The sequence below is a fragment of the Pseudomonas sp. TAE6080 genome, from assembly GCF_018732265.1.
GTDB classification, from domain to species: domain Bacteria; phylum Pseudomonadota; class Gammaproteobacteria; order Pseudomonadales; family Pseudomonadaceae; genus Aquipseudomonas; species Aquipseudomonas brenneri.
In genome coordinates this window covers 7,813-64,854 of the sequence record NZ_JAHIDY010000029.1, presented here as the reverse complement: position 1 = coordinate 64,854, position 57,042 = coordinate 7,813, and the positions used below count along the sequence as shown (strand labels likewise).

Here is a 57,042-nt window from a genome sequence, read left to right as displayed (position 1 = left end):
TGTCCAGTTGCAGGCGCTGGCCGTCGTCGCGCAGGTTTTGCGGGCCGTCCAGCAGACCGAGGTTGCGCAGGTCCTTGTCATCCAGGCGCGCCTGGCGATAGCGACCGCCCATTTCGCTGGCGAAGGCCTTGAGCGTCGGGCTGTCCAGGCGCGGGATCAGGATCGCGCCTTGTTCATCCTTGAGGAACTCACCGCTTTCCTGGGTGACGGGTGTGCCTTCGCGGCTGCCGATTCCGAGGATCGACAGGCTCGGCGCCTGGCCTTGCAGCAGCAGGCGAATGCCCTGGCGCTCCTGTTTGGACAGTGACGAGCCTATCAGCAACAAACGGCCCTGGCCGAGGCCGCCGTGCTTGAGCAGGTCCAGGGCTTTTTCCACTGCCAGGTCCGCACGATGGCCGGCCTCGGGCATGATCGAGGGGCGCAGGGCATCCAACAGGTTGCGGCTGGTAGCCAGGTCGTCCGACAGCGGCACCAGCGTATGGGCACTCCCGGCATAGACGACGATGGCGGTCTGCGCATCGCTGCGCGCCTGCAGCAGGTCCACCAGCTTGCGCCGCGCCTGTTCCAGGCGATTGGGCGGGCTGTCGGTGGCGAGCATCTCGGGGGTCAGTTCCAGCAGTACCACCAGCGGGTCGGCGGGTTTCTGGCTGATCTGTTCGACTCGCTGCCAGCCAGGACCCAGCAGGGCCAGCGTCGCCAGCAGCCAGGCCAGGCCCAGCAGCAGCCATGGCGATTTGCTTTCCCGGCCATTGCCGCCACTGAGCAGGGCGGCGTGGAAAGCCGGCGGCAGGATCATCTGCCAGCGCCCTGCGCGTTTCTGCCGATGCCACAGTTGCCACAGCAACCAGCAAAGTACAGGCAGCAGTAACAGCCACCAGGGGCGCATCCAGTGCGGCCATAAAGCGATCATCGCCGCCTCCGTAAACGCAGGCGTTTGAGGCGTTGGCGCCATTGCGGATGCTGTTGCAGGAAATGGCCCTTGGTCGAGAGTTTATTGAGCAGACGCTGCAGGGCGTTGTCCGGCCAGCGCTCCTGGATCACCAGTAACAGGCTCAGAAACAGCGCCAGGGCCAGCGGCCCGCTATACAGCGCCTGGGCCGGACGGGCCTGGGTCGGCTGTTGCGCCACCGGTTCCAGCTGGTCGAGGGTTTCCTTGATCGCTTGCAGTTCTGCACCGTCGTGGGCGCGGAAGTACTGCCCGCCGGTGGCCTCGGCAATGGCCTTGAGTGCCGGCTCGTCGAGGTCCAGGCTCGGATTGAGGCCGAGCATGCCCAGGGTCCCGGTTTGTTCTGGGTTGGCGCCGATACCGATGGGGTAGATCTTCACCCCTTCTTCGCCGGCCAGGCGGGTGGCCGTCAGCGGGTCGATTTCGCCGCCATTGTTGGCGCCGTCGGTGACCAGGATCAGCACCCGGCTTTGTGCCGGGCGTTGGCGCAGGCGCTTGAGGGCGAGGCCGATGGCGTCGCCAATCGCGGTGTTTTTGCCGGCAATGCCGATGCGCGCCTCATCCAGCCAGGTGCGCACGGTGCGCCGGTCGAAGGTCAGCGGCGCTTGCAGGTAGGCCTGGCTGCCGAACAGGATCAGGCCAACACGGTCGCCCTCGCGGCTTTCGAGAAAGTCTCCAAGCAGGTGCTTGACCAGGCTCAGGCGGCTGACGTCTTCGTCCTGCCATTGCATATCAGGGAAGTCCATGGAGCCGGATACATCCACCGCCACCAGCAGGTCGCGGCCGCTGGCGGCGATTGGCAGCGGCTCGCCGAGCCATTCCGGGCGAGCGGCGGCGGTCAGCAGCAACAGCCATAGCACTACGAAAGGTGCTTGCTGGCGCCAGCCCGGCAGGTTGATCCGCGCGCGCCGCCGGGCCAGGCCTTCGAGGTCGCCGAGGAAGCTGACTTTCAAGGCCGGCTCGCCGCTGTCGGCCACCGGCAGGATCAGGCGCATCAACCACGGCAAGGGCAACAAGGCAAAGACCCACGGCCAGGCGAACTCAAACATGTTTGCGAATCCAGGTGTCGACCGCTTGCGTCAGGCCGGCAATGGCCTTGTCGTCGAGTTTGCATTCGGGTTTGTAGGCGCCTTCCACCAGGACCATCCATCGCGTGAGGCCGGCCGCCGGGCAGCGGTTGTCGAGAAACGCCAGCCATTTGCGACCATTGAGGGTGTGGCTCTGGCTGTAGGGGTAGTCGTTGCGGCACAGGCGCTTGAGCAGGCCGTTGAGCTGTTGCAGCCAGGCGCCGGCCGGTGCGCCATCGTAGGGTTTGGGCATCAGCGCCAGTTCTGCGAGGGCGGCAATGCGCAATGGGTCCAGAGGCTGTTCGGCCCGGCCCACGGGGCGTTTGCCCGGCAGGAAACGACGCAGTGACCACACGCCCCAGCCCGCCAGGGGGATCAGCACCAGCAACAGCCACCAGCCCGGCGCCGGTGGCCAGAAACCAATGGCTGGCGGGGCGATCAGCGGTTGCAGTGGGTCCAGGCTGCTCATGGCTTTTTCACCGGGCGTTGCGGGTTGAGGTATTCGCGCAGTTGCTCGACCATTTCGCTCTGGGTGCTCAAGGGCATCAGCAAGACCCGTAGCTTCTGCGCGAGCAACTCCCAACGGGCGATGCGTGCTTCGGCCTGGGCCTTGTAGGCCTGGCGCAGTTCGAAGTTCAAGGTGTCGATTTCCAACTGCGCGCCGCGCTCGGCGAAACGCAGCAGCCCGGCGGCGGGCAGGGCGTGGTCCAGCGGGTCTGAGACCGGCAGCAGCAACAGGTCGCAATGGCGCGACAGCAGGCTCAGTTGCTGCTCGGCACCTTCGGTCAGGGCACGTTCATCGCAGATCACAATCACCAGGCTACCGGGGCGCAGTACTTCGCGGCCACGGCGCAGGGCCATGCCCAGGGCATCGGCCTCGGGACGGCTCTCGGTGTTGAGGCTCTGGTTGACCCGCACCAGGCGGTTGAGCAGTTGCAGCAGGCTTTGCTTGCTGCGTCGCGGCTTGATTTCATAGTGTTCGTTGTCACCGAACACCAGGCCGCCGACCCGGTCGTTGTGCCCCAGCGCGGCCCAGCCGATCAGGCTCGCGGCCTGGGCGGCGAGAACCGACTTGAACATCAGCCCGGAGCCGAAAAACAACCGGCAACTTTGCTCCACCATGATAAAGATCGGGCGTTCGCGTTCTTCATGGAACAGCTTGGTGTGGGGCTCCTGGGTGCGCGCGGTGACGCGCCAGTCGATGGTGCGCACGTCGTCGCCGGCCTGGTACACCCGCACCTGGTCGAAGTCGACGCCGCGCCCGCGCAATTTGGAGTGATGCAGGCCGATCAACGGGCTGCGTTGGCTCGGCGTGGAAAACAGCTGCACCTCTCGCACGCGATGACGCATCTCGATCAATTCGCTGAGGGTGACACGGATCCCGTCGCCGGTATTCATGGGGATCAAGCGACGGCTACGACGTCGAGAATACGCTGCACCACGCGGTCCTGGTCGATGCCGGCCGCCTCGGCCTCGAACGACAGAATGATCCGATGGCGCAGTACATCGAACAGCACGGCCTGGATATCTTCCGGGCTGACAAAGTCGCGGCCGGCCAGCCAGGCGTGGGCCCGGGCGCAGCGGTCGAGGGCGATCGAGCCCCGGGGGCTAGCGCCGTAGGCAATCCACTCGGCCATTTCCGGGTCGAACTTGGCCGGGGTACGGGTGGCCATGACTAGTTGCACCAGGTATTCCTCCACCGCATCGGCCATGTACAGGCCGAGGATTTCCTTGCGTGCAGCGAAAATCGCCTGCTGGCTGACCCGCCGCTCGGGCTTGGTCTCGCCATTCAGGGCTTCGCCACGGGCCTGTTGCAGGATGCGCCGCTCCACGGCGGCATCGGGGAAGCCGATCTTGACGTGCATCAGGAAGCGGTCGAGCTGGGCTTCGGGCAGGGGGTAGGTGCCTTCCTGCTCGATGGGGTTTTGCGTGGCCATCACCAAAAACAGCGGCGACAGCTCATAAGTACTGCGCCCGACACTGACCTGGCGTTCGGCCATGGCTTCGAGCAAGGCCGACTGCACCTTGGCCGGGGCACGGTTGATTTCGTCCGCCAGCACCAGGTTGTGGAAGATCGGCCCTTGCTGGAACACGAAGCTGCCGGTTTCCGGGCGATAGATCTCGGTGCCGGTGATATCGGCGGGCAACAGGTCGGGGGTGAACTGGATGCGATGGAACTGTGCTTCGATCCCCTCGGCAAGCTCCTTGATGGCCTTGGTCTTGGCCAGGCCGGGCGCGCCTTCTACCAGCATATGGCCGTCGGCGAGCAGGGCAATGAGCAGGCGCTCGATGAGTTTTTCCTGGCCGAGAATCTGCGTAGAAAGAAAGGTTCGCAGCGCGAGCAGCGCTTCACGATGTTCCATCGATGACGGTTCCTGGAAAGATGAGCCTGGGGAGTGTGAAAAATGCCAGGGCCTGGGGCGCTTACTTTAATGCATTGGAGGGGCTGGCGACTAACGAACCGGGGGGTATTTTTTGGGGGTTATGGGAAAGGTCTGAGGTTTTTGGCGTCGATGAGGGCCTCATCGTGGGCAAGCCCGCTCCCACATTTGGATTGTGGTGCGTTCAAATGTGGGAGTGGGCTTGCCCTCGATGGCGATTTTGCAGCCGCCAATCAAGGCGTGCGGATGTAGGTGCCGGTACCCTTGAGAATGTTCTGCAAGGTTTCTTCGACCTCGGCCAGGTCCGACGCAGGCGTGCTGTGCTTGATCAGCAGGTGATCGTTGCCGCCCAGCGCGTCCTTGTCTGGCGCACCAATCTCCACCAGCAAGGTGGTTGCACCGAGGGTGATCTTCAGGCCGTCCAGGGTCGAAGGCTCGTAATCCCAGGTCAGCTCCACCTCGTCCTCATCCGGATAACGGGACAGCATGAACATCTCGCCATTGGTGCCGTGGCAGCAGAGCATGGCCATGTTGTCTTCTTCGTCATCGCACGGGGTGGCGAGCAGGTGGGCGGTGGTCAGTTGCATGTGGAATCCTGTGTGGGAGAGGGCGCAGCGCGGCAATTGTGCCATTGCGACGGATTTTGTGCTGCATGCTGTTATGACCTTGGGGCTGGGATCAGTCATTTTTGGCACTCGCAGGCTTGAAAATAGCCAATTTTGTTACCGGTTTTTTCGGGTTGCACAAATTGCAACCAGTGTGCAGCGTGCCGATGACCGAATATGTCGCAGCATCGCAAGCAGCCCACTTCCCACACTCGTTAAGCTGCGCAACGTATGTGCCTCCAACGTGACGCTGACCTGCCCGTTGTACCGTCATCCACTGGCGGCATGTGACCTCATTGACTTGTCCAGCTTCACCCACCTGTCACCCTGATTCGTTTATGGTGTTTATCATCATTGCCTGCGAACAGAAATGACGGTCTCCCCGCAAGGGGATAACACGCGACGCTTCCATCAATAACAAGCCCAAGCGGAGTACCACAGATGGCGTTCTTCACCGCAGCCAGCAAAGCCGACTTCCAGCATCAACTGCAAGCGGCACTGGCGCAGCACATCAGTGAACAGGCACTGCCACAAGTGGCGCTGTTCGCTGAGCAATTCTTCGGCATCATTTCCCTGGACGAACTGACCCAGCGTCGCATGTCCGACCTGGCCGGTTGTACCCTGTCTGCCTGGCGCCTGCTTGAGCGCTTTGACCACACCCAACCGCAAGTGCGGGTCTACAACCCCGACTACGAACGTCATGGCTGGCAGTCGACCCACACGGCGGTCGAAGTGCTGCACCACGACCTGCCGTTCCTCGTGGATTCGGTGCGTACCGAGCTGAACCGTCGCGGCTACAGCATCCATACCCTGCAAACCACCGTACTCAGCGTGCGTCGTGGCAAGAAGGGCGAGTTGCTGGAAATCCTGCCCAAGGGCACCCAGGGCGACGACGTTCAGCAAGAATCGCTGATGTACCTGGAAATCGACCGCTGCGCCAATGCCGCCGAACTCAACGTCCTGAGCAAGGAACTTGAGCAAGTGCTGGGCGAAGTGCGCGTGGCCGTGGCTGATTTCGAGCCGATGAAGGCCAAGGTCCAGGAGCTGCTGGCCGGGATCGACAACAGCCAGTTCGCCATCGAAGGCGAAGAAAAGGCCGAGATCAAGAGCTTCCTCGAATGGCTGGTGGGCAACCACTTCACCTTCCTGGGCTATGAAGAGTTTGTGGTGCGCGACGAGCAGGATGGCGGTCATCTGGAATATGACGCCAATTCCTTCCTCGGCCTGACCAAGCTGCTGCGCGCCGGCCTCACTGCCGAAGACCTGCGCATCGAAGACTACGCCGTGGCCTACCTGCGCGAGCCGACTGTATTGTCGTTCGCCAAGGCCGCGCACCCAAGCCGTGTGCACCGCCCGGCTTATCCCGACTACGTGTCGATCCGCCAGATCGATGCTGACGGCAAGGTCATCAAGGAATGCCGCTTCATGGGCCTCTACACCTCTTCGGTGTACGGCGAAAGCGTGCGAGTGATTCCTTATATCCGGCGCAAGGTCGCGGAAATCGAGCGCCGCTCGGGCTTCCAGGCCAAGGCGCACCTGGGCAAGGAACTGGCCCAGGTGGTCGAAGTGCTGCCCCGTGACGACCTGTTCCAGACCCCGGTGGATGAGCTGTTCAGCACCGTGATGTCCATCGTGCAGATCCAGGAACGCAACAAGATCCGCGTGTTCCTGCGCAAAGACCCGTACGGTCGTTTCTGCTACTGCCTGGCTTACGTGCCGCGTGATATCTACTCCACCGAAGTGCGCCAGAAGATCCAGCAAGTGCTGATGGATCGCCTGAAGGCCTCGGATTGCGAGTTCTGGACATTCTTCTCCGAGTCCGTGCTGGCCCGTGTGCAGCTGATTCTGCGGGTTGACCCGAAGAACCGCCTGGATATCGACCCGCTGTTGCTGGAAAAAGAAGTGGTGCAGGCCTGCCGCAGCTGGCAGGACGACTACGCCAGCCTCGTGGTCGAGAGCTTCGGCGAAGCCCACGGCACCAACGTGCTGGCGGATTTCCCGAAAGGCTTCCCCGCAGGTTATCGCGAGCGCTTCGCCGCGCACTCGGCCGTGGTTGACATGCAGCACCTGTTGAACCTGACCGAAGCCAAGCCGCTGGTGATGAGTTTCTATCAGCCGCTGGGCCATGTGACCGGCCAGCAGGAGTTGCACTGCAAGCTGTATCACGCCGATACCCCGCTGGCGCTGTCCGACGTGCTGCCGATCCTGGAAAACCTCGGCCTGCGCGTGCTGGGTGAGTTCCCGTACCGCCTGCGCCACGCCAATGGCCGCGAGTTCTGGATCCACGACTTTGCGTTCACCGCCGCCGAAGGCCTGAACCTCGATATCCAACAGCTCAACGACACCCTGCAGGACGCGTTCGTGCACATCGTCAATGGCGATGCCGAGAACGATGCGTTCAACCGCCTGGTGCTGACCGCCGGTTTGCCATGGCGTGACGTGGCGCTGCTGCGTGCCTATGCCCGTTACCTGAAGCAGATCCGCCTGGGCTTTGACCTGGGCTATATCGCCAGCACCCTGAACAACCACACCGACATCGCCCGCGAGTTGACCCGGTTGTTCAAGACCCGCTTCTACCTGGCACGCAAGCTCACCAGTGACGACCTGGAAGACAAGCAGCAACGCCTGGAGCAAGCGATTCTCACTGCCCTGGACGATGTGCAGGTGCTCAACGAAGACCGCATCCTGCGGCGCTACCTGGACCTGATCAAGGCCACCTTGCGCACCAACTTCTACCAGACGGATGCCAACGGCCAGAACAAGTCGTACTTCAGCTTCAAGTTCAACCCGCACGCCATTCCTGAGTTGCCCAAGCCGGTGCCGAAGTTTGAAATCTTCGTCTACTCGCCACGCGTCGAAGGCGTACACCTGCGCTTTGGCAACGTCGCTCGCGGCGGCCTGCGCTGGTCCGACCGTGAAGAAGACTTCCGTACCGAAGTGCTCGGCCTGGTGAAAGCCCAGCAAGTGAAGAACTCGGTGATCGTGCCGGTGGGCGCCAAGGGCGGTTTCCTGCCACGTCGCCTGCCACTGGGTGGCAGCCGGGACGAGATCGCAGCCGAGGGCATCGCCTGCTACCGCATCTTCATTTCCGGGCTGCTGGACATTACCGACAACCTGAAAGACGGTGCCCTGGTGCCACCGTTGAACGTGGTGCGCCACGACAACGATGACCCGTACCTGGTAGTGGCGGCCGACAAAGGCACCGCGACCTTCTCCGATATCGCCAACGGCATCGCCATCGACTACGGCTTCTGGCTGGGCGATGCGTTTGCTTCCGGTGGTTCGGCCGGTTACGACCACAAGAAGATGGGCATCACCGCTAAAGGCGCGTGGGTGGGTGTGCAGCGTCACTTCCGTGAGCGCGGCATCAACGTGCAGGAAGACAGCATCACCGTGGTCGGCGTCGGCGATATGGCCGGTGACGTGTTCGGCAACGGCTTGCTCATGTCTGACAAGCTGCAACTGGTCGCGGCCTTCAACCACCTGCATATCTTTGTCGATCCGAACCCGAACCCGGCGACCAGCTTCGTCGAGCGCCAGCGCATGTTCGAGCTGCCGCGTTCGGCCTGGAGCGACTACGACACCAGCATCATGTCTGAAGGCGGCGGGATCTTCTCGCGCAGTGCCAAAAGCATCGCCATCTCGCCACAGATGAAAGAACGCTTCGACATCCAGGCCGACAAGCTGACCCCGACCGAACTGCTGAACGCCTTGCTCAAGGCGCCGGTGGACCTGTTGTGGAACGGTGGTATCGGTACTTACGTCAAGGCCAGCACTGAAAGCCATGCAGACGTGGGCGACAAGGCCAACGACGCACTGCGGGTCAACGGCAACGAACTGCGCTGCAAGGTGGTGGGCGAGGGCGGTAACCTCGGCATGACCCAACTGGGTCGTGTGGAATTCGGCCTCAATGGCGGCGGTTCCAACACCGACTTCATCGATAACGCCGGTGGCGTGGACTGCTCCGACCACGAAGTGAACATCAAGATCCTGCTCAACGAAGTGGTGCAGGCCGGCGACATGACCGACAAGCAACGCAACCAGTTGCTGGCGAGCATGACCGACGAAGTCGGCAACCTGGTGTTGGGCAACAACTACAAGCAGACCCAGGCCCTGTCCCTAGCCGCGCGCAAAGCTTACGAGCGTGCTGCCGAGTACAAGCGCCTGATGAGCGACCTGGAAGGCCGTGGCAAGCTTGACCGCGCCATCGAGTACCTGCCGACCGAGGAGCAGCTCACCGAGCGCGCTGCCACCGGCAAGGGCTTGACCCGTCCGGAGCTGTCGGTGCTGATCTCGTACAGCAAGATCGACCTCAAGGAAGCCCTGCTCAAGTCCCTGGTACCGGATGACGACTACCTGACCCGTGACATGGAGACCGCATTCCCGCCGAGCCTGGTGGCCAAGTTCTCCGAGGCCATGCGTCGCCATCGCCTCAAGCGCGAGATCGTCAGCACCCAGATCGCCAACGACCTGGTCAACCACATGGGCATCACCTTCGTGCAGCGGCTCAAAGAGTCGACCGGCATGAGCCCGGCCAACGTGGCCGGCGCCTATGTGATCGTGCGTGACATTTTCCATCTCCCGCACTGGTTCCGTCAGATCGAAGCCCTGGACCACCAGGTCTCCGCTGAAGTGCAACTGGCGCTGATGGATGAGCTGATGCGCCTGGGCCGCCGTGCCACGCGCTGGTTCCTGCGCAGCCGTCGCAATGAGCAGGATGCGGCGCGTGATGTGGCGCACTTCGGCCCGCACCTGGCAGCGTTGGGCCTCAAGCTCGACGAGCTGCTGGAAGGGCCGACCCGCGAAGGCTGGCAGAACCGTTATCAGAAGTACGTCGAGGCTGGCGTACCGGAATTGCTGGCGCGCATGGTTGCTGGCACGACTCACCTGTACACCCTGTTGCCGATCATCGAAGCGGCCGACGTCACCGGCCAGAGTGCCGCGGATGTGGCCAAGGCTTACTTCGCTGTGGGCAGCGCCCTGGATTTGCCGTGGTACCTGCAGCAGATCAGCGATCTGCCGGTAGGCAACAACTGGCAGGCCCAGGCCCGTGAAGCCTTCCGTGATGATGTGGATTGGCAGCAACGGGCGATCACCATCAAGGTTCTGCAAATGGCCGATGCGCCAGAAGGCATGGAAGCCCGTGTGGCTCTGTGGCTTGAGCAGAATGCGAGCATGGTCGAGCGCTGGCGCGCAATGATGGTGGAAATTCGTGCTGCCGTCGGCACGGATTACGCCATGTATGCAGTCGCCAACCGTGAGTTGCTGGACCTGGCGTTGAGTGGTCAATCGGTGCTGTAACCGTCTCGCTCAAGCGCTGAAAAAAAGCCCCGTATCGTACGATACGGGGCTTTTTCATGGTTTGTGCTAAGGCTGAGCGTCAGTAGGCTCTACCCAGAAAGACCATGGGGCTTAGGGTTTTGAACACGACCGGCAGGGTGTCCTGGAGCTCGTTGACAATGACCTGTGCCGTGTGGCTGTCTCGTGGGGATAACTGGTGCCGCAGTGCCCAGGCGTCTTGCTCGACGGTCTGTAGACGCAGCGCACCGTCTGTTTTCATCAGTACAAACTGCAGCATTGCATAGGCCTTGGGCAGGTTTCTCTCAAGCCCATAGGTGTGTGGTGCTCTGGTCCTGTCCTGCGACAGACCGGCCAGTGCATAGCCATACTCCAGTATCCCGTCCAACTGCCCCATCAGTGCCAGTTGGGTAATCCGTGTTTGTTTTTCCTCGACACTGATCGTTTTATCCGACGTAAAAGCCCGGTTGTAGACCGCTTCCGGGTATCCGCTGTCGGCAGACTTTTGATACAGCTCTGCAATCAGCGCTGCACGTTCTACCGTGTTGGTAATCAGCTCTGGTTGTTCGCGGTAAGCCTCAGCCAGCTTGTACTGGGCTTCGGGGTTGCCCGTTGCTGTGGCCTTGACCAGCCACTCGGCATTCTGGGTCAGGGTATACAGGTACAGCATGGCGCGAGCACTGCCGTCGGCTGCAGCACTTGTTGCCAAGTCCTTGGCCTTTGCCAGCGAGTCGCGGTCGCCCAGTCGCATCAGTGCCGGAATGTGGTCCTTGGCCGCCGCAAGCCTCAGCCACTTTTTGGTGTTCTCACTCGCAGAGCGAAATCCTCCGTCCAGGCGTGTTTCACAAGTCGCCATGGCGTATTGCGACTCTACGTCTCCAGCGGCGGCGGCAATGGTCAGGTGGTACCTGGCTTTTTCATAGTTCTCCAGTTTGAACAACGTAAGTCCGGTCTTTTTAGCCGCTTCATTCAATTGGCTCAAGGAAGGGCTCAGGACTGCTGGAGTTGTCTCGGTCTGGGTGTTCAGCTGTGTGAGCAGAGTGAACAGCGACGACAACACGGGTGAGTCAATAGACATATTCGATACCTGTAATAAAGCACTCAAGTTGTGCGAGATACAGGCTATGGAGAATTTGCTGGTAGGAGTGGCTAGATAGTTACCGCAAGGGCCTGCGGGCGATTAGCCTTGATCGGGCTGGCCCAAGCGGTGCTGGAGATGTTCCAGATGCTGGGTCATCCGTGCAGCGGCGATTGTCGCATCAGCGCGCCCTAGTGCTTCAACAATGGCCATCTGTGCCTGGCCTGCACAATCGCTGTAGACCTGTGCGTCGTGTCGGGCAACGAACAACGATGTCAGCGGCACCAGGCTATTGAGGAAATGTGCCAACGGTCGATTTCCTGCAATTGTTGCCAGATGCAGGTGAAACTCCCCCGCCAGTCGAATCGCCGACCCATACTGGCGCCGCTCGGTGCATTCGTCCTGCTGTGCGATCAGCTCGCGCAATTGGGATATCTGAGCGGGTTTTGCCTGGGCGCAAGCCAGGTGGACCACCGTCACCTCCATCAACCGCCGTGCTTGCAGGACTTGCTGCATGTGGTGGGTATCCGGTGCCGCCACTTGGGCGCGCAAATTAGGGCGAAGGATGATTACTTGCTGATCGGCCAGGCGTGCCAGGACTCGGCGAATTGCGCTGCGGCTGACGCCAAAACTGTGTGCCAGGCTTTCTTCGGTAAAGCGACTGGTCGGCACGATGCGTTGCTCCAGAATGGCATCGAACAGTTGTGGGTAGATGTCCTGCGCCGAGAGCTTTTTACCGGCCACCAGGCACATGCTGGGCGGGGCGGTGACAGCGATGTTGCGTTGCAGGGCGTGAGCGTTCATGGCCAGTCTCCGGAGTCAGTTGCCGAGATGATCGTCAGGAATGTTCAGGGCAATGCCCATGCGCTGGCCTTCGTTGAGGATATGGCGGCGCATTTCGGCACTGGCCAGGGCGCTGTTTTTATTGCGGATGGCGCGCACGACCGCGTCGTTTTCCAGCAGGCGTTCGGCCAGGTGCTCGGGGGAGTTGCGTAGCACCTGGGCGCTTTGCTTGAGGGCGTTGCTGGTCTGCTGCACCACGTTCTGGAAAATCGGGTTGGAGGTCAGGGCGAACAGTTCTTCGTGGAACGCGATGTAGGCGTTCATTCCCGCCTCGCTGTCGTTGGCGTCGAGGGCTTCGCGCATGTCCATCAGGGTCAGGCGCAGTTGGCCGATTTCCTTGCTGGTGATGGACTGGGCCACCAAGCCGACGATAAACGGCTCCAGGGTGTAGCGCAGTTGCAGGATGTCGGCGAGGCTGGCGTCGGCCACAGCGTCATGGGACTGGGGGTCGTTGACGATGGTTTCCAGTACGACCACGCCCTTGCCGGGCATCGAACGTACCAGGCCGAGGGTTTCCAGCACGATCACCGCTTCACGCAGGCTGGGGCGGCTGATGCCCATTTGTTCGGCCAGTTCGCGCTGGCCGGGCAGCATTTCGCCACGTCGCCATTGGCCTCGGGCCAGGGCGGCGCGCAGTTTTTCTACGACTGAATTGACGACGGTTGAGGTGCTGATCACGTCGTGGGCTCCTTGAATTTAAATAACCCTTCAACTGTAGGCGCGAGCTTGCTCGCGAAGGTCATCAACGATAACGCGGGCAGACTGGGTGCGCGCGGTGCCTTGAAGTTTTTCGCGAGCAAGCTCGCTCCTACAGTGTATGGGGAAGGTTCAGAACTCCTGATGGGCCGGCAACACCGGCTTCTTGGCCTGGAACGCATACCCTTGTTGCCCATCGAGCACCTTGTTGGCCCGTTGGATATCAATGTCCTTTTCCCAGCGTGCGATAGCCACGGTGGCCACGCAGTTGCCGATCAGGTTGGTCAGCGCCCGGCCAATCCCCATGAACCAGTCCACCGCCAGCACCAGCACCAGGCCTACCACCGGGATCGCGGGAATGGCGGTCAGGGTCGCGGCCAGAATCACCAGGGCCGAGCCCGGGATGCCGTGGGCGCCCTTGGAGGTGATCAGCGATACCAGCAAGATTGTCAGCAAGTCGGTCATCGACAGCGGTGTACCGGTGGCGTTGGCAATAAACACAATGGCCAGGGTCAGGTAGATCGAGAAACCGTCGAGGTTGAACGAGTAGCCGGTTGGGATCACCAGGCCGACCGTGGAGCTGCCAATGCCCAAGTGCTCCAGTTTACGCATGATCTGTGGCAGCACCGCGTCGGAGGAGGCGGTGCCCATCACGATCAGCAGTTCTTCGCGCAGGTACTTGAGCAGCGGCAACATGCGCAGGCCCGAGAAGCGCATCACGGCACCGAGGATTATGGCGACGAACGCCATGCACGTCAGGTAGAACAAGCCCACCAGGCTACCCAGGTGTTGCAGCGAGTCCAGGCCGTAAGTGCTGGTGGTAAAGGCGATGGCGCCGAATACACCAATCGGCGCCAGGCGCACGATCATGCCCATGATGCGGAAGATCACATGGCTCAATTCGTTGATCAGACGTGAAATGCCTGAGGCAGCTTCACCCACCAGGTTCAGGGCGCTGCCAAACAGCACCGAGAACAACAGCACCTGCAATACGTTGTTGTCGGCAAAGGCGCCGATCACCGAGTTGGGGATCAGGTCCATCAGGAACTGGCTGGTGCCCTTGATGTGCTGGCCGCGATCCGCCAGTTCATTGAGACCTGCAGAAGACAGCTGTTCCAGGTGGATATTGGCGCCACTGCCGATCCCGGTGCTGAACGCCAGGATCAAGCCCAGCACCAGCGCGATGGTGGTCAGTACCTCAAAGTAGATCACCGACTTGAGGCCAATGCGCCCGACTTTTTTCAGGTCGCCGGCACCGGAAATACCGCTGACCACCACGCAGAAGACGATCAGGCCAATCAGCATCTTGATCAGCTTGATAAAGCCGTCACCCAGGGGTTTGAGTTGTGCGGAAAATTCGGGAAGGGCCAAGCCGCAAGCGATGCCGAGCATCAGGCCTATGACGACTTGCAGGAAAATCGAACGCGAGCACCATCTGAGCATGGGAAGGATCTCTATTCGGTGCCCTGGTGGGTCCAGGGCTTAATTGTTGTGGTCTGACCGGTAAGTCCAGTGCGTGGCCAGTCTACGCTGGGTTTTTTGCAAACTACAAGGGGGGAGTGGGGTGTTTAGGGTCTCCGGTCTGACCAGTTGCTCGGTAAGCGTGATGCTTGAGCGGTTGGTAGCCTGGAATTTTTTTCGCTTATCATCTGTCGCTTGGCCGTTGAGGTGATAAATGGATAAGCCAGGACTGACGACGGATGAAACGGGACTGACCCGTTGTACATGGCGCACGGCCGCCGCCCAATACCCTGATTATCACGATCACGAGTGGGGCGTGCCGGTTGCCGATGACATTGCGTTGTACGAGAAGATCTGCCTGGAAGGCTTCCAGGCCGGTATGGCGTGGATCACCATCCTGCGTAAGCGTGAGCACTTTCGCCGGGCGTTCGAGGGCTTTGATTTTCGCCGCGTGGCGCTGTACACCGAGCGGGATGTTGAGCGCTTGATGGCTGATCCGGGCATCGTGCGCAATCGGGCGAAAATTGTCTCGACCATCAATAACGCACGCAGGGCCTGTGAGCTGGTGGATGAAAGCGGGTCGCTGGCCGCCTGGCTATGGGCGTTCGAGCCGGGCGCCGAGGAGCGTCCGGCGTTGGTGGACCTGGCTTATTGGACGGGCAATCCGACGTCGCCGGCGTCGGTGCGTTTGTCCAAGGCCTTGAAAAAGCGTGGCTGGACATTCGTGGGACCGACGACGATGTATGCGTTCATGCAGGCGATGGGCATGGTCAATGACCACTTGGAGGGCTGCGCCTGTCGGCAGCCAATTGAAGACCTGCGGCGCCAGTTCAGGCGCCCCTGAACTTTAGTTCTGCGCTGGCAGGGGCGTCAGCACCTCAGCCTTATCATCCAAAACCATCACCACCAGCAACTTGGCCGGTTGGGTCTGGCTGGCATTGCTGGATTCGAAGTGGCGCGAGCCGGCCGGTTCGTAGAACGATTGCCCGACCTTGTAGGTAATGGCTTTCTCATCGTTGACCCGCGAGGTGATTTCACCTTCGAGCACATAGGCCACGGCGGTGCCGGTGTGGCTGTGAGGGACGGTGGCCTGGCCCGGCGCATAGTCCACGGTCAGCATGATGGTTTTCTTGCCAGGCACGTTGCTCAGGGCGTGCTCTTGCAGCACCTTGATCGATTCCTGGTTGTAGACCGGTTCGTGGGCGAAGACGTTTAACGAAGCCAATAGAAGGGTGGTGCCGAGCAGGGTTTTCATGGTGAGGTTTCCAGTCATTCCAGATCCCTTAACCCTACGCCCGGCAGCGTGGCGTACCTATAGCCAATCGGCCGGAAAACCCCTCAGCCAATCTGCTGCAAGATCGTGCGGACCTTGTCCAGCGAAGGGTCGATATCCAGGGTCTCGATGGCGCCAAAACCAATGATCAGGCCACTGCGCACCGGTGCCTGATGAAAAAACACATCCAGCGGATACAGCCCGACTTCGACCTGGCGCGCCAGCTCGATCAGCAGCGCAATGTTGACGGGCACCTTGCACAGCGCCGCCAAATGGAAGCCCGCCACGCTGGGCACGACATCGAACCAGGGTGACAAGTCGCCGGCCAGGCGGCTGAGGATGCGCTCGCGACGAGAAGCGTACACGGTGTGACAGCGCCGGATGTGCTTGAGCAAATAGCCTTCGTTGATGAACTTGGCCAGCGCCCATTGCGCCAGTGTCGAGGTGTGCTGGTCTGTCAGTTGCTTGGCCTTGAGGACGGCGCCGTGGATCACCGGCGGCAGTACGGCATAGCCCAGGCGCAGTTCCGGCAGCAGGCTTTTGGAGAAGGTCCCGACATAGGCGACCATGCCCCACTGGTCCATGCTTTGCAGGGAGTGAGTGGGGCGGCCTTCGTAGCGAAAGTCACTGTCATAGTCGTCTTCGATCACAATTGCACCCAGCTCCAGGGCCCGCGCCAGAAGGGCTTCACGCCGTGGCAGGCTCATTGGCATGCCGAGGGGGAACTGGTGCGATGGCGTGACGTAGATCAGCCGCGTGCCGTCGGGAATCAACGCCACTTCAATCCCTTGTGCGTCCACCGGCACGCAGGCAACCGTTGCGCCCATGGCTTCGAACAGTAGGCGCGCCGGGGTGTAGCCGGGGTCTTCCATGGCGACGATAGTTCCCGGCTCCAGCACCACGCGGGCGATCATGTCCAGGGCCTGTTGGGCGCCGTTGCACACCACAATGTCGTCGTCCCGGCAGTTCACGCCTCGGGAAAAGGCGACGTGCCCGGCAATCGCACTGCGCAAGGCGGGCAGGCCTTCGGGCTGGCTGTAGAAGCCACTGTTCTGGGCGACGCGGCGCAATGCGTCCTGGGTGCAGCGCCGCCATTCGTCCTGGGGGAACAGGCTGCGGGTGGTGGCCCCGCCGATGAATTCGTAGCGCAGTGTGCTATCGCGGGTTGGATGGCGCATGGGGGAGGGCAGTGCCTGCCACTTGGCGAGGTTGGCGGCACAGGCCAGGTCTGTGGCACTTTGCAGCTGTTTGGCACGCAACGCGTGGGCGTTGACGAAGGTCCCGCGCCCGGTCTTGCCGATCAGCAAGCCTTCGTAGGTCAGCGTGGTGTAGGTGTCGGACACGGTCTTGCGCGACACCCCCAGTTGCTCGGCCAGCAAGCGGCTGGGGGGCAATTGCGCGCCGGCTGCCAGGCGCCCCGACTCAATGGCCTCGCGCAATTGTTGGTAAAGCTGTTCGGCCAGATCCTTGCGGCCGTTGATGACAACGTGCAGTTCCATGTTTGATCCCGAAGCGGTCGATCCTGCCAAGGTTACTCGCAAGTGCTGCGTGCCGGTATCGTCAAGATGGCCTCCCGCTAAACCTGCAGATTGGCTATTGGGCTTGTGACAGGGTGCCGATAGGCTGGACGGTCACCGCATTCGCCACCCGAGATTGCCCAATGGAACGCCTCAATTACTACACCGCCTCGCCTCAAGCGCTCAAGGGCATGCTGATGCTGGAGGCGTCGATCTTTGATCTGTCCATCGAAAAGCCGTTGCTGGAGCTGATCAAGATCCGTGTGTCACAGCTCAATCGCTGTGGGTTTTGCACGGACATGCACTCGATGGCTGCGCGTCAACATGGGGAAAGTGAGCGCAGGTTGTTTGCCCTGTGCGTGTGGCAGGATTCACCGTTTTTTACACTGCGGGAAAAGGCCGCGCTGGCCTGGAGCGAGTCGATTGCCTTGCTGCCCAGCTCCAATGTACCGGATGAACTGTATGCGTCGATGCGCGAGGTGCTCAGTGAGCAGGAACTGGTGGACCTGACCATGGCGGTGTCTGCCATCAGCGGCTGGAACCGCTTGGCGGTGAGCTTTCGCAAGCAACCGCCAAACCCCTAGTCAAAAATGTGGGTCAGGAGAGGAAACCACCGTCCACATTCAGCGATACGCCGGTGGTGTAGGTCGATGCATCGCTGGCCAGGTACAACACGGCGCCGGCCATCTCGCTCGGATCGGCCACACGCTTGAGCGGGATCTGCGCCAGGGCCATGTTGAGGATCGATTCGTTCTTGACCAGCGCCGAGGCGAACTTGGTGTCGGTCAGGCCCGGCAGCAGGGCGTTGCAACGAATGCCGAATGGCGCGCATTCCTTGGCAAAGACCTTGGTCATGTTGATCACGGCGGCCTTGGTCACCGAGTAGATGCCCTGGAAGTGCCCTGGGGAAATACCGTTGATCGAGGCCACGTTGATGATGCTGCCACCGCCGTTTTCACGCATCAGCTTGCCGGCTTCCACCGACATGAAGAAGTAGCCACGGATGTTCACGTCAACGGTTTTCTGGAACGCGCCCAAGTCGGTGTCCAGCACGTTGCAGAACTGCGGATTGGTAGCGGCGTTATTGACCAAGATGTCCAGGCGCCCGAACTGCTGGCGGATGCCGGCGAAGACCTCGGTGATCTGCTCCATCTCGCCGATATGGCAGGCAATGGCCGTGGCCTTGCCGCCGGCGGCGACGATGGCGTCGGCCACGTGCTGGCAGCCATCGATCTTGCGGCTTGAGACAATCACATGGGCGCCTTGCTGGGCCAGCAGTTTGGCAATGGCTTCACCGATGCCACGGCTGGCGCCGGAGACAAAAGCGATCTTGCCGTCGAGGTCAAACAGGTTGGTCTTGGACATGGTGGTTCCTTGAGAGGGCTATCAGAGGGCGGATTTGCCGATGACATTCAGGCTCATCTGCTCCAGTAATTTGTTCATGTGAATGAACTGCGCAAAACGTTTGTCCTGGGTCTGGCCATGGAAGAAGCGGTAGTAGATCTGCTGCACGATGCCGGCCAGGCGGAACAGGCCGTAGGTGTAGTAGAAGTCGAAGTTGTCGATCTGGATGCCTGAGCGCTCGGCGTAATAATCGACAAACTGGCGGCGGGTGAGCATGCCGGGAGCGTTGCTCGGTTGGCGGCGCATCAGTTGCACGGGCGCTGGGTCTGCAGCTTCGATCCAGTAGGCGAGGCTGTTGCCCAGGTCCATCAGGGGATCGCCCAGGGTGGTCAGTTCCCAATCCAGCACACCGATGATTTGCATCGGGTTGTGCGGGTCTAGAATTACGTTGTCGAAGCGATAGTCGTTGTGCACGATGCTGGAGGTCGGATGATCGGCCGGCATCTTGTCATTGAGCCAGGTACGCACGGCTTCCCATTTCGGCGCGTCGGGGGTCAGGGCTTTTTCATAGCGCTCGCTCCAGCCACGGATCTGGCGCTGCACGTAACCCTCGGGCTTGCCCAGGTCTGCCAGGCCGCAGGCGTTGTAGTCGACCTGGTGCAGCTCGACGAACTTGTCGATAAAACTCTTGCACAAGGCTTCGGTGCGCGCTGCGTCCAGGCCCAGCTCCGGCGGCAGGTCCGAGCGCAGGATGATGCCTTTGACCCGCTCCATCACATAGAACTCGGCACCGATCACCGATTCGTCGGTGCAGTGCACGTAGGCCTTGGGGCAGTAGGGGAAACCATCCTTGAGTTGATTGAGGATACGAAACTCGCGGCCCATGTCATGGGCGGACTTGGCCTTGTGGCCAAAGGGCGGGCGCCGCAGGACGAATTCCTGGTCGGGGTATTCCAGCAGGTAGGTCAGGTTGGAGGCGCCCCCCGGAAACTGGCTGACTTTCGCGCTGCCGTTCAGGCCTGGGATATGGGCCTTGAGGTACGGGTCGATGAGGCTGGCATCCAGTTCTTCGCCGGGGCGGATCTGGGTGGATTGGTCATTGAGCGCCATGCTTATCCCTTCTGCTTATTCTTGAGGCCTTGGACTATTGGCTAATCTAATGCGCACAGCCGACCAGCCACAAGGCTGTGACGGCTTAATAGGTTAGCGTGTTGGATGATGATCAGCGTGCCTGATCGGTCATTTGGTGAAGGCTTAGCCGCGTGGTGGCAGTGCTACCGGGGTCAGCACCGGGCGCCCGGCGAAGTACTCCAGCAGGTTGTCTGCCACCCGCTGCACGGTGTCGTGAGCCGCTTCCGGCGACAGCCCGGCCACATGCGGGGTGAGGACGGTGTTGCAGAGGCGCTTGAGGGCGTCGGGTACGCTGGGCTCATCATCGAACACATCCAGGGCTGCGCCGCCAATACGTCGCTGCTCCAAGGCGCTGATCAGGTCAGCAGTGACAATGACGCTGCCACGGGCAATGTTCACCAAGAAACCGTTGGGCCCCAGGGCGTCCAGGGCCTGGCGGTCGATCAGGTGGCGAGTACTGGCGCCGCCAGGGGTGGCGATGATCAAGAAGTCCGAGGTGCGTGCCAGTTCCACCGGGGTTGCGCAGTAGGTGTAGTCCACATCGCTACGGGGCTGGCGGCTGTGGTAGCTGATCTGCATGTCAAAACCCAGGGCCGCGCGCCTGGCAATCGCCATGCCCACCGCGCCCAGGCCCAGGATGCCCAGGTGCTTGCCAGCCAGGGACGGGCGCATGACCTTGGGCCATTCGCTGCGCCGTACCGCTGCGTCAGCCCGGGGAATGTCACGTACCAGCGACAGCAGCAGCGCCATGGCGTGGTCTGCCACCGATGGGGCATTCACGCCGGCACCGTTGGTGACGACGATGCCCCGGTTACTCGCAGCCTGTAGGTCCACGTGCTCATAGCCGGCACCTATCACGCAAATGATTTCCAGCAGCGGCAGGGCAGCGATTTCCTCGGCATACAACCCCAGAGGGCCACGGGTCAGCACGGCCTTGATCTGTGTGCCATGGGCCTTGATGGCCTGGGCGCGCTCGGCCGGCGTCGGTGCCAGGATTACATGAAAGTCATTGCTCTCGATGATGTGCAGGTATTCGTTGATGGTTTCAACCAGGACCAGAACAGTGGCGGACATGGGGCAGCTCTTGTTGTGGGGTTTGATACCTGGATTATGCGGCATTTTTGTAGTACGAAATGCCTGCGAGTGGAAGATCTTTCCTTGACGGAAGGTCTTGGCATGGGGATGCCAGCGCCTGCGCAGGCTGAAGACGCTGTGCATCGGTTTGGCTGCTACTGGGCCTGTCTCACCTTGTTTTGTTCCGCCTGGGCGATTTCCCTGAAATCATAGGTAGGGAAAAATTCGGTCCTGTAGGTTCCCCAAGCAGTGTTTTCCAATGCCAGGTTGACCGCAGACAGACGGGAGGCGGGTAGGCGCAGGACGATGACTTGTCCGATGCCCATGGTGATGTTCCAACTGACAACCTCTACTCCTGCTGGCGGAAACACTTTATAGAATTCCTGTTTGGAAAGTTGTGCCCTTAGTTCACTTAATGGGCGTGATTGATCATGTTTTAGAAAAACCGTCAGCATGATTGCGTTATCGGGAGTAGCGACAGGTTCTTTGGCTGTCGGCTGTGCACTGGCGCCGCTTGAAATAAGGGCGGACAACCAGACGGTGGAAATCAGTAAGGACTTGAGTTGGGTTTTCATAGGTGGCGTCTTTTTATTGGTTTTATGAATTGTATGTGGGGCGATTAATAATACTTAATGAGAGGTGGAAGTTTTGATTGGCCCTTTGTAAGGTGCGTGAACAACATATATGCGTACGGTTTCATTAGTCTCAAGCATGTCGCGAGGGACTTCCCGCGAGTAGGTGAACTCTTCATTGTTCAAGACCTCCAACCGGCGCACCACGCTTCTGATCGGACCTTTATCGGGCACCAGGATATGGTTTTTCCTGTCGCCAGTGACCAGGAAGTAACCGCCGCCGCCATGCTCATACTTTGACAGCCCGGTGTCGGCGTAGAAGAACTCATAGCGATTGCGCGTCGGGTCCCACATGGAGATGCCGACCACCCCCGGGTACTTGTCCTTGACGTCTACGTGCGGTGCACCCTCGATATAGACCTTGGTGGTCAGCCACTGAGGGGAGGAGGCCAATGCGTGGACATCGGAGGTTGCCCATTGTGCCTGGCTGGTGAGCGGGGTGAGCAATCCAGCGAGAAACAGGCCTGCAAAAACAGCATTGTACTTACGCATTAAATAACTCCGGCATGGATTCTATTGTTGTTCTTGTTGTTGCCTGCGTGGGCAGGGGGGGAATATAGGTCTGATGGGAAGCGCTATCAATACCTGGGAATATGTTTGTAACAAATCCAGTGATAATAAGTTAAAAGATAATTTGAATGTTTGATATGAAATTAGGGGTGGGTAGGTTAATTCCTACAGATAAGGTGTCAGGGACTTACAGTCCGGAAAATATATAAACTTTGTGTTGAAGCGGCGGTTGTATGATTGTTGACTGGTTGAACGCATTCGCACTGAACAACTATTCCTCAGCGACAGTTGTGCTTATTCAAGCGAGTCCCGGAAAGTCGTACCCCTGTGACGGGATGGCGGCGCAAGGGCCTTCAGGGCATCGGTAGAGGGCAACGAATCTATAGCGCAATAAATCCGCGCCCCGGGCTGGTTGCGAACCCTTAGCCGATTCGAGGTGTGGGGATCAGGGTGTTGCGAGGTTTGGGTGCGGCGCTGTATTCAACGCCGTTAAACGAGAAGGTCTCAGTCTGGGGTTGCTTGGGCTTTTCTTGTGCATTGAGTTGATCGGCAATGTGGGATGCTACGCTATCGACCAATTGGCCTGCGTTGAACAAATTCAGGTTTGTTGTGGTCATGCTTGAATCTCCAAGGTTTGGGATAGAGCTTCCAGTAAGTGGGCGGTGCCGGAGTAACGTTCCTGATTCAAACAAATTGTCGTCAATCTGATTTATCTGCTCCGCACAACCATTCCTCAGCTAAGTCTTTGCTTATTCAGGCGAATCCCGGACAATCGCGCCCCTGTTACGGTCGTGGCGCTGCCTGTCAGGTTTTTCTGACTCGTCGCGATCGTATGAAAGCGGAGATCCGAGCGGATGAATGATCAGGCCAATAGCGTCGATGAACGCTACGCAACGACACCTGTAACCCTCACGGGCTGGAGCCGCCAGGACACAACCTGGATGCTTGGCCTGTTCGGCACGGCGATTGGCGCCGGTACTTTGTTTCTGCCTATCAATGCTGGCCTGGGCGGCTTCTGGCCGCTGCTGATCCTAGCGCTGCTGGCGTTCCCGATGACCTACTACGCACACCGTGGCCTGACGCGTTTTGTCTTGTCGGGCCGTGCGGGCTCGGACATCACCGAGGTGGTTGAGGAGCACTTCGGCATCAAGGCCGGTGCTTTGATCACCTTGCTGTACTTCTTCGCGATTTTCCCAATTCTGCTGATCTACAGTGTGGCGCTGACCAATACGGTGGGCAGCTTCATGTCGCACCAATTGCACATTGAACCGCCACCTCGGGCGCTGCTGTCGTTTGTGCTGATCCTTGGCCTGCTGGCCGTGGTGCGTTGCGGCGAACAGGTGATCGTCAAGGCCATGAGCCTGATGGTGTATCCGTTTATTGTCGCCTTGCTGTTCCTGGCGGTGTATCTGGTCCCGCACTGGAATGGCGGGATCCTGAGCACTGCCAGCACCGTGCCGGCGCCGTCGGCGCTGCTGCATACGCTGTGGCTGGCGATTCCGGTGATGGTGTTCTCGTTCAACCACTCGCCGATCATCTCGGCCTTCGCCGTTGACCAGAAACGCCAGTACGGCGCCCATGCCGAGGAGCGTAGCTCGCAGATTCTGTCCCGTGCCCACCTGTTGATGGTGGCGATGGTGATGTTCTTCGTATTCAGCTGCGTACTGACGTTGTCGCCAGGCCAACTGGCCGAGGCAAAGGCGCAGAACCTGTCGATCCTGTCTTACCTGGCCAACCACTTCGATAACCCGACCATCGCCTTTGCCGCGCCGTTGATTGCGTTCGTCGCGATTGCCAAGTCGTTCCTGGGTCACTACATCGGCGCCAGCGAAGGCCTCAAGGGCCTGATCGTCAAGAGCGGCCGCCGCCCGGGTGCCAAGGCCCTGGACCGCATGACCGCGGGCTTCATGCTGGTGGTGTGCTGGATCGTCGCCACGCTGAACCCGAGCATCCTGGGAATGATCGAGGCCCTGGGTGGGCCGATCATCGCTTCGATCCTGTTCCTGATGCCGATGTATGCGATTCGCAAGGTGCCAGCCATGGCCAAGTACCGTGGGCAGGCGTCCAATGTCTTTGTCACGGCGGTAGGCTTGGTGGCGATTACAGCGGTGGTGTATTCCTTGATGGCGTAAGCCTCAAGGCTGTACAGCGCTAAAAGGTGGGTTTGTGTGGGAGCTGGCAAGCCAGCTCCCACATTTGTTTTGTGGTGTGTCCAAAACTCCCTACCTCGCCGAGATCCCCTGTGTGGGCTTGCCCGCGATGAGGCCACAACAGGCCCCACATTTCTCCAGGCATAAAAAAACGCCGCGTACCTTGCGATACGCGGCGTTTTTACATCAGCAGACCTTAGGCTTGAACCACCGGAATGTTGGCGCTTGCAGCGATTTTGCGGAACTCTGCGATCTGGTCGAAGTTCAGGTAGCGGTAGACGTCACTGGCCATGGTGTCCAGTTTGGCCGCGTAGCCCATGTACTCTTCGACGGTCGGCAGGCGACCCAGTGTGGAGGCGACTGCCGCCAGCTCAGCCGAGGCCAGGTAGACGTTGGCGCCATCACCCAGACGGTTCGGGAAGTTACGGGTCGACGTCGACACTACGGTCGAATTCGGCTCAACACGTGCCTGGTTACCCATGCACAGCGAGCAGCCCGGCATTTCCATGCGCGCGCCAGCCTTGCCGTAGATGCCGTAGTAGCCTTCTTCGGTCAGTTGGTGAGCGTCCATCTTGGTCGGCGGCGACAGCCACAGACGGGTTGGCAACTGACCCTTGACCTGTTCCAGCAACTTGCCGGCAGCGCGGAAGTGACCGATGTTGGTCATGCACGAACCGATGAACACTTCGTCGATCTTCTCGCCAGCCACGCTGGACAGCAGACGGGCATCGTCCGGGTCGTTTGGTGCGCAGAGGATTGGCTCGTTGATGTGTGCCAGGTCGATCTCGATGACTTCGGCGTATTCGGCGTCGGCATCGGCTTCCATCAGTTCTGGGTTGGCAACCCAGGCTTCCATCGCTTGGGCACGACGTTCCAGGGTACGCGCATCGCCGTAGCCTTCACCGATCATCCAGCGCAGCAGGGTGATGTTGGAGTTCAGGTACTCGGTCACGGAGTCTTTCGACAGCTTGATGGTGCAACCGGCAGCCGAACGTTCGGCCGAGGCGTCGGACAGTTCGAAAGCCTGTTCCAGCGTCAGGTCGTTCAGGCCTTCGATTTCCAGGATGCGGCCGGAGAAGGCGTTTTTCTTGCCTTTCTTCTCAACGGTCAGCAGGCCGGACTGGATCGCGTAGTAAGGAATGGCATGAACCAGGTCACGCAGGGTGATGCCAGGTTTCATTTTGCCTTTGAAGCGCACCAGGATCGATTCCGGCATGTCCAGTGGCATCACGCCAGTGGCTGCGGCGAACGCGACCAGGCCAGAACCGGCCGGGAACGAGATGCCCATCGGGAAACGGGTGTGGGAGTCACCACCGGTACCCACGGTGTCCGGCAGCAGCATGCGGTTCAGCCAGCTGTGGATGATGCCGTCGCCTGGACGCAGCGATACACCGCCACGGGTCATGATGAAGTCAGGCAGGGTGTGGTGGGTGGTCACGTCGATCGGCTTTGGATAGGCCGCGGTGTGGCAGAAGGACTGCATCACCAGATCGGTCGAGAAGCCCAGGCACGCCAGGTCTTTGAGTTCGTCACGGGTCATGGGACCTGTGGTGTCCTGGGAGCCGACGGTGGTCATCTTCGGTTCGCAGTAAGTACCTGGGCGAACGCCTTTGCCTTCTGGCAGGCCGCAGGCCTTGCCGACCATTTTTTGCGCCAGGGTGAAACCCTTGCCAGTGTCGACAGGTGCTTCAGGCAGCTTGAACAGGTCGGTAGGGCCCAGGCCCAGTTCGGTGCGCGCCTTCTCGGTCAGGCCACGGCCGATGATCAGCGGGATACGGCCGCCGGCACGGACTTCGTCCAACAGGACCGGGGTCTTCATTTCGAAGGTGGTCAGGACTTCATCGGTGCCGTGCTTGCAGACTTTGCCAGCATGCGGGTACAGGTCGATCACGTCGCCCATGTGCATGTTGGTGACGTCGAATTCGATTGGCAGTGCGCCAGCATCTTCCATGGTGTTGTAGAAGATTGGAGCGATCTTGCTGCCGAAGCAGAAGCCGCCAGCGCGCTTGTTCGGCACGTAAGGAACGTCGTCGCCGAAGAACCACAGTACCGAGTTGGTCGCCGACTTACGGGACGAACCGGTACCGACCACGTCACCGACGTAGGCGATCGGGAAGCCCTGGCCGCGCATTTCTTCGATCTGCTTCATCGGGCCGGTCTTGCCTTGCTCGTCCGGCACGATGCCTTCACGAGCCATTTTCAGCATGGCCAAGGCGTGCAGCGGGATGTCAGGGCGGGACCAGGCATCGGGAGCAGGGGACAGGTCATCGGTGTTGGTTTCGCCGGTGACCTTGAACACGCGCAGGCTGATCTTGTCGGCCAGGGTCGGGCGGTTCTTGAACCACTCGCCGTCGGCCCAGGACTGGATCACTTCCTTGGCGTGCTGGTTGCCGTTCTTGGCTTTTTCCGCGACGTCGTGGAAAGCATCGAACATCAGCAGGGTGTGCTTGAGCTGGGCAGCTGCAACGGCGGCCAGTTCGGCGTCGTCCAACAGCTCGACCAGGGTCACGATGTTGTAGCCGCCTTGCATGGTGCCGAGCAGTTCAACAGCGCGCTTTTTGTCGATCAGGGGAGAAGAGACTTCGCCCTTGGCCAGGGCAGACAGGAAACCGGCCTTGACGTAGGCAGCTTCGTCAACGCCTGGTGGAATGCGGTTGGTGATCAGGTCAACGAGGAACTCTTCTTCGCCAGCCGGGGGATTTTTCAGCAGCTCAACCAGGCCTGCGGTTTGTTCGGCGTTTAGCGGCTGGGGAACGATACCCAGGGCTGCACGCTCTTCGATATGTTTGCGGTAGGCTTCAAGCACAGTTATTACCCTCATCAGTGGTCCCACGGGACGCTCATCCAGACATGCACGGCACGCATGCGCTCGGGGGCTTTTTGGGCCGTAGAGCCAGCGCTGCCGGCATTTCTCACAGAAGCTGCTTTCAAAGTTTTACGCCTGCAGAACGGAGCTGATGAGGGTTGGCGCTGGTTATTTAAAAGGGTAAATAACCAGCGCCAACACCGTTCTGAAGGAACGACTGTGCTCGTGACGCTTTGAAAACAGCTTCCAACGGATTATTTGGCGCCTTACAAGGCCGGATGATTCTACGGCAAAAAAATTCTAAAGGTAAGTTGCCGCAGCAAGTTTGCAGGGTGATGAACCTTAGACAAAGGGCTAACATGGGCCACTGTTTCTGATTCGTGCGTTGCCACCCATGTCCAACCAAACCATCAAGACCCCCTGCATCGGCCTGTGCTCCACGGTCTACGGCGATCTCGTGTGCCGCGGCTGCAAGCGTTTCCACCACGAGGTGATCCAGTGGAACGGCTATGGCGAGGAAGAAAAACGTGCCGTATGGCTGCGGCTTGAGCAACTGCTGGTGCAGGTCATGGCGGGCAAACTGGAGGTTTTCGATCCCAAACAGCTGCGTTGGCAGCTGGAGCAGCGCAAAATCCGCTTTGTGCCGCACCAGTCCGAATACTGCTGGGCCTACCAGTTGATCGCCCGGGGCGCGCGGGTGATCAACAACCTGGAAGCCTATGGGATGGTGCTGATGCCGGAGTTTCGCGACTGGAACCTGCCGGAACTGCGCGATGCCATTGATCGGGAGTTTTTTATCCTGTCCGAGGCGCATTACCAGCGTTACATCGCGCCTGGGTTCCTCAAGGATGCACTTTCTGGCTGAAGACACCGCTCCCACATTTTTGATCTTTGTTATTCCTGGCTGGCCAGTTCCTCCAGGTGATCGATGATGCTCTGGGGCTTGAGCACCAGCACATCACTCTCCAGCGCATCCAGCACCACTTCCGCCGTATTGCCAATCAACGCCCCGGAAATCCCGGTGCGCGCCACGGTGCCAATGATCGTGACCGCCGCGCGCAATTTATGGGCAGCGTGGGGAATCAGCACATCGGCCGGGCCTTCTTCGATATGCAGGCGGCTGTCATCAATGTCGAATTTGGCCTGGAACGCCTTGCACTGCTCGCGATAGCGGGCTTCGATGGTTTCCTTGAGCTGGAACACCGGATCCGCGGCCGACAACATGGGCGACGGATGGGCGCTGATCACATGCAACTGACCCTTGGCCAGGCTGGCAATGCTAAAGCCATGATCGACAATGGCGGCGTGCAGGGCTTTATGCTCGTTATCGAGGTTGCCCACGTCGATGGCCGCCAGGATCACACCGTCGGTCCATGGGGTCGCGGTCTTGACCAACAGCACTGCCGCTGGGCACAAGCGCAAGAGCTTCCAGTCATCCGGCGTCAGCAGGGCCTTTTTCAACGGGCTGTCGGGGTAATGCTGCTTGATCACCAATGCGCAACCTTCAGCCTGCTGCACGTCGATGATGGTTTCGTGCCGGTTGTTGCTCCAGGCCTGTTCGGTGCTGACGCTGTAGCCGTCGGCCACCAATTGTTCCTTGAGCAAGCTCAGCAATGCCGAATGCTCATGTTTTCTGTCGCACACCAGCAAATGCAGGCGGGCGTCGGTCACCCCGGCAATCAGCTTGGCGCGCTTGAGGGCCAGGCTTTCCGAATGTTCGGGCTCGATGATCACCAGGATTTTGCCAATTTCGTTCATGAGCGGGATCTCCAGGGGTGGGAAGGGCAAGGCTTGGAACAACTATAGTTGTTGCCCGCCGTACGTCATGTTGATGCACATCAAGGCCCGTGACTGGTGGTCTGCGGCGGGGTCGGTATAATCGGCGGCCTTTTGTGATCCTTTGCCCGTGAGCCCGATGAACCTGCCCGAAATCCACGACTTCCTCGGTTGCCGCACCCCCGACGCCTGGGTCCAGGCGGCACTGGCCGACCAGGAAACGATGCTGATCGACCACAAGAACTGCGAGTTCAAGGCCGCCAGCACCGCCTTGAGCCTGATTGCCAAGTACCACTCCCATGTCGACCTGATCAACATGATGTCGCGCCTGGCCCGCGAAGAACTGGTGCACCACGAGCAGGTCATGCGCCTGATGAAAAAGCGCAAGATCGAGCTGCGTCAGTTGCATGCCAGCCGGTATGCCTCGGGCTTGCGCAAGGTGGTACGCAGCCACGAACCGGTCAAGCTGGTGGATACCCTGGTGGTGGGCGCCTTTATCGAAGCCCGTAGTTGCGAGCGTTTCGAAGCGCTGGTGCCACATTTGGACGAAGAACTCGGCAAGTTCTACTTTGGCCTGCTGAAAAGCGAGGCACGGCACTTCCAGGGTTACCTGAAGCTGGCCTATCAGTATGGTGAGGCCAAGGACGTTGCCCAGGTGATCGAACGGGTGCGTGCCGCCGAGCAGGAGTTGATCGAGTCGCCGGACGTCGAGTTCCGTTTCCACAGCGGCGTGCCAGCCTGAGGCTAACCCCCCGTAAAAGACTGCGGGCTATTTGTTAAAAACTCTTAAAAACATGAAGTTTGCGCCAAAGCCCCCCGGCAAAGGGGTTGGGTGCGCGTGTCGACCGGTGTTGGCCCCTATAATGCGCGCACTTCAATCAGTGCTCGTACAGTGGAAGCTTATGGAAAACTTGGGTCTTGGCAGGGTATTGCTCGTTGAGGATGATCAGAAGCTCGCAGGGCTGATTGCGCACTTCCTGTCCCAGCACGGGTTTGAGGTGTCGACCGTGTATCGCGGGGATCAGGCCTTGGCGGCCTTTCTCGCATTCAAGCCCAAGATCGTCGTCCTTGACCTGATGCTGCCAGGCCAGAGCGGCCTGCATGTGTGTCGCGAAATTCGTAATGTGTCCGACACCCCCATCGTGATCCTCACCGCCAAGGAAGACGACCTGGACCACATCCTCGGCCTGGAGTCCGGCGCCGATGACTATGTCATCAAGCCCATCAAGCCTGCGGTGCTGCTGGCGCGCCTGCGGGCCCTGCAACGGCGCCAGGCGCCCGAGCCGACCGTGCGTGGTTCGCTGGCGTTCGGCCAGTTGGCGATTGATCGCAGCTGCCGGGGGGTGAGCCTGGGTGACGAGAAGATCGACCTGACTACCATGGAGTTCGAGTTGTTGTGGTTGCTGGCCAGCAGCGCGGGGAAGATCCTCTCGCGTGACGATATTCTCAACCGCATGCGCGGGATCGCCTTCGATGGGCTCAACCGCAGTGTCGATGTGTATATCAGCAAGCTGCGCAGCAAACTCAACGACAACCCCCGCGAGCCCGTGTGCATCAAGACCATCTGGGGCAAGGGCTACCTGTTCAATCCGTTTGCCTGGGAGGTCTAGCCAGATGCTGCGCCTGTTCCTGCGTCTTTACATCATCCTGGCCCTGGGGTTGGCCGGGGCGATCTGGCTGGTGAACTACACCTTCGACGAATTGCTGCCCGAAGCCAACGAAACCTACAACCGTGAAGCCATGCGCGGTCCGGCCTACGGCCTGGTGGAGCAGTTGCGCCCGTTGCCGGCTGGCGAGGCCCGCGTGGTGCGCCTGGCCGAGCTGCAAAAGCACTATGGCTTGCGCCTGGGGTTTATTGACCGCGACGCCGCCGGGCTCGACCCCCGCGAACAACAATTACTGGCAGACGGCAAGTTGGTGGTGCGCGGCGATTTCATGGAATTCATTACTGAAATCGACGGCGGCGTGCAGTTGCTTGAGGTCAAGCTGCCGGTGGAACCGCGCTGGCTGTACCTATGGGCCTACAGCTTATTGGGCTTGTGCCTGGCCATCGTCCTGTATTTCTGGGTGCGCCCGCACTGGCGTGACCTGGAGCACATCCGCCTGGCGGCCCAACGTTTTGGTGACAATGACCTGGGCTCGCGCATCCTGTTGCCGCGCCGCTCCACCGTGCGTGAGTTGGCCGGGCACTTCAACCAGATGGCCGAGCGCATCGAGCACCTGATCGCCAACCAGCGCGAACTGACCAATGCGGTGTCCCATGAGTTGCGCACACCGATTGCGCGCCTGTCGTTCGAGCTCGATCAGCTCAAGCAGGAAGCGGATCCGCGCCAGAGTCGCGCGCTGATTGGCGACATGTACGCCGACCTTGGCGAGCTGGAGGAAATGGTTTCCGAACTGTTGACCTACGCCAGCCTGGAGCGTGGTGCAACGCAGGTCACCCGGGAGAATATCGAAGCCCACAGCTGGCTCGACAGTGTGATCGGCAGCGTGGCCCTGGAAGCGGAGGCCGAAGGCGTGCAGTTGTCACTGCGCACCTGTGAAGTTGATTTCATCCAGATCGAGCCGCGATTTATGGCGCGCGCGGTGATCAACCTGCTGCGCAACGCCATTCGTTACGCCGAGCATCGGGTGGAGGTGTCGCTGGTCAGGTTTGGCGATGGGTATGAGGTCCGTGTCTGCGACGACGGCCCCGGCGTTCCCGAGGACGGCCGGGAGAAAATCTTCCAGCCCTTTATGCGCCTGGACGCCAGCCGTGACCGTCGCACCGGTGGCTTCGGCCTGGGGTTGGCATTGGTGCAGAGGGTGAGCCAGTGGCACGGCGGGCAGGTACAGGTCCTGGATTCGCATTGGGGTGGGGCGTCGTTCCGCATGACCTGGGCTTATGCCGACTGATCCTGCATCGATCAAAAATGTGGGAGCGGCGGTGCGACGATTCGACTTGCTCACGAAAGCGGTGGATCAGTCAGTACATCTGTTACTGATTCACCGCTTTCGCGAGCAAGCCCGCTCCCACACAAGCCTATTGCATCAGAAGGTGTAGTTCAGCACACCCATCACCGACGTCTGCATCCTGCGCTCGACAATCGGGCTTTTACCCGCATCACCGGACAAATACTGCATATCCAGCTGGGTGGAAAAGGTGGTCTGGTCGCTGATGGGCAGGGTCCAGCTCACATTCAAGCCGCGGCTGACCATCCCGCCCTTGGCGTCATACGCGCGAAAGCGGCTGCGCTGGGCCTGGCCTGGGGTCACGCCATACCAGGTCTGCACATAGTTGCTATCGCCAAAACGGCTGTTGAGGCTGGCGTCCACGGTGCCGTAGTCACCGTCATACAGGTTGGTGCCGATGCTCAGCTCTAACGAGGTGAACGCCTTGCCGCTGTCTTTCTTGTCGTCTTCCTCCAAGGCATGTTCCAGGGTCGCGCCCAGGATCGCCGAGCCCAAGGTGTAGCTGGCGCTGACGCCGATCTGCGGCCGCGACTTGATATCGCCCATGCCCTTGAGTCGATCGGAGCCGAGGTGGCCGCTTTTCTTCTTGTCCTTGCGCGACGCACTGGCCCCGACGTAGGCGCTGAAGCTGGCGTTGTCATCCTCATAGCCCCAACCCAGCCCCGTATTGGTGTCGAGGAAAATCCCCCACGGACTGACGATTTGCCCGCCCAGCACTGGCAAGGTCGTCCGCTCATCGCTGCCGCTATAGCGCGGCATGCTGGCTACGCCGGCCTGAAGGCTGTACTCCCAGTCTGCCGCGGTGGACAGTTGGGCCCAGGTAACCAGCCACAGTGACGTGGCAGACAGGTAGATCGTTTTTGTACGCATGATGGCCTTCATCGTTCTATCGAAGGCTCAAATGCTAGGCAGTGGGTGTCCAACGGTCTTTGACAGCTTTGTCGGGAAACTGTCAAAGACTGTTAAGCGCGGGTTTCAGCCTGTTGGCTCTGAGCGCAAAGTGGCAATCAGCGCCTTGATCGCCCCCGGCAGGGCATCCAGTTCGCGTACCAGAATGCTGCGCTCGCGCACCGCCCAGCTTTCATCGAGCTTGACGGTCACCAGTTGCATGGTCCGGCTGTGCCGTACGGCAGCGGACTCGGGGATGATGCCGATGCCGACCCCGGCTTCGACCATCCGGCAGATGGCCTCGAAGCTCGACATCTGGATACGCAGTGACAGCTGCTTGCCCAGGCGCTCGACGTGTTCACGCAAGAAACTGAGCAAGGTGCTGCCTTCGTGCAGGCCGATATGTTGATAGGCCAGGGTTTGCTCCAGGGTGACCGCCGGCTGGTTGGCCAAGGGATGGCCCACCGGCACCGTCAGCACCAGGTGGTCGGTGCTGAAATGCAATACCTGCAAGCCCGGTGCCTGCACGGGGCCGGCGATGATACCCATGTCACTGGTGCCGTCGAGCACGCCGCGCACGATGTCGCGGGACAGGCGCTCTTGCAGGTCGACCGTGACACCCGGGCGCTGGGAGAGGAAGCCAGCGAGGATTTCCGGGAGAAACTCGGTGACCGCCGTGGTGTTGGCGAAGATGCGGATATGCCCGGCGGAGTCGGCGCCATATTGGGTGAATTCGCTTTTCAGGTAATCGACCTGGCGCATGATCAGTCGTGCGTGATGCAGCAGTCGCTCGCCGGCCGGGGTGATTTCCACGCCGCGACTGTCACGGTACAGCAGGCGCGTATCCAGTTGGCCCTCCAGGGCCTTGATCCGGGCACTGGCCGCCGCCGGCGAGAGAAACGCGCGTTTGGCGCCCTGGGTCAGGCTGGGGGATTCGGCGATATGGATAAACAGGCGCAGGTCGGCCAGGTCGAAGTGCATGCAAGGCTCCCGGGTAAGGACGGCGGCGTTCAGCATAACCGAACGCTGGTTTATTGAAATGCAAATTCTCAGAACGGCCAGGCGCTTGCATGATCCGTGGCAGACACCCACTGCCCGAGGACCTGCACCCGATGAGCGCCACTGATTGGATCGGCCGAAGCGAAACCACCCGCGACCATTTGAGCTGTAACCTACTCAAGCGTATTGCCGCCACCTTCGGCGAGGCGGTGCCGGACGACGGAGCGGATTTACCACCGCTATGGCAGTGGTGTTTCTTCCAGGACCCGTTGCCGGAAACCGCCCTGGGTGCCGATGGCCATCCGGCCCGGGGCGGGTTCCTGCCGCCGGCCGATAACCGCAACCGCATGTGGGCCGGCGGGCGTATCGAATTTTTGCATGCCCTGCGTGCCGGGGAGGCGGCAACCCGCGTGTCGACCATCACCCAGGTCGAGGAAAAGACCGGTCGCAGTGGCTCGTTGCTGTTCGTCACCGTGCGCCACGATTATTCCCAGGACGGCCGCCTGGCGATCCGCGAAGAGCAGGACATCGTCTACCGCGAGCCCACGCCGCCCAAGTCGGGCAGCGGTGATGCCCTGGTCCGGGGCGAGTGGCTTGAGGTGATCGAGCCCACGCCGACCCTGCTGTTTCGCTACAGCGCCGTGACCTTCAACGGCCACCGCATTCACTACGACTACCCCTACGTGACCGGCACCGAAGGCTATTCGGGACTGGTGGTGCATGGGCCGCTGATTGCCACCTTGAGCCTGCGTGCCTTTTGCCGAGCGCATCCCGAAGCGACTTTGCGCCGGTTCGCCTATCGCGGCGTGCGCCCGTTGATTGCGCCGCAGCCGTTTGAAGTGGGCGGGCGGGTGACGGCGGCCGGTGTTGCCCAGCTATGGGCCGGTAACGCCGACGGCCTGGCGCAGCAAGCTGAAGTGCATTTCGAATAATCCAAGAACAACAGGCGGAGAGCCGTTTATGAACCCCAATGACAACGAAGAACTCAACGCCATCCGCGAAGGCGTGCGGGCCTTGTGCGCTGAATTCGACGCCGCTTACTGGCGCAAAGTCGATGAAGAAAAGGGCTTTCCCGAAGCCTTCGTCAAGGCCCTGACCGATGCTGGCTGGCTGTCGGCGATGATTCCCGAGGAATACGGTGGCTCCGGCCTGGGCCTGGCCGAAGCCTCGGTGATCCTTGAGGAAGTCAACCGCTGCGGCGGCAACTCCGGCACTGTCCACGGCCAGATGTACAACATGTTCACCCTGCTGCGTCACGGCAGCGAGGCGCAAAAGCGCTTCTACCTGCCCAGGCTGGCCAGTGGCGAATTGCGCCTGCAGTCCATGGCTGTCACCGAGCCCACCACCGGCACCGACACCACCAAGATCAAGACCACCGCAATCAAGCGTGGCGACAAATACGTGATCAATGGGCAGAAGGTGTGGATCTCGCGGGTGCAGCATTCCGACCTGATGATTCTGCTGGCGCGCACCACGCCGCTGGCCGAGGTGAAGAAAAAGTCCGAAGGCATGTCGATCTTCCTGGTGGACCTGCGCGAAGCCATCGGCAACGGCCTGACCGTGCAGCCCATCGCCAATATGGTCAACCACGAGACCAACGAGTTGTTCTTCGACAACCTGGAATTGCCCCTGGACAGTTTGATCGGCGAGGAGGGCAAGGGCTTCAAATACATCCTCGACGGCTTGAATGCCGAGCGCACGCTGATCGCCGCCGAGTGCATCGGCGACGGCCGCTGGTTTATCGAAAAGGCCAGTGCCTATGCCCGGGATCGCGTGGTGTTTGGCCGGCCTATCGGGCAGAACCAGGGCGTACAGTTCCCGATAGCCCAAGCCCATATCGAGATCGAAGCGGCGGACCTGATGCGCTGGCGTGCCTGCGAGGAATACGACAGCGGCGTGAATGCCGGGGCCAGCGCCAACATGGCCAAGTACCTGGCGGCCAAGGCGTCCTGGGAAGCGGCCAATGCCTGCCTGCAAACCCATGGTGGTTTTGGTTTTGCCTGCGAGTACGACGTGGAGCGCAAATTCCGCGAGACGCGCCTGTACCAGGTGGCGCCGATCTCCACCAACCTGATCCTGTCTTACGTGGCCGAGCATTTGCTCGAACTGCCGCGCAGCTTTTGAGGGCCTGCACATGAGCCATACCCAAGCCTTGTGTCGGTTCCTTGCCGAGTTGAATTACCCGCAATTGCCCGAGGCGGTGCTGGCACGTACCGAAGATCTTTACCTGGATTGGCTGGCCTCGGCGCTGGCCAGCCAAGGCGCGCACCCGATTCCATTATTTGAACGCTATGCGCAAAAGATGGGCCCGGCCACAGGACCTGCGCAAGTGATCGTCAACGCAGGCAGCAGCAGTGCGTATTTCGCAGCGCTGGTGAACGCAGCCTCATCGCACCTGGTGGAGCAGGATGACTTGCACAACAGCTCGGTGTTGCACCCGGCGACTGTGGTGTTCCCCGCTGCCCTGGCCGCTGCGCAAGACCTCGGCAAATCCGGTCGCGAGTTGCTGCTGGCCTCGGTGGCCGGTTATGAGGCCGGGATTCGTATCGGCGAATTCATGGGCCGTTCCCACTACCGCATCTTCCACACTACGGCCACGGTCGGCACCCTGGCGGCGGCGGTGGCGGTCGGTAAGTTGCTGGCGTTCAACGAGGAGCAGTTTATCAATCTGCTCGGCAGCGCCGGCACCCAGGCTGCCGGGCTCTGGGAGTTCCTGCGCGATGCTGCCGACTCCAAGCAATTGCACACGGCCAAGGCCGCTGCGGATGGCTTGCTTGCCGCGTACCTGACGGCGGATGGCCTGAGCGGTGCGCGCAATATCCTTGAAGGCGACCAGGGTTTGGCAGCGGGCATGTCCACCGACGCGCAGCCGAGCAAATTGTCGGCTGGCCTCGGTAGCCGCTGGGCGCTGCTGGAAACTTCGTTCAAGTTCCACGCCTCGTGCCGCCATACCCACCCGGCCGCCGATGCGTTGCTGGACTTGATGCAGCGCGAAGGACTGGCCGCTGCGGATATCGCCAAGGTCGAGACGCGTGTGCATCAGGGCGCCATCGATGTACTCGGCCGCGTGACGGTGCCGGCCAGCGTACACCAGGCCAAATTCTCCATGGGCACCGTGCTCGGCCTGATAGCCGTGCATGGCAAGGCCGGGCTCACCGAGTTTCACCAGTTGGCCCTGAGCGATCACGCCGTCGCTGCGTTTCGTGACAAGGTCTGCATGACCCTCGACCACGAAGTCGACGACGCCTATCCGCAACGCTGGCTGGGCCGCGTCACCGTGACCTGTGTCGATGGCCGCACATTGCACGGCGCGATTGACGAGCCCAAGGGTGACCCGGGCAACACCCTGAGCCGTGGGCAGTTGGCGGACAAGTTCCAGCGCCTCTGCCAGTTCAGCGGTGCCCGCACGCCGGCCCAGGCCAGCGCCTTGATCGAAAAAACCTGGAACCTGCGCAATGCCGTGTCCATGGCCCATTGGCTTTGAGGAATTGTCATGACTGCTAATCAACGGCCGCTGGACGGCATTACCGTGGTCAGCCTGGAGCACGCGATAGCGGCGCCATTCTGTACCCGTCAACTGGCCGACCTAGGCGCGCGCGTGATCAAGATCGAACGCCCGGGCAGCGGTGATTTCGCCCGTGGCTATGACGAGCGTGTGCGCGGCCTGGCCTCGCATTTTGTGTGGACCAACCGCTCCAAGGAAAGCCTGACCCTGGACCTCAAGCAGGATGAGGCCGGTGCAATCCTCGACACGTTGCTGGCCGATGCCGACGTACTGGTGCAGAACCTCGCGCCCGGAGCTGCGGCGCGTATGGGGCTGTCGTTCGAGGCGCTGCAGGTGCGTTTTCCACGGCTGATTGTCTGCGATATTTCCGGTTATGGCGAAGGCGGGCCCTACGAGAAAAAGAAGGCCTATGACCTGCTGATCCAGAGTGAGGGCGGCTTTCTTTCGGTGACCGGTGGCCCCGGTGAAGACCAGATGGCCAAGGCCGGTTGTTCCATCGCCGATATCTCCGCCGGCATGTATGCCTACAGCGGCATCCTCTCGGCCCTGCTGCTGCGCGGCAAGACCGGCAAGGGCAGCCGCATCGACGTGAGCATGCTGGAAAGCCTGGTGGAGTGGATGGGGTATCCGATGTACTACGCCTTCGAGGGCGCTCCCCAGCCACCGCGTGCCGGTGCTGCGCATTCGACGATCTACCCATATGGGCCGTTTCCCACGGGCGACGGCGGCACCGTGATGCTCGGTTTGCAGAACGAGCGCGAATGGGCAGCGTTTTGCGACAAGGTGCTGCTCACGCCTGAGCTTGCGACGGATGAGCGCTTCTCGGCCAACTTCAAGCGGTCGGCCAATCGCGAAGTGCTGCGCCAGATCATTGTCACAAGTTTTGCCCAACTCGACGCGCACGCTGTGATCCAGCGCCTGGAAGATGCGCAGATCGCCAGTGCGCGGGTCAACGATATGCAAGGCGTGTGGGATCACCCGCAACTCAAGGCCCGTGACAGCTGGCGTGAAGTCGACAGCCCGGCCGGGCCCTTGCCGTCGCTGCTGCCGCCGGGACGCAATAGCGCATTTACCCCGCGCATGGACGCTGTGCCTGCGCTGGGGCAACACAACCAAGGGATTCTCCAGCGCTTGGGTTACACCCGTGAGGCCATCGAATCCCTGAATACTCGCGGCATCATCTAACCGGCTCCTACAGGAGGGGTGAAAACAGGAAGGTCAGTTATGAAGCATTCTATTGTGCGCTCCGCGCTGTTCGTGCCGGGCAGCCGCCCTGAGCGTTTTGCCAAGGCCCTGGCCAGTGGCGCTGATGCAGTGATTGTGGATTTTGAAGACGCGGTGCAAGAGCCGCTCAAGCGCCAGGCGCGGGACAACCTTGGCGCATTCTTGCAAGCCCATCCTGACGCCCGGGTGTGGGTACGGATCAACGCACCGGAGCATGATGAACACTTTGAGGACGTGGCGTTCTGCAAAACCCATGCAAACGTCGCAGGCGTGCTGCTACCGAAGGTGGAAAGTGCGGCGCAGGTGGCAGTAGTGGCCGCCGCTGGCAAGCTGATCTGGCCGATTATCGAAAGTGCCAAGGGCCTTCTGGCTATTGCCGAAATTGCCCATGCGCCACAGGTGCAGCGCCTGTCGTTTGGGGGACTGGACCTGGCGCTGGACCTGAACCTGAGCAGCCACTCGGCGGCGGCCAATTTTGCCCTTGATCAGGCACGCCTGGCGCTGATCGTGCACTCCCGCGCTGCCGGCCTGGAGGCTCCGCTGGACGGCGTACACCCGGCCATCGACGACCCCGAGGGCCTGCGCCACTCGATCCGACATGCCTATGAAATGGGTTTTACCGGGGCGCTGTGTATCCACCCCAAACAGGTGCCGGTGATCCATGCAGCCCTGGCGCCGAGTGCGGCGGACCTGGCCTGGGCCCAGCGGGTGGTGGATGCCGGTGTCCATGGGGCAGGGGCCTATCAGATCGATGGGCAGATGGTGGATGCGCCGGTGTTGTTGCGGGCGCAAAGGCTGCTGGCAGCCCAGCTCTGACTGACCCAACCTGATCTGAATGTAGGCGCTGGAGCTGCATTGTGCCTAGGGTTGGCGTTCGGCTTGGCCGAACGCAGGGTTCAAATATTTGAAATTCACTACACGCGTGACATCAGGCACCTTGCCTGACACCACCACAACAATAAAAAGGTGATTCCCATGCTCAAGCTTTCTCGGGCGCTGTTGTGCGCCGCCACGTTGTTTGCCGCAGGCCTGGCCCAGGCGGCGGATCCGATCGTCATCAAGTTCGCCCACGTGGTTGCCGAAAACACCCCAAAAGGCCAGGGCGCGCTGCTGTTCAAGAAGCTTGTCGAAGAACGCTTGCCGGGCAAGGTCAAGGTCGAGGTGTACCCCAACTCGTCACTGTTTGGCGACGGCAAGGAAATGGAAGCGCTGCTGCTGGGCGACGTACAGATGCTGGCGCCGTCCCTGGCCAAGTTCGAGCAATACACCAAGCAAGTGCAGATCTACGACCTGCCATTCCTGTTCAATGACCTGGCCGCCGTCGACCGTTTCCAGGCCGCCGAGGGCAAGCAACTGCTGACGTCGATGCAGGACAAGAACATCCTCGGCCTGGCGTATTGGCACAACGGGCTCAAGCAACTGTCGGCCAACAAGGCCTTGCATGAACCCAAGGATGCCCGTGGCCTGAAGTTTCGCGTGCAGGCCTCCAGCGTGCTGGAAGAACAGTTCAAGGCGATTCGCGCCAACCCGCGCAAGATGAGTTTTGCCGAGGTCTACCAGGGGTTGCAGACCGGCACCGTCAACGGCACCGAAAACACTTGGTCGAACTACGAAAGCCAGAAGGTCAACGAGGTGCAGAAGTACTTCACCGAGTCCAACCACGGCCTGATCGACTACATGGTGATCACCAACGCCAAGTTCTGGAATGGCCTGACGCCGCAGATCCGCACCGCCCTGGAGCAGGTCATGGTCGAAGTCACCGTCGAGGTGAACAAGCAGGCCGAAGCGCTGAATCAGTCGGCCAAGCAAAAAATCATCGACGCCAAGACCAGCGAAATCATCGAGCTGACCCCTGAGCAACGCCAGCTATGGCGTGAAGCCATGCGCCCGGTGTGGCAGAAGTTCGAGGGGCCGATTGGCGCTGACCTGATCAAGGCCGCGGACGCTGCCAACCAGTGATCGCCTGAGCGACACCGATCAAATGTGGGAGCGGGCTTGCCCGCGATGGCGGCGGCTGAGCCAGTAGAGATGCCTTTTATGCCCTCATCGCGGGCAAGCCCGCTCTCACATTTTGCGACCCCTTTCCCTGTAAGCGAGGTTTTGCCATGCAATCCCTAAGGCGCGTCTGGGAGCATCTGGAGGAAGGTTTTATCGCCTTCCTGCTGGCCGCCATGACCTTGGTGACGTTTGTCTACGTCATGCTCAACAACATCTACACCCTGTTTTTTGCCCTGGCTGACAAGTGGGCCTGGAGCAGTGGCTTTTTCAACGCCCTGGGCGACGGCACCATGACCTGGGCCCAGGACATGACCTGGAGCGTCGCGCTGACCAAGGCGATGTTTGGCTGGCTGATTTTCTTCGGTATTTCCTATGGCGTGCGCACCGCCGGCCACTTGGGCGTGGATGCCCTGGTACGCCTGACGCCACGCCGGGTCCAGCGCCTGCTGGGGATGCTGGCCTGCCTGTGCTGCCTGGCTTACGCCGGGCTGTTCATGGTTGCCAGCTACAAGTGGGTGAGTGCGGTGATGACGGCCGAGATCGGTGCCGAAGACCTCGACCATTTTGGCCTGGAGGTCGGGCATATCGTGCTGATCGTGCCGGTTGGCTTCGCCTTGGTGCTGATCCGCTACCTGGAAATTTTCTACCGCCTGTTTACCCACCGCCAGGTCGGGTTGGGGTTGGCCGATGAAGCCGGTGAAGCCAGCAAATTGGCTGGCAGCCATGAGGAGCGTGACTGATGGCCGTTCTCTGCCTGTTTTTGCTGCTGTTGGTGTTTATGTTTCTCGGCGTGCCCATCGCCATTTCCCTGGGCTTGTCGGGCGCGATGTCGATCCTGATGTTCAGCCAGGATTCGTTGAGTTCCCTGGCGATCAAGCTGTTCGAAACCAGCGACGCCTATACCTTCCTGGCGATTCCGTTCTTCCTGCTGTCGGGGGCGTTCATGACCACCGGTGGCGTGGCGCAACGCCTGATCGATTTTGCCAACGCCTGTGTCGGGCATATCCGCGGTGGCCTGGCGATTGCGGCAGTACTGGCCTGCATGCTGTTTGCCGCGTTGTCCGGTTCATCGCCGGCGACGGTGGCAGCGGTGGGGTCGATTGCCGTGGCCGGCATGGTGCGCTCTGGTTACCCCAAGGAGTTCGGTGCCGGGATCATCTGTAATGCCGGGACCCTGGGGATCCTGATTCCGCCCTCGATCGTGATGGTGGTGTACTCGGCGGCGACGGAAACTTCCGTGGGCAAACTGTTCATGGCCGGGGTGATCCCGGGCTTGCTGCTGGGCCTGATGCTGATGATCGCGATCTACATCGTGGCGCGGATCAAAAAGCTGCCGGCCCAACCCCGGGCGACGTTCAGCCAGTGGCTGGGCTGTGCCCGCCGCGCGTTCTGGGGCCTGTTGCTGTTGGTGATCATCCTGGGTGGTATCTACAGCGGGATGTTCACCCCCACTGAAGCGGCAGCCGTGGCGGCGGTGTACTCGGCGTTTGTCGCGTTGTTCGTGTACAAGGACATGCGCCTCAAGGACTGCCCCAAAGTACTGCTGGAGTCTGGGCGCCTGTCGATCATGCTGATGTTCATCATCGCCAACGCCATGCTGTTTGCCCATGTCCTGACCACCGAACAGATCCCGCAGGAAATCACGGCCTGGGTCATTTCCGAAGGGCTGACCCCGATTGGCTTTTTGCTGATGGTCAACGTGGTGCTATTGATCGCTGGCAGTTTTATGGAGCCATCGGCGATTGTGCTGATCCTGGCGCCGATCTTCTTCCCGATTGCGATGAAGCTGGGCATCGACCCGATTCACCTGGGGATTGTGATGGTGGTGAACATGGAGATCGGCCTGGTGCACCCACCCGTAGGGTTGAACCTGTTCGTGACCTCGGCGGTGACCGGCCTGACCCTGGGCCAGACCATCCGCGCCGCGATGCCGTGGTTGATGATCCTGTTGGCGTTCCTGATCCTGGTGACATACGTGCCGTTTATCTCACTGGCGCTGCCGGGTTGGTTGGGGATGTAGCCCCGCGCCCTAACGCCGCACCATTCCCAGACTTGATTTCAATCAAGGGCTCACTGGCCACCTGCCACCTACCATCGACTTCATATTCCGGCCGTTGAAGTCAGTGAGCCCATGAACCGCCCCAAGCCCTCGACCCTCGCTACTCTGGCTGCAAGTCCTGTCACCTGGCTGGTAGTGCTGGTACTGCTGTTCAGTCTGGCTGGCCCGGCCCAGGCCAAGACCTACGGCGCGATCGAGCAGCAGCGCATCGACAAAATCTTCCCCCAGGCAGACGCCATTTCCGCCCCCGAAGGCCAGTTCAAGGTACGCACGCTGTCGGCCAAAGGTGTGGTCATTGGCTACGTGTTCCAGAGCCTGGATGTGGTGGATATCCCGGCCTATTCCGGCAAGCCGATCAATACCCAGGTGATCCTTGATCTGGCCGGGGTGATTCGTGATGCCTATGTGCTGGAGCACCACGAACCGATTCTGCTGATCGGCATTCCCGAGGCCAAGTTGCATGATTTCACCGCCCGCTACAGCGGGATCAACGTCAAGCAGCGGGTGGTGGTGGGGCGCTCCAGCGACAGCCAGGCGGTGACCGTGGATGCGGTGGCCGGCGCCACGGTGACGGCGATGGTGGTCAATGAAGTGATCATGCGGGCGGCCCATGAAGTGGCGGTGTCGCTCAAGCTGATCGAGGACAAGGCCAGCACTGCGCAGAAAATCGCCCTGGTACGCAGCGACCTGTTCGAACCCGCCAGTTGGGCACAGTTGACCGGCAATGGCGCAGTGCGCCGCCTGCATCTGACGCGCGGGCAGGTGGATGAGGCGTTCAAGGGCGCCGAGGCTGAGGGCGTCGAGGTGGCGGGGCCGGGGCAGGGCGACGAGACGTTTATCGACTTGTATGTCGCTGATCTCAACGCACCGAGCATTGGCCGCAACCTGTTGGGCGAGGCGCAATACCGGGTGCTGATGCAGGGCCTCAAGCCGGGTGAGCAGGCCATCGCGGTGCTGGGGCGTGGTTTGTTTTCATTCAAGGGCTCGGGCTACGTGCGCGGTGGGATTTTTGATCGGGTGCAGTTGCGCCAGTTCGGCAATGTCAGCAGCTTTCGCGATATGGACCACCAGCGGCTGTACGACCTGTTTGCCGAGGGCATGCCCGAGTTCGATGAAATGTCGCTGTTTATCGTGCGGCCCCAGGCGAAATTCGATCCGGGTTCAGCGTGGACCCTGGAGCTGTTGGTGCGGCGCCAGACCGGTCCGGTCAGCGGCACCTTCACCAGCTTTGAATTGCCCTACCAGATGCCCGAGGCCTACCTGGAACGGCCCTTGCCGACCGCCGCCGAGCAGGCTGCCATCGACGAAGCCAACCGGCCGATGTGGCTGACGATCTGGTACCAGAAGCAGTTCCAGATATTGGTGCTGGGCGCTGCCCTGGCGGTGTTGACGGTGATTCTATTCCTGCAGGACAGCCTGGCCCGGCGCCCGCGTCTGCTGCACTGGGTGCGTCGCGGGTATCTGCTGTTTACCGTGGTGTTTATCGGTTGGTACGCCCTGGGGCAGTTGTCGGTGGTCAATGTGCTGACCTTTGTGCATGCGCTGTTCCAGCAGTTCCGCTGGGAGCTGTTCCTCACCGACCCGCTGATCTTCATGCTTTGGGTCTTTACCGCCGCGAGCATCCTGCTGTGGGGGCGCGGGGTGTTCTGTGGCTGGCTGTGTCCATTTGGCGCCTTGCAGGAGCTGATCAACGAGGCGGCACGCAAGCTCAAGGTGCGCCAGTTCGAGCTGCCGTTTGCCGTGCATGAGCGGCTGTGGGCGATCAAGTATTTGATCCTGCTGGGGCTGTTTGGCCTGTCCCTGGAGTCGATGGCCACCGCCGAACGCTTTGCCGAAGTGGAGCCATTCAAGACCGCGATTACCCTGCATTTCGACCGCCAGTGGTGGTTCGTGGCCTATGCGCTGGCGCTGTTGGTGATCAACATCTTCACGCGCAAGGTCTATTGCCGCTATGTCTGCCCGCTGGGCGCGGCGCTGGCAATCCCGAGCAAGTTCCGCCTGTTCGACTGGCTCAAACGGCGCAAGGAATGCGGCGATCCGTGCCAGTTGTGCGCCAAGGAGTGCGAGATCCAGGCGATCCACCCCGACGGTCATATCAACGCCAATGAATGCCACTACTGCCTCGACTGCCAGATGACCTGGCACAACGACCACAAATGCCCGCCCCTGATCAACAAGCGCAAAAAACGCAACAAGGCCGCACCTACCACCGGGCAATTGATCCCGGTGGTGCAGGTGGCGGTGCCTGAATGACGGCCTTGGGCACCCACTTTTCCCCTCTGGAGCACATCATGAACGACAGCGAATCGAAAACAGCCGGGGCCACCCCGGAACCCGAAGGCCTGAGCCGGCGTGGTTTCCTTGGCACTGGCGCAGTCACCGGCGCGGTACTGGCCGGGGCCACGGCCCTTGGTGGCACGGTATTTACCCGCGAGTCCTTTGCGGCGGCGGCCAAGGAAGCCAAGTCGAAGATCCACGTGGGGCCGGGTGAGCTGGACCAGTACTACGGCTTCTGGAGCGGCGGCCACCAAGGCGAAGTACGAGTGCTGGGTGTGCCGTCGATGCGCGAGCTGATGCGCATCCCGGTGTTCAACGTCGACTCGGCCACCGGTTGGGGCCTGACCAACGAGAGCAAGCGCATCCTCGGCGAGGGCGCCAAGTATCAGAACGGCGACTGCCACCACCCGCACTTGTCCACCACCGATGGCCGTTATGACGGCAAATACCTGTTTATCAATGACAAGGCCAACACCCGCGTCGCGCGGATCCGCCTGGACATCATGAAGTGCGACAAGATTGTCACCGTGCCCAACGCCCAGGCGATCCATGGCCTGCGCCTGCAAAAAGTGCCGTACACCAAGTACGTGTTCTGCAACGCCGAGTTCATCATCCCGCACCCCAATGACGGCCACACCTTCGACCTGCAAGACAAAAACAGCTTCACTATGTTCAACGCCATCGACGCGGAAAAAATGGAAATGGCCTTCCAGGTCATCGTCGACGGCAACCTCGACAACGCCGACATGGACTACACCGGCAAATACGCCGCGGCCACCTGCTACAACTCGGAGAAGGCGTCCGACCTGGGTGGCATGATGCGCAACGAGCGTGACTGGGTAGTGGTGTTCAACATCCCGCGCATCGAAGCAGCGATCAAGGCCGGCAAGTTCATCAACCTCGATGGCGTCAAGGTGCCGGTGGTGGACGGGCGCAAGGGCGAGGATGGCAAGGACAGCGAATTCACCCGTTACATCCCGGTGCCGAAGAACCCCCACGGCTGCAACACCTCGCCGGACGGTAAGTACTTTATCGCCAACGGCAAGCTGTCACCGACCTGCACCATCATCGCCATCGACAAGCTCGACGACCTGTTCAGCGACAAGATCAAGGACCCGCGCGGCGTGGTGGTCGGCGAGCCGGAACTGGGCCTGGGGCCGTTGCACACCACCTACGATGGCCGGGGCTTTGCCTACACCACGCTGTTTATCGACAGCCAGGTGGTGAAGTGGAACATCGCCGAAGCCATCCGCGCCTACGGTGGCGAGAAGGTCAACTACATCAAGCAGAAGCTCGATGTGCACTACCAACCAGGCCACAACCACGCCTCGCTGACTGAAACCCGGGACGCCGACGGCCAATGGCTGGTGGTGCTCAGCAAGTTCTCCAAGGACCGCTTCCTGCCCACCGGCCCGTTGCACCCGGAAAACGATCAGTTGATCGACATCTCGGGCGATGAAATGAAACTGGTCCACGACGGTCCGACCTTCGCCGAACCCCACGACTGCGTAATGGCGCGGCGTGACCAGATCAAGACCAAGAAGATCTGGGAACGCAACGACCCGTTCTTTGCCGAAACCGTGGCCATCGCGGCCAAGGACGGGATCAAGCTGGAGACCGATAACAAGGTGATCCGTGATGGCAAGAAAGTGCGGGTGTACATGACCTCCATGGCGCCGACCTACGGCCTGACCGAGTTCACCGTCAAGCATGGCGATGAAGTCACCGTGACCATCACCAATATCGACCAGATCGAGGACGTGACCCACGGTTTTGTCATGACCAACCATGGCGTGAGCATGGAAATCAGCCCGCAGCAGACGTCTTCCATCACCTTCATCGCCGACAAGCCGGGGCTGCATTGGTACTACTGCAGCTGGTTCTGCCATGCGCTGCATATGGAGATGGTCGGGCGGATGTTGGTCGAGCGGACCTAACGGCGAGCGCCCACCAATGTGGGAGCGGGCTTGCTCGCGATGGCGGTGTGCCGGCCAGGAATTACTTGACTGACCCACCGCTTTCGCGAGCAAGCCCGCTCCCACACTAGATCTGTGTCGCTCCATAGATTGGGCTTTGATCAAAAGGAATACTCCGTGGCTCGACCCCTCACGTTATTGACCGGGTTTGTGTGGCTGCTGTCTTCGGCCACAACCAGTGCCGCTGTACTGCCCATCACCGACTTGCCGTTAGTAGCCGCAGGCCCGCACCACTGGCGCCTGCCCGCCGGCGACTACCAGGGCTCTTTCAGCATCGACCAAGCCCTGCAACTGACCTGCGAACCCGGTGCGGTGATCCACAGCCAGGGCTTGGGCAACGGCCTGTTGATCAACGCGCCCGACGTCACCGTCGAGGGCTGTACCTTCCTCGATTGGGGGCATGACCTCACCGCGATGAACGCGGCGATCTTCATCCAGCCTAAGGCCCACAGTGCTGTGATCAAGGGCAACCACATGCGCGGCCAGGGTTTTGGTGTGTGGGTCGATGGCACGGTGGATGTGAGCGTGATCGACAACCAGATCCAGGGCGACCCGGCCATGCGCTCCCAGGACCGGGGCAATGGCATCCACCTGTATGCGGTCAAAGGCGCCCGAGTGATTGGCAACCAGGTGCGCGATGCCCGCGATGGCATCTACATCGACACCTCCAACGGCAACCTGCTGCAAGGCAACACCCTGGAAGACCTGCGCTACGGCATCCACTACATGTTCGCCAACGACAACCAGGTGCTGGGCAACATCACCCGCCGCACCCGCACCGGCTACGCCCTGATGCAAAGCCGCAAGCTGACGGTGATTGGCAATCGCTCCGAACAGGACCAGAACTACGGGATCCTGATGAACTACATCACCTATTCCACCCTGCGCGACAACGTCGTCAACGATGTGCGCGACGGCACCACGGGCGACACCATGATCACCGGTGCCGAAGGCAAGGCGCTGTTTATCTACAACTCGCTGTTCAACAGCATCGAACACAACCACTTCGGGCGCAGTGCGGTGGGCATTCACCTCACGGCCGGCTCCGAAGACAACCGGATTGCGGGCAACGCCTTTGTCGGCAACCAGCGCCAGGTCAAGTACGTGGCCACGCGCTTGCAGGAATGGTCGGCGGATGGTCGCGGTAACTTCTGGAGCGACTACCTGGGTTGGGACCGCAATAACGACGGCCTGGGGGATGTGGCCTATGAGCCCAACGATAACGTCGACCGCCTGCTGTGGCTGTACCCCCAAGTGCGCCTGTTGATGAACAGCCCCGGCATCGAGTTGCTGCGCTGGGTGCAGCGGGCGTTTCCGGTGATCAAGTCGCCGGGGGTGATGGACAGTCATCCGCTGATGAAAGACCCCACGCTATCCCTGCTCAAGGAGCCCGCATGATGCCTGTCGTCGAAATCCAAGGCGTGACCCAGCGTTATGGGCACGCCACTGTGCTGCATGACCTGAACCTGAGCCTGGCGCCGGGAGAGGTGCTGGGCCTGTTCGGTCATAACGGCGCGGGCAAGACCACCAGCATGAAGTTGATCCTGGGTTTGTTGCAGGCAAGCAGCGGCCAGGTGCGGGTGTTTGGCCGCGCGCCCAGCGATCCTCAGATGCGCCGCATGCTTGGGTATCTGCCCGAGAACGTGACCTTTTACCCGCAACTCAGCGGCCTGGAGACCTTGCAGCATTTTGCCCGGCTCAAGGGCGCGCCGATGAGCCAGGTCGCGACCCTGCTGGAAGACGTCGGCCTGACGGCGGCAGCGCGGCGGCGGGTCAAGACCTACTCCAAAGGCATGCGCCAGCGCCTCGGGCTGGCCCAGGCCCTGCTTGGCGAACCACGCTTGCTGTTGCTCGACGAGCCCACCGTGGGCCTCGACCCGATCGCCACCCAGGATTTGTATCGCTTGCTCGACCGTCTGCGCGGGCAGGGCACCAGCATCATCCTTTGCTCCCATGTGCTGCCGGGCGTGGAGGCGCATATCAACCGCGCGGCGATCCTCACCCAGGGCCGATTGCTGGCTCTTGGCACGTTGGCGGCCTTGCGTGAAGAAGCCGGGCTGCCGACCCTGATCCGCAGCAGTGGCCTGCAGCGTGCGGCGCTCTTGCAAAAACGCTGGAGCGAGGCTGGCCACGTTACTCGGCGCTGGGGTGTGGAAGGCCTGCAAGTGGCCGCGTTCAACGGCAACAAGCTGGACCTGCTGCGTCAGTTGCTGGATCAGGACAGCCCCAGCGATGTGGAAATCATCGTGCCGTCGCTGGAGGACCTGTACCGCCATTACATGGACAGCCCCGTGGAGTACGCCCAATGACGCCGATCTGGAACATGGCCCGCAAGGAATTCAGCGACGGCCTGCGCAATCGCTGGTTGTTAGCGATCAGCCTGTTGTTTGCGGTGCTGGCCATCGGCATTGCCTGGCTGGGCGCGGCGGCGTCCGGGCAACTGGGCTTTACCTCGATCCCGGCGACCATCGCCAGCCTGGCCAGCCTGGCGACCTTCCTCATGCCGTTGATTGCGCTGTTGCTGGCCTATGACGCGATTGTCGGTGAGGACGAAAGCGGCACCTTGCTGCTGTTGCTTACTTATCCCCTGGGGCGAGGGCAGATCCTGCTGGGCAAGTTCGTCGGCCATGGGTTGATCCTGGCCCTGGCGACCTTTATTGGATTCGGCTGCGCCATGCTCGCCATTGCGCTGCTGGTGGATGACGTCGAGTTCAGCCTGCTGCTCTGGGCCTTTGGTCGATTCATGCTGACCTCGACCTTGCTCGGCTGGGGCTTTCTGGGGCTGGCGTATGTGTTGAGCGCCGTCTCGGCAGAGAAGTCCACGGCGGCCGGGCTGGCCCTGGGCGTGTGGTTCTTTTTTGTCCTGGTGTTCGACCTGGCATTGCTGGCGCTGCTGGTGCTCAGCGAGGGTCAGTTCAGCCCGACGTTGTTGCCCTGGCTATTGCTGTTCAACCCGGCGGATGTGTACCGGCTGATCAACCTGTCGGGCTTCGATACCGGCCCGGCGTCGGTGGGCGTGATGGCCCTGGGCGGCGACCTGGCGGTGCCAGCGGCGATGTTGTGGCTGTGCCTGGCGGCATGGGTTGCAGGGCCACTGGCCTGGGCCTATTGGCTGTTTGGGCGGCGCGCAGCCTGAGTTTTTATTAGTGGAGCAGATGAGCATGAAAATCGGGTTGGTGTTGCTGTTGAGCCTGCTGTTGGTCGGGTGTGACAAGCCGGTGGCGGCGGGCGTAGGTGATGGGCCGGTGGCGTTTCATCCGGCGGATGAGTGCCATGTGTGCGGCATGGTGATCAGCGAATTCCCGGGGCCCAAGGGCGAGGTGGTGGAGCAGGGCGCGGCGAAGAAGTTTTGCTCCACGGCAGAAATGCTCGGCTGGTGGTTGCAGCCGGAAAATCATCACACGCAGTCCAAGCTGTACGTGCATGACATGGGGCGCAGCCATTGGGACACCCCGGATGATGCCCATCTGATCGACGCCAAGACCGCTTACTACGTGCTCGGTACCGGGCTCAAGGGCGCCATGGGCGTGGTATTGGCCTCGTTTTCCGAGCAGGCGGTGGCACAGAAAGTCGCGGCGGATACCGGCGGGCGAGTGCTGCGTTTTGAGGAGATAGATCTGGCGCTGTTGCAGCAGCCGGCAGGCATGTCCCATAGCGGCCATTGACAGTTTGCTAGCTGCACCCACCGCATTCCAAATGTGGGAGCGCTCCTACCGGTTGACCAACTTCGCCGGCAAGGCGATCACCAGCAAGCAACTGAGCACCAGGCTCCCGGCAAAGAACCACATCGCCCCGGCGCTGCTGCCGGTCACGTCGATTGCCAGGCCCATCAACGAGTTGCTGACCAAACCGGCAATATTGGCCAGGGAACAGGCCAGGGCAAAGCCGGTGGCCGCCGCGGTGCCGGTGAGGAACGTCGCCGGCAGGCTGAAAAACACCGGCACGGCGCCGAGGATCGCCGCCGAAGCCACGGCAAACAGGGCCACGGTGGCGACCACGTTATGACTGAAGAAGGTGCTGCTGGCCATGGCCACGGCACCCACCAGAAAGGGCACGATAATGTGCCAGCGGCGCTCGCGGTATTTGTCGGAGCTGGCGCCGATCAGCAGCATGCCGGCCAACGCGGCGACACTGGGCAGGGCGGTGAGCAGGCCGATATGGAAGGTGTCGCTGATCCCGGCGTTACGGATCAGGGTCGGCATCCAGAAACCCATGGCATAGGCACTGAGCAGGATCGAGAAGTCGATACCGCCGAGCATCCACACCTTGAGGTTAAAGAACCCATCACGAAAGCGCCGTGGGCTGTGGCTGGCGTGGCTGTCATCGGCGCGCAATTGCTCTTGCAGCAAGGTCTTTTCTGCGGCGGACAACCATTTGGCCTGGTGATAGGTATTGGGCAGCGCCCAGAACGCCAGCACCCCCAACAGCACGCTGGGCAACGCTTCAAGCAGGAACAGCCATTGCCAGCCGCGCAGGCCGCCCATCTGGTCGAAGTGGCTCATGATCCAGCCGGACAACGGCCCGCCAATCACACTGGACAGCGGCAGGCCGATCATGAACAGCGCAATGACCCGCCCCCGGCGATGGGTGGGGAACCAGGTGGTCAGGTAATACAACACCCCCGGCAGGAATCCTGCCTCGGCGACACCCAGCAAAAACCGAAGCACATAGAACTGGGTGGTCGAGGTGACCAGCAGCGTGCAGGCCGAGAGCAGGCCCCAGGTGATCATGATGCGGGCGATCCAGATCCGCGCGCCGACGCGTTCCAGGATCAGGTTGCTCGGCACTTCAAACAGGATATAGCCGACAAAGAACAGACCGGCGCCCAGGCCGAACGCGGTTTCGCTGAACTGCAACTGGTCTTGCATCTGCAACTTGGCAAAACCGATATTGATCCGGTCCAGGTAGGCAGCCAGGTAGCAAAAGCACAGGAAGGGAATCAGTTTCCAGGTGATCTTGTGGTACAGCGCGTGGATTGGGTCGGCGACCGTGGGCATCGGTGTGTCTCATGGGCAATGAGTAGGGCGGGGCGAATATAGCATTCCGGCACCGACAAGCTCTGTCTGAAACGCGCCACCTGGCTGGGGTTGCTGTGCGAAAGCAGCTACGTTTAACGCTTCCAATAAACAGAGTATCCACGGATGAACTACCAACCCTTTACCCGAACCTTGATCGCGACGGCCCTGGTCCTGACATTCAGCGGTGTGCAGGCGGCCTCCCAGGCCCCGGTGGCCGGTGAAAACGGCATGGTGGTGACCGCCCAGCACCTGGCGACCCACGTGGGCGTCGATGTCTTGAAGGCTGGCGGCAACGCCGTGGATGCGGCAGTTGCCGTGGGGTACGCCTTGGCAGTGGTCTACCCGGCAGCGGGCAACCTCGGCGGTGGTGGGTTCATGACCGTGCAACTGGCGGACGGGCGCAAGACCTTCCTCGACTTCCGCGAAAAAGCCCCATTGGCGGCCACCGCCGACATGTACCTGGACAAGGACGGCAACGTCGTCCCCGGCCTCAGCGCCAAAGGCCACCTGGCCGTCGGCGTACCCGGCACCGTCTCCGGCATGGAACTGGCCCTGAGCAAGTACGGCACCCTCAAGCGCGCCCAAGTGATCGCGCCGGCGATCAAACTTGCAGAAAACGGCTTTGCCCTCGACCAGGGCGATATCGACATGCTGCACAGCGCTACCGAAGAGTTCAAAAAAGACCAGGACCTGCGCGGCATCTTCCTCAACAAGGGTGAGCCACTGCAGGTCGGGCAGAAACTGGTGCAAAAAGACCTGGCCCGCACCCTGCGGGAAATCTCCGCCAAGGGCACCGATGGCTTCTACAAAGGTTGGGTGGCCAAGGCCATCGTCGACTCCAGCCAGGCCGGCAAGGGCATCATCGCCCAGGCCGACCTGGACAAATACCAGACCCGCGAACTGGCGCCCATCGAGTGCGACTATCGCGGCTACCACGTGGTCTCGGCGCCGCCGCCCAGCTCGGGCGGCCTGGTGATTTGCCAGATCATGAACATCCTCGAAGGCTACCCGATGGCCGAACTGGGCTACGGCTCGGCCCAGGGCACCCATTACCAGATCGAAGCCATGCGCCACGCCTACGTGGATCGCAACAGCTACCTGGGCGACCCGGATTTTGTACAAAACCCGGTTGAACACCTGCTGGACAAGAACTACGCCGCCAAACTGCGCGCCGCCATCGACCCGCAAAAGGCCGGTGACTCCATGGCCATCAAGCCCGGCGTCGCGCCCCATGAAGGCAGCAACACCACCCATTACTCCATCGTCGACAAATGGGGCAACGCGGTCTCGGTGACCTACACCCTCAACGACTGGTTCGGTGCTGGCGTCATGGCCAGTAAGACCGGGGTGATCCTCAACGACGAAATGGACGACTTCACCGTCAAGGTCGGCGTACCCAACATGTACGGGCTGGTCCAGGGCGAAGCCAACGCCATCGCCCCAGGCAAGGCGCCACTGTCGTCCATGAGCCCGACCATCGTCACCAAGGACGGCAAGGCCGTGATGGTCATCGGCACACCGGGCGGCAGCCGCATCATCACCGCCACCTTGCTGACCATCCTCAACGTCATCGACTACAAGATGAACATCCAGGAAGCCGTCAACGCCCCACGCTTCCACCAACAGTGGATGCCCGACAGCACCAACCTCGAAACCTTCGCCCTGAGCCCCGACACCCAGAAAATCCTCGAAAGCTGGGGCCACAAATTCGCCGGCCCCCAAGACGCCAACCACCTGGCCGCCATCCTCGTCGGCGCCCCGTCCCTGGACGGCAAGCCCGTGGGCAACAACCGCTTCTACGGCGCCAACGATCCACGGCGCAATACCGGGCTGTCGCTGGGCTACTAAGCGTAGGCAGGGCAGGGGAGAATGGCCCCGGCCCTGCCGCACAGAAGAATATTTTTTGAAATCAAGGGCTTGCCAGCCTCGGCAAATCAGTACATAATTGCCGCCATCGAACGCACTGAGGCATAAAAAACTTCAATGTTTTCAATGAGATAGAGTAGAGGCGGCTTCACATAGCCCACTCAAGTTTATATGCGGTGAATGTCGGTGGTTTTGGCATTGATCGTTTGAGGCCGAGTAGCAAAATGGTTATGCAGCGGATTGCAAATCCGCCTACGCCGGTTCGATTCCGACCTCGGCCTCCACTCTTGAAAGCCCCGTAGATTAACGTCTACGGGGTTTTTTATTGCCTGTGGGAAAGTGCTGGAGTTCCGAAACTATTTCATTTTGAAGGCTGGTGAGCGGTCGGAGTTTCTGATCTTCGCGCCGCGATTTGCAGTCGTGAACGAGATCGACGGAATAGTCATTCCGATGTTTGTTGTCCAGAACAATCAGGTTGTGTCAACACAGCGATCATCAGTAAGGCGCTTATTCAGGAGATCATCCTAGGGATGAACATACGGTCTCCAGCGGTTGACTCGCAAGGGCGGCCACTACTTGAGACCAACGTTCCGGCAGGGAAGCTCGTCTTCCGTAGTGAGGATGAAGATCCGCCACTCTTCTCGCCAGTGGCCCATGCGCTACCCTGCTGGTGCCATCTCGACCGCTACACAACGCCCTTTCGTACGCACCTTCTGCACCAGTCGTGCTCTGTTGACAAACACATTGATCTCGCAGCTGCCTGAGTGCTGTACGTCTTCCCAATATTCTGCGTGCACAAGTTGCCCGTTCTGCGGCCCCGTGTAAGTACCCGCTGCTTCACGTGAGACATAGCTACTGTCACGTACATACCTAAGCACTACCATATCTTCCTCCGGCACCACCATGATCTGCCTTGGCACACCGAAGAAGTCGATCAGTTCGCCCGCCGGGCGATCTTTCCAGGCACTGCTGGCCGACAATGATGCACAGCCACTGAGCAAGGTGGCGAGCAGGGCCAACATAAACAATCGGTTCATAAGGTCTTCTCCCTGAAGGTCGCGTTACTTGGCAGGCATCTGCGCGAACCCTTCATCTATCTTCTGCATGATGGCCGTCTTGGCGGCCTCGCGGTTCAATATCTCGAAGAAGTGCGGCCCTGCCTTGCTCATTTGCGACGCGGGCATCACACCCAAGTGCTCCATCTTCTTGGCCTGGCGTTCAGTCGGCTTACAGACAAAGTCACGGCTTTGCATCAGCCAGGCGTCAGGTTTGCTCTGCCATTGGCTGGAGTACTTCGCATTGCGGAACTCATTGAACACGCTGCGGAAATCCGCTGCACCCATTATTCGCACGCGGTTCTTCGCACAATCGATTTCGACATCGTAAGAGGTGAAATCGGGTTTACCGGGCTCTTCGTAAAGTTGGTATACACCCAATGATTTCGCGCCACCTGGACGATTGACGATGTGAGTGGGGTCGCCGTCTGCGATGAACACCTGATTCTTGCCCAAGGCACCCTGGTAGTGAACGACCCAGAAGTCGCCCTTCAGCACTTCGCTCGCCTGGGCAGCGAGGGCACTACACAGTAATGCGGCAGGCAAGAGATGCCTTGTAAAAGCGATCATAGGAGCGGCCCTTTGCCGTTATTTTTGAAGACAATAGCTTCACACCCTGGATATGAGGCAAAGGGCCATCTAGCACATTCGTACTATTCATAAGAGACTTCTACGCCAATACCATCGTGATACAGTCGGCCATGCGCTTCGGCAACTAACTAGGAACAAAAAAACACGACTCTTGTCGCAGTATGGATTCCCAAGCAGGATTCGATAAAGCGGTGCTGTGTATCTCTATCGATACATCGAATTAGCACATTACGATGCTGATTCGGCGCTAAAGCACTAGAAAAAGGATTTTGGAAAATGTTAAAGAAAATAACCATAGCTGGTTTCACTCTTGCACTTACAGGTTGCGGACTTCTCCCTCCTCCAGCGCCACCCGCTCCCCCCACAGTCGAGCACTCTATTGCAAGCAAGACCGAAATCGCCGATGCAAAAAGGAAGCTGCTCAGACGTATATCAGACCCAGACTCCGCGAAATTTGAAACTATTTACAAGTTCAAGGGGCGCTTCGCTAGCGGTAAAAGCTATGAAGGAGTCTGTGGGTATGTGAATTATAAAGGCGCAGAAGGTGGTTATGAAGGATTTACACCGTTTATGGTTGTTGGAGATGTGGTCTCTTATTACGGTGACCATTTACCTCATAACTACCATATACTCAAAAGTTTTTGCACAAAGTTACGATCAAGCTAAGGAGGCTCTGAATTTAACTTTCCGTCTCTGGTGAAATACGTCGATCCGCTTGCCCGAGTTTTCCGTTGAAGCAGATGACCTTCGCCGACGCCGAGTACGCCGGCAAGCGCAAGCAGACCCGCAAGGCGTTGTTCTTGATCGAGATGGATCAAGTGGTACCGTGGAAGGGCTTGATCGCTCTCATCGAGCCGGCGATCACTGCAATTGCGTGCAGGCCGTTTTGGTTTTTGCTGCTTACCACTACCCATTGAGAATCGCTGTGTAATTCTGCTCCACTCGCTTGTCATTCTGGCGCCATCATCACTGCAAGCGTCAGCTTGATGAACTCTTCATGTAGTTCGATTCCAAGGATTAAGCCGAAGTATGATCCCTCGGTTGTGAGTGTGTTACAGGTAGTTCACTGTGAAAGTGACTGATGCGTTTGCAGTACCTGCTTCTAGTTTGTCTGCCAAGCGGTAGTAAGCAGCAGATAATGGTATCTGAAAGCTTGACCCACTGGTATTGAACCCGTTGAATGTGTAAGTGGTACCCAGGGCGATAGGTTGACCTGCCTCATTCATCAGTTTCAAGCCGAGTCCTTTTGCTGTTGAGCTGGAGTTTAGTGCCACGACTCCATTCTTCTGGTCTATTACTTGAGAGGTTGCTTTGAGCGAATAGGTAACCTTTTGAATCCCTGTCTGGCACTGATTGAGCCCAATATTGAACTTGATCGTGCGGGGTGTGTCGCCGACTTTACTGAACTCCTGTAGTTGATAGTCGTCGCCCATTCGAACTGAAACCTCAGGGGTTTGACAGGAGGAAGAATTCAGAGTGATTGGATTCACTAGATTAAGCTTTACAATGTCTAGGTTTCCAATTTGGTGTGTTCCCAATAAACCAGCAGGAACGATGTTGTTTACTGGTTGCTCGCTTGTTTTAATTATTTCAATCGTATAGTTTCGAGCAGGGTCGTTATAGGCAATCCCCGGCAAGACATAGTTTGCTGAAAGGTAGCCGAAGTCTTCATACTTAACTTTAAGAGAAAGTCCTGTTTTTCCGAGGGAGAAAACATTTCCAGTTGGGACGTTACCTAGTGTTGGGTTTAGGGCAAAAATAAAGGAGGGGGTTGAAGTGCAGCTAAATCCCTTCGGCGGCGCCGTGATGGACTCCTGATAAACAATCATTCCAATAGGAGCATCCCTAGGGATCGTCAAGTTAATTAGCGTACTCCCAAAATTTGCTGTGAATAGAGAGCCAGAGCTGAAGCGGCAGCTTGCAGCTAATGTGCCTGATGAATATGCAAGCGCTATCGCGGCCACAATATTAAATTGTGCTAGTAGGCGCGAGCTGCTGGCTGCTGGCTGCTGGCTGCTGGCTGCTGGCTGCTGGCTGCTGGCTGCT

51 protein-coding genes, 1 tRNA gene and 2 pseudogenes (1 of these 54 only partly in view) are annotated in these 57,042 nt (G+C 60.3%); 28 read left to right on the top strand and 26 right to left on the bottom strand.

Features of this window, described 5'->3' with window-relative positions; genetic code table 11:
- The 6 genes from KL786_RS20665 to KL786_RS20640 all read right to left on the bottom strand — a co-directional run.
- On the bottom strand, positions 1-910 hold the 5' portion of the coding sequence (locus tag KL786_RS20665; RefSeq protein ID WP_215518818.1) for a tetratricopeptide repeat protein. Its footprint begins 827 nt before the window's first position; the window shows 910 of its 1,737 coding nt (coding positions 1-910); the start codon lies at positions 908-910; its stop codon lies beyond the left edge, outside the window.
- Positions 907-1,995, bottom strand: a complete 1,089-nt coding sequence (locus KL786_RS20660; protein ID WP_215518817.1) for a vWA domain-containing protein — start codon at positions 1,993-1,995, stop codon at positions 907-909. Before KL786_RS20660 ends, KL786_RS20665 begins: the two co-directional genes overlap by 4 nt.
- Positions 1,988-2,482, bottom strand: a complete 495-nt coding sequence (locus KL786_RS20655; RefSeq protein WP_215518816.1) for a DUF4381 domain-containing protein — start codon at positions 2,480-2,482, stop codon at positions 1,988-1,990. Before KL786_RS20655 ends, KL786_RS20660 begins: the two co-directional genes overlap by 8 nt.
- Positions 2,479-3,411: a DUF58 domain-containing protein gene (locus tag KL786_RS20650; RefSeq protein ID WP_032860897.1), complete on the bottom strand. Its 933-nt coding sequence runs from the start codon at positions 3,409-3,411 to the stop codon at positions 2,479-2,481. The genes KL786_RS20655 and KL786_RS20650 overlap by 4 nt, the downstream gene beginning before the upstream one ends.
- A 5-nt stretch (positions 3,412-3,416) precedes the next feature.
- Complete coding sequence (locus KL786_RS20645; protein WP_003218556.1) at positions 3,417-4,376, bottom strand: AAA family ATPase; 960 nt, start codon at positions 4,374-4,376, stop codon at positions 3,417-3,419.
- 251 nt (positions 4,377-4,627) lie between these two features.
- Complete coding sequence (locus KL786_RS20640) at positions 4,628-4,981, bottom strand: hypothetical protein (RefSeq protein ID WP_215518815.1); 354 nt, start codon at positions 4,979-4,981, stop codon at positions 4,628-4,630.
- 459 nt (positions 4,982-5,440) lie between these two features.
- Here KL786_RS20640 and KL786_RS20635 point away from each other — a divergent pair, with 459 nt between their 5' ends.
- Positions 5,441-10,300 (top strand): NAD-glutamate dehydrogenase, encoded by a 4,860-nt coding sequence (locus KL786_RS20635; protein WP_215518814.1) that lies wholly within the window; start codon positions 5,441-5,443, stop codon positions 10,298-10,300.
- Between the two features lie 79 nt (positions 10,301-10,379).
- On the opposite strand, the gene KL786_RS20630 is transcribed toward KL786_RS20635, so the two are convergent.
- The 3 genes from KL786_RS20630 to KL786_RS20620 form a co-directional block, all read right to left on the bottom strand.
- Positions 10,380-11,375, bottom strand: coding sequence for a tetratricopeptide repeat protein (locus tag KL786_RS20630; RefSeq protein ID WP_215518813.1), 996 nt, complete (start codon positions 11,373-11,375; stop codon positions 10,380-10,382).
- 102 nt (positions 11,376-11,477) lie between these two features.
- A complete protein-coding gene (locus tag KL786_RS20625) occupies positions 11,478-12,179 on the bottom strand; it encodes a GntR family transcriptional regulator (RefSeq protein ID WP_215518812.1) in 702 nt (233 codons plus the stop codon).
- Between the two features lie 15 nt (positions 12,180-12,194).
- Positions 12,195-12,896, bottom strand: coding sequence for a FadR/GntR family transcriptional regulator (locus KL786_RS20620; protein WP_215518811.1), 702 nt, complete (start codon positions 12,894-12,896; stop codon positions 12,195-12,197).
- A 48-nt stretch (positions 12,897-12,944) separates the two neighbouring features.
- On the opposite strand from KL786_RS20620, the pseudogene KL786_RS29665 reads away from it, so the two are divergent.
- Positions 12,945-13,037 (top strand): annotated as a pseudogene (locus tag KL786_RS29665) (outer membrane lipoprotein carrier protein LolA); the annotation flags it as partial.
- Positions 13,038-13,046: 9 nt separating this feature from the next.
- On the opposite strand, the gene KL786_RS20615 reads toward KL786_RS29665, so the two are convergent.
- A complete protein-coding gene (locus KL786_RS20615) occupies positions 13,047-14,357 on the bottom strand; it encodes a C4-dicarboxylate transporter DctA (protein WP_090290893.1) in 1,311 nt (436 codons plus the stop codon).
- A 232-nt stretch (positions 14,358-14,589) separates the two neighbouring features.
- Between KL786_RS20615 and KL786_RS20610 the strand changes: the two genes are divergently transcribed.
- Positions 14,590-15,219, top strand: coding sequence for a DNA-3-methyladenine glycosylase I (locus KL786_RS20610; RefSeq protein WP_215518810.1), 630 nt, complete (start codon positions 14,590-14,592; stop codon positions 15,217-15,219).
- A 3-nt stretch (positions 15,220-15,222) separates the two neighbouring features.
- Here the strand turns inward: KL786_RS20610 and KL786_RS20605 are convergent, their stop codons facing one another.
- Positions 15,223-15,630 (bottom strand): cupin domain-containing protein, encoded by a 408-nt coding sequence (locus KL786_RS20605; RefSeq protein WP_032860883.1) that lies wholly within the window; start codon positions 15,628-15,630, stop codon positions 15,223-15,225.
- A gap of 83 nt (positions 15,631-15,713) precedes the next feature.
- On the bottom strand, positions 15,714-17,147 hold the full coding sequence (gene pdxR, locus KL786_RS20600; protein WP_215518809.1) for a MocR-like pyridoxine biosynthesis transcription factor PdxR: 1,434 nt from the start codon (positions 17,145-17,147) through the stop codon (positions 15,714-15,716).
- A gap of 161 nt (positions 17,148-17,308) precedes the next feature.
- Between pdxR and KL786_RS20595 the strand changes: the two genes are divergently transcribed.
- A complete protein-coding gene (locus KL786_RS20595) occupies positions 17,309-17,749 on the top strand; it encodes a carboxymuconolactone decarboxylase family protein (RefSeq protein WP_215518808.1) in 441 nt (146 codons plus the stop codon).
- 13 nt (positions 17,750-17,762) lie between these two features.
- Here KL786_RS20595 and KL786_RS20590 read toward each other — a convergent pair whose 3' ends face one another.
- The 6 genes from KL786_RS20590 to KL786_RS20565 form a co-directional block, all read right to left on the bottom strand.
- Entirely contained in the window at positions 17,763-18,530 is a 768-nt protein-coding gene (locus KL786_RS20590; RefSeq protein WP_032860879.1) for an SDR family oxidoreductase, read from the bottom strand.
- Positions 18,531-18,551: 21 nt separating this feature from the next.
- A complete protein-coding gene (locus KL786_RS20585; RefSeq protein ID WP_215518807.1) occupies positions 18,552-19,619 on the bottom strand; it encodes a phosphotransferase family protein in 1,068 nt (355 codons plus the stop codon).
- 144 nt (positions 19,620-19,763) lie between these two features.
- The gene (locus tag KL786_RS20580) at positions 19,764-20,714 is read right to left on the bottom strand and encodes a 2-hydroxyacid dehydrogenase (RefSeq protein WP_215518806.1); all 951 of its coding nucleotides are present in this window, start codon (positions 20,712-20,714) and stop codon (positions 19,764-19,766) included.
- Between the two features lie 155 nt (positions 20,715-20,869).
- Positions 20,870-21,289 carry a hypothetical protein gene (locus tag KL786_RS20575; RefSeq protein WP_215518805.1) on the bottom strand — a complete coding sequence of 140 codons (420 nt, stop codon included), beginning with the start codon at positions 21,287-21,289 and terminating at the stop codon, positions 20,870-20,872.
- A gap of 54 nt (positions 21,290-21,343) precedes the next feature.
- Positions 21,344-21,838 (bottom strand): DUF4822 domain-containing protein, encoded by a 495-nt coding sequence (locus KL786_RS20570; RefSeq protein WP_215518804.1) that lies wholly within the window; start codon positions 21,836-21,838, stop codon positions 21,344-21,346.
- 440 nt (positions 21,839-22,278) lie between these two features.
- On the bottom strand, positions 22,279-22,473 hold the full coding sequence (locus KL786_RS20565) for a hypothetical protein (protein ID WP_215518803.1): 195 nt from the start codon (positions 22,471-22,473) through the stop codon (positions 22,279-22,281).
- A 237-nt stretch (positions 22,474-22,710) separates the two neighbouring features.
- Between KL786_RS20565 and KL786_RS20560 the strand changes: the two genes are divergently transcribed.
- Positions 22,711-23,988, top strand: a complete 1,278-nt coding sequence (locus KL786_RS20560) for an HAAAP family serine/threonine permease (protein WP_215518802.1) — start codon at positions 22,711-22,713, stop codon at positions 23,986-23,988.
- A 214-nt stretch (positions 23,989-24,202) separates the two neighbouring features.
- On the opposite strand, the gene acnB is transcribed toward KL786_RS20560, so the two are convergent.
- Positions 24,203-26,812, bottom strand: a complete 2,610-nt coding sequence (acnB, locus tag KL786_RS20555) for a bifunctional aconitate hydratase 2/2-methylisocitrate dehydratase (protein WP_090290896.1) — start codon at positions 26,810-26,812, stop codon at positions 24,203-24,205.
- Between the two features lie 394 nt (positions 26,813-27,206).
- On the opposite strand from acnB, the gene KL786_RS20550 reads away from it, so the two are divergent.
- Positions 27,207-27,677, top strand: a complete 471-nt coding sequence (locus KL786_RS20550) for a DUF1289 domain-containing protein (protein ID WP_029294834.1) — start codon at positions 27,207-27,209, stop codon at positions 27,675-27,677.
- 29 nt (positions 27,678-27,706) lie between these two features.
- On the opposite strand, the gene KL786_RS20545 is transcribed toward KL786_RS20550, so the two are convergent.
- On the bottom strand, positions 27,707-28,570 hold the full coding sequence (locus tag KL786_RS20545) for a universal stress protein (protein WP_215518801.1): 864 nt from the start codon (positions 28,568-28,570) through the stop codon (positions 27,707-27,709).
- A gap of 157 nt (positions 28,571-28,727) precedes the next feature.
- Here KL786_RS20545 and KL786_RS20540 point away from each other — a divergent pair, with 157 nt between their 5' ends.
- The 3 genes from KL786_RS20540 (at position 28,728) to KL786_RS20530 (ending at position 31,483) form a co-directional block, all read left to right on the top strand.
- Positions 28,728-29,330, top strand: a complete 603-nt coding sequence (locus tag KL786_RS20540; protein WP_215518800.1) for a MiaE family protein — start codon at positions 28,728-28,730, stop codon at positions 29,328-29,330.
- Positions 29,331-29,490: 160 nt separating this feature from the next.
- On the top strand, positions 29,491-30,198 hold the full coding sequence (locus KL786_RS20535) for a response regulator (protein ID WP_215518799.1): 708 nt from the start codon (positions 29,491-29,493) through the stop codon (positions 30,196-30,198).
- Positions 30,199-30,202: 4 nt separating this feature from the next.
- A complete protein-coding gene (locus KL786_RS20530) occupies positions 30,203-31,483 on the top strand; it encodes an ATP-binding protein (RefSeq protein ID WP_215518798.1) in 1,281 nt (426 codons plus the stop codon).
- A 135-nt stretch (positions 31,484-31,618) separates the two neighbouring features.
- Here the strand turns inward: KL786_RS20530 and KL786_RS20525 are convergent, their stop codons facing one another.
- Positions 31,619-32,410 (bottom strand): MipA/OmpV family protein, encoded by a 792-nt coding sequence (locus KL786_RS20525; protein ID WP_215518797.1) that lies wholly within the window; start codon positions 32,408-32,410, stop codon positions 31,619-31,621.
- Positions 32,411-32,515: 105 nt separating this feature from the next.
- Positions 32,516-33,409, bottom strand: coding sequence for a LysR family transcriptional regulator (locus KL786_RS20520; RefSeq protein ID WP_215518796.1), 894 nt, complete (start codon positions 33,407-33,409; stop codon positions 32,516-32,518).
- A gap of 131 nt (positions 33,410-33,540) precedes the next feature.
- On the opposite strand from KL786_RS20520, the gene KL786_RS20515 reads away from it, so the two are divergent.
- The 14 genes from KL786_RS20515 (at position 33,541) to KL786_RS20450 (ending at position 50,131) form a co-directional block, all read left to right on the top strand.
- Positions 33,541-34,359, top strand: coding sequence for an HTD2 family dehydratase (locus tag KL786_RS20515; RefSeq protein ID WP_215518831.1), 819 nt, complete (start codon positions 33,541-33,543; stop codon positions 34,357-34,359).
- 28 nt (positions 34,360-34,387) lie between these two features.
- Entirely contained in the window at positions 34,388-35,551 is a 1,164-nt protein-coding gene (locus KL786_RS20510) for an acyl-CoA dehydrogenase family protein (RefSeq protein ID WP_215518795.1), read from the top strand.
- Positions 35,552-35,561: 10 nt separating this feature from the next.
- A complete protein-coding gene (locus tag KL786_RS20505; protein WP_215518794.1) occupies positions 35,562-36,911 on the top strand; it encodes an MmgE/PrpD family protein in 1,350 nt (449 codons plus the stop codon).
- A 9-nt stretch (positions 36,912-36,920) separates the two neighbouring features.
- Complete coding sequence (locus tag KL786_RS20500) at positions 36,921-38,117, top strand: CaiB/BaiF CoA transferase family protein (protein ID WP_215518793.1); 1,197 nt, start codon at positions 36,921-36,923, stop codon at positions 38,115-38,117.
- 39 nt (positions 38,118-38,156) lie between these two features.
- Positions 38,157-38,972, top strand: coding sequence for an HpcH/HpaI aldolase/citrate lyase family protein (locus KL786_RS20495; RefSeq protein ID WP_215518792.1), 816 nt, complete (start codon positions 38,157-38,159; stop codon positions 38,970-38,972).
- A 159-nt stretch (positions 38,973-39,131) separates the two neighbouring features.
- Positions 39,132-40,115 (top strand): TRAP transporter substrate-binding protein, encoded by a 984-nt coding sequence (locus tag KL786_RS20490; protein WP_215518791.1) that lies wholly within the window; start codon positions 39,132-39,134, stop codon positions 40,113-40,115.
- Between the two features lie 146 nt (positions 40,116-40,261).
- Positions 40,262-40,894 (top strand): TRAP transporter small permease, encoded by a 633-nt coding sequence (locus tag KL786_RS20485; protein WP_215518790.1) that lies wholly within the window; start codon positions 40,262-40,264, stop codon positions 40,892-40,894.
- On the top strand, positions 40,894-42,174 hold the full coding sequence (gene dctM / locus KL786_RS20480; protein ID WP_032860855.1) for a C4-dicarboxylate TRAP transporter large permease protein DctM: 1,281 nt from the start codon (positions 40,894-40,896) through the stop codon (positions 42,172-42,174). Before KL786_RS20485 ends, dctM begins: the two co-directional genes overlap by 1 nt.
- Before the next feature lie 111 nt (positions 42,175-42,285).
- Positions 42,286-44,466 carry a transcriptional regulator NosR gene (gene nosR / locus KL786_RS20475; RefSeq protein ID WP_215518789.1) on the top strand — a complete coding sequence of 727 codons (2,181 nt, stop codon included), beginning with the start codon at positions 42,286-42,288 and terminating at the stop codon, positions 44,464-44,466.
- A gap of 38 nt (positions 44,467-44,504) precedes the next feature.
- The gene (gene nosZ / locus KL786_RS20470; protein WP_215518788.1) at positions 44,505-46,427 is read left to right on the top strand and encodes a TAT-dependent nitrous-oxide reductase; all 1,923 of its coding nucleotides are present in this window, start codon (positions 44,505-44,507) and stop codon (positions 46,425-46,427) included.
- Between the two features lie 177 nt (positions 46,428-46,604).
- Positions 46,605-47,864, top strand: a complete 1,260-nt coding sequence (locus tag KL786_RS20465; RefSeq protein WP_252193799.1) for a nitrous oxide reductase family maturation protein NosD — start codon at positions 46,605-46,607, stop codon at positions 47,862-47,864.
- Positions 47,864-48,775, top strand: coding sequence for an ABC transporter ATP-binding protein (locus tag KL786_RS20460; protein WP_215518787.1), 912 nt, complete (start codon positions 47,864-47,866; stop codon positions 48,773-48,775). The genes KL786_RS20465 and KL786_RS20460 overlap by 1 nt, the downstream gene beginning before the upstream one ends.
- Positions 48,772-49,602, top strand: coding sequence for an ABC transporter permease (locus KL786_RS20455; RefSeq protein WP_215518786.1), 831 nt, complete (start codon positions 48,772-48,774; stop codon positions 49,600-49,602). Before KL786_RS20460 ends, KL786_RS20455 begins: the two co-directional genes overlap by 4 nt.
- A 25-nt stretch (positions 49,603-49,627) precedes the next feature.
- Positions 49,628-50,131 (top strand): nitrous oxide reductase accessory protein NosL, encoded by a 504-nt coding sequence (locus tag KL786_RS20450; protein WP_252193796.1) that lies wholly within the window; start codon positions 49,628-49,630, stop codon positions 50,129-50,131.
- Between the two features lie 45 nt (positions 50,132-50,176).
- On the opposite strand, the gene KL786_RS20445 is transcribed toward KL786_RS20450, so the two are convergent.
- Positions 50,177-51,463 (bottom strand): MFS transporter, encoded by a 1,287-nt coding sequence (locus tag KL786_RS20445; protein WP_154843467.1) that lies wholly within the window; start codon positions 51,461-51,463, stop codon positions 50,177-50,179.
- Between the two features lie 144 nt (positions 51,464-51,607).
- Here KL786_RS20445 and ggt point away from each other — a divergent pair, with 144 nt between their 5' ends.
- The 3 genes from ggt to KL786_RS29660 all read left to right on the top strand — a co-directional run bounded on the left by ggt (position 51,608) and on the right by KL786_RS29660 (position 53,878).
- A complete protein-coding gene (gene ggt / locus KL786_RS20440) occupies positions 51,608-53,332 on the top strand; it encodes a gamma-glutamyltransferase (protein WP_215518784.1) in 1,725 nt (574 codons plus the stop codon).
- 228 nt (positions 53,333-53,560) lie between these two features.
- Positions 53,561-53,634, top strand: a tRNA-Cys gene (locus KL786_RS20435).
- A gap of 55 nt (positions 53,635-53,689) precedes the next feature.
- Positions 53,690-53,878, top strand: a complete 189-nt coding sequence (locus KL786_RS29660) for a phage tail tip fiber protein (protein ID WP_353844678.1) — start codon at positions 53,690-53,692, stop codon at positions 53,876-53,878.
- Positions 53,879-54,009: 131 nt separating this feature from the next.
- Here the strand turns inward: KL786_RS29660 and KL786_RS20425 are convergent, their stop codons facing one another.
- Both KL786_RS20425 and KL786_RS20420 read right to left on the bottom strand, forming a co-directional pair.
- Entirely contained in the window at positions 54,010-54,387 is a 378-nt protein-coding gene (locus KL786_RS20425; RefSeq protein WP_215518783.1) for a hypothetical protein, read from the bottom strand.
- 24 nt (positions 54,388-54,411) lie between these two features.
- Complete coding sequence (locus KL786_RS20420; RefSeq protein ID WP_215518782.1) at positions 54,412-54,975, bottom strand: hypothetical protein; 564 nt, start codon at positions 54,973-54,975, stop codon at positions 54,412-54,414.
- 297 nt (positions 54,976-55,272) lie between these two features.
- On the opposite strand from KL786_RS20420, the gene KL786_RS20415 reads away from it, so the two are divergent.
- Positions 55,273-55,662: a hypothetical protein gene (locus KL786_RS20415; protein ID WP_215518781.1), complete on the top strand. Its 390-nt coding sequence runs from the start codon at positions 55,273-55,275 to the stop codon at positions 55,660-55,662.
- A gap of 65 nt (positions 55,663-55,727) precedes the next feature.
- Positions 55,728-55,853: pseudogene (locus KL786_RS20410) on the top strand (IS5/IS1182 family transposase); the annotation flags it as partial.
- A gap of 195 nt (positions 55,854-56,048) precedes the next feature.
- Here the strand turns inward: KL786_RS20410 and KL786_RS29655 are convergent.
- Positions 56,049-57,042: fimbrial protein (locus KL786_RS29655; RefSeq protein WP_252193795.1), on the bottom strand; the 994-nt coding region annotated here is incomplete at its 5' end.

Bases quoted from the DNA above. Each gene is read 5' to 3' on its own strand.
- KL786_RS20515 (WP_215518831.1), top strand. From the start codon at position 33,541: ATGAGCGCCACTGATTGGATCGGCCGAAGCGAAACCACCCGCGACCAT.
- KL786_RS20420 (WP_215518782.1), bottom strand. From the start codon at position 54,975: ATGATCGCTTTTACAAGGCATCTCTTGCCTGCCGCATTACTGTGTAGT.
- KL786_RS20490 (WP_215518791.1), top strand. From the start codon at position 39,132: ATGCTCAAGCTTTCTCGGGCGCTGTTGTGCGCCGCCACGTTGTTTGCC.
- KL786_RS20460 (WP_215518787.1), top strand. From the start codon at position 47,864: ATGCCTGTCGTCGAAATCCAAGGCGTGACCCAGCGTTATGGGCACGCC.
- KL786_RS20495 (WP_215518792.1), top strand. From the start codon at position 38,157: ATGAAGCATTCTATTGTGCGCTCCGCGCTGTTCGTGCCGGGCAGCCGC.
- KL786_RS20570 (WP_215518804.1), bottom strand. From the start codon at position 21,838: ATGCGTAAGTACAATGCTGTTTTTGCAGGCCTGTTTCTCGCTGGATTG.
- KL786_RS20635 (WP_215518814.1), top strand. From the start codon at position 5,441: ATGGCGTTCTTCACCGCAGCCAGCAAAGCCGACTTCCAGCATCAACTG.
- KL786_RS20485 (WP_215518790.1), top strand. From the start codon at position 40,262: ATGCAATCCCTAAGGCGCGTCTGGGAGCATCTGGAGGAAGGTTTTATC.
- ggt (WP_215518784.1), top strand. From the start codon at position 51,608: ATGAACTACCAACCCTTTACCCGAACCTTGATCGCGACGGCCCTGGTC.
- KL786_RS20615 (WP_090290893.1), bottom strand. From the start codon at position 14,357: ATGCTCAGATGGTGCTCGCGTTCGATTTTCCTGCAAGTCGTCATAGGC.
- KL786_RS20585 (WP_215518807.1), bottom strand. From the start codon at position 19,619: ATGGCGCTCAATGACCAATCCACCCAGATCCGCCCCGGCGAAGAACTG.
- KL786_RS20425 (WP_215518783.1), bottom strand. From the start codon at position 54,387: ATGAACCGATTGTTTATGTTGGCCCTGCTCGCCACCTTGCTCAGTGGC.
- nosZ (WP_215518788.1), top strand. From the start codon at position 44,505: ATGAACGACAGCGAATCGAAAACAGCCGGGGCCACCCCGGAACCCGAA.
- KL786_RS20500 (WP_215518793.1), top strand. From the start codon at position 36,921: ATGACTGCTAATCAACGGCCGCTGGACGGCATTACCGTGGTCAGCCTG.
- KL786_RS20540 (WP_215518800.1), top strand. From the start codon at position 28,728: ATGAACCTGCCCGAAATCCACGACTTCCTCGGTTGCCGCACCCCCGAC.
- KL786_RS20505 (WP_215518794.1), top strand. From the start codon at position 35,562: ATGAGCCATACCCAAGCCTTGTGTCGGTTCCTTGCCGAGTTGAATTAC.
- KL786_RS20525 (WP_215518797.1), bottom strand. From the start codon at position 32,410: ATGCGTACAAAAACGATCTACCTGTCTGCCACGTCACTGTGGCTGGTT.
- pdxR (WP_215518809.1), bottom strand. From the start codon at position 17,147: ATGGAACTGCACGTTGTCATCAACGGCCGCAAGGATCTGGCCGAACAG.
- nosR (WP_215518789.1), top strand. From the start codon at position 42,286: ATGAACCGCCCCAAGCCCTCGACCCTCGCTACTCTGGCTGCAAGTCCT.
- dctM (WP_032860855.1), top strand. From the start codon at position 40,894: ATGGCCGTTCTCTGCCTGTTTTTGCTGCTGTTGGTGTTTATGTTTCTC.
- KL786_RS20655 (WP_215518816.1), bottom strand. From the start codon at position 2,482: ATGAGCAGCCTGGACCCACTGCAACCGCTGATCGCCCCGCCAGCCATT.
- KL786_RS20625 (WP_215518812.1), bottom strand. From the start codon at position 12,179: ATGAACGCTCACGCCCTGCAACGCAACATCGCTGTCACCGCCCCGCCC.
- KL786_RS20660 (WP_215518817.1), bottom strand. From the start codon at position 1,995: ATGTTTGAGTTCGCCTGGCCGTGGGTCTTTGCCTTGTTGCCCTTGCCG.
- KL786_RS20565 (WP_215518803.1), bottom strand. From the start codon at position 22,473: ATGACCACAACAAACCTGAATTTGTTCAACGCAGGCCAATTGGTCGAT.
- KL786_RS20580 (WP_215518806.1), bottom strand. From the start codon at position 20,714: ATGTCCGCCACTGTTCTGGTCCTGGTTGAAACCATCAACGAATACCTG.
- KL786_RS20415 (WP_215518781.1), top strand. From the start codon at position 55,273: ATGTTAAAGAAAATAACCATAGCTGGTTTCACTCTTGCACTTACAGGT.
- KL786_RS20645 (WP_003218556.1), bottom strand. From the start codon at position 4,376: ATGGAACATCGTGAAGCGCTGCTCGCGCTGCGAACCTTTCTTTCTACG.
- KL786_RS20450 (WP_252193796.1), top strand. From the start codon at position 49,628: ATGAAAATCGGGTTGGTGTTGCTGTTGAGCCTGCTGTTGGTCGGGTGT.
- KL786_RS20535 (WP_215518799.1), top strand. From the start codon at position 29,491: ATGGAAAACTTGGGTCTTGGCAGGGTATTGCTCGTTGAGGATGATCAG.
- KL786_RS20445 (WP_154843467.1), bottom strand. From the start codon at position 51,463: ATGCCCACGGTCGCCGACCCAATCCACGCGCTGTACCACAAGATCACC.
- KL786_RS20545 (WP_215518801.1), bottom strand. From the start codon at position 28,570: ATGAACGAAATTGGCAAAATCCTGGTGATCATCGAGCCCGAACATTCG.
- KL786_RS20455 (WP_215518786.1), top strand. From the start codon at position 48,772: ATGACGCCGATCTGGAACATGGCCCGCAAGGAATTCAGCGACGGCCTG.
- KL786_RS20510 (WP_215518795.1), top strand. From the start codon at position 34,388: ATGAACCCCAATGACAACGAAGAACTCAACGCCATCCGCGAAGGCGTG.
- KL786_RS20630 (WP_215518813.1), bottom strand. From the start codon at position 11,375: ATGTCTATTGACTCACCCGTGTTGTCGTCGCTGTTCACTCTGCTCACA.
- KL786_RS20605 (WP_032860883.1), bottom strand. From the start codon at position 15,630: ATGAAAACCCTGCTCGGCACCACCCTTCTATTGGCTTCGTTAAACGTC.
- KL786_RS20530 (WP_215518798.1), top strand. From the start codon at position 30,203: ATGCTGCGCCTGTTCCTGCGTCTTTACATCATCCTGGCCCTGGGGTTG.
- KL786_RS20610 (WP_215518810.1), top strand. From the start codon at position 14,590: ATGGATAAGCCAGGACTGACGACGGATGAAACGGGACTGACCCGTTGT.
- KL786_RS20520 (WP_215518796.1), bottom strand. From the start codon at position 33,409: ATGCACTTCGACCTGGCCGACCTGCGCCTGTTTATCCATATCGCCGAA.
- KL786_RS20575 (WP_215518805.1), bottom strand. From the start codon at position 21,289: ATGAAAACCCAACTCAAGTCCTTACTGATTTCCACCGTCTGGTTGTCC.
- KL786_RS20650 (WP_032860897.1), bottom strand. From the start codon at position 3,411: ATGAATACCGGCGACGGGATCCGTGTCACCCTCAGCGAATTGATCGAG.
- KL786_RS20550 (WP_029294834.1), top strand. From the start codon at position 27,207: ATGTCCAACCAAACCATCAAGACCCCCTGCATCGGCCTGTGCTCCACG.
- KL786_RS20640 (WP_215518815.1), bottom strand. From the start codon at position 4,981: ATGCAACTGACCACCGCCCACCTGCTCGCCACCCCGTGCGATGACGAA.
- KL786_RS20560 (WP_215518802.1), top strand. From the start codon at position 22,711: ATGAATGATCAGGCCAATAGCGTCGATGAACGCTACGCAACGACACCT.
- KL786_RS20595 (WP_215518808.1), top strand. From the start codon at position 17,309: ATGGAACGCCTCAATTACTACACCGCCTCGCCTCAAGCGCTCAAGGGC.
- KL786_RS20590 (WP_032860879.1), bottom strand. From the start codon at position 18,530: ATGTCCAAGACCAACCTGTTTGACCTCGACGGCAAGATCGCTTTTGTC.